Annotated in this window: 48 protein-coding genes and 3 pseudogenes (1 of these 51 running past the window's edge); 29 read left to right on the top strand and 22 right to left on the bottom strand. The window is 41.6% G+C overall.

Annotation, left to right across the window (positions count from 1 at the left end; all coding sequences use genetic code 11):
- Positions 1-20 carry the 5' end (the start) of a hypothetical protein gene (locus V7K21_RS02035; RefSeq protein ID WP_442948841.1) on the bottom strand. Its footprint begins 652 nt before the window's first position, so only the first 20 of its 672 coding nucleotides appear in the window; its start codon is at positions 18-20; the stop codon falls past the left edge of the window.
- A 235-nt stretch (positions 21-255) separates the two neighbouring features.
- Between V7K21_RS02035 and V7K21_RS02030 the strand changes: the two genes are divergently transcribed.
- Positions 256-453, top strand: a complete 198-nt coding sequence (locus V7K21_RS02030; protein WP_335171155.1) for a hypothetical protein — start codon at positions 256-258, stop codon at positions 451-453.
- A gap of 30 nt (positions 454-483) precedes the next feature.
- Complete coding sequence (rpsD, locus tag V7K21_RS02025) at positions 484-1,092, top strand: 30S ribosomal protein S4 (protein WP_012408407.1); 609 nt, start codon at positions 484-486, stop codon at positions 1,090-1,092.
- Between the two features lie 88 nt (positions 1,093-1,180).
- Here rpsD and moaA read toward each other — a convergent pair whose 3' ends face one another.
- On the bottom strand, positions 1,181-2,167 hold the full coding sequence (gene moaA / locus V7K21_RS02020; protein WP_335171154.1) for a GTP 3',8-cyclase MoaA: 987 nt from the start codon (positions 2,165-2,167) through the stop codon (positions 1,181-1,183).
- A gap of 428 nt (positions 2,168-2,595) precedes the next feature.
- Here moaA and V7K21_RS02015 point away from each other — a divergent pair, with 428 nt between their 5' ends.
- Positions 2,596-3,627 (top strand): hypothetical protein, encoded by a 1,032-nt coding sequence (locus V7K21_RS02015; protein WP_335171153.1) that lies wholly within the window; start codon positions 2,596-2,598, stop codon positions 3,625-3,627.
- 118 nt (positions 3,628-3,745) lie between these two features.
- Here V7K21_RS02015 and V7K21_RS02010 read toward each other — a convergent pair whose 3' ends face one another.
- The gene (locus tag V7K21_RS02010) at positions 3,746-3,880 is read right to left on the bottom strand and encodes a hypothetical protein (RefSeq protein WP_335171152.1); all 135 of its coding nucleotides are present in this window, start codon (positions 3,878-3,880) and stop codon (positions 3,746-3,748) included.
- 133 nt (positions 3,881-4,013) lie between these two features.
- On the opposite strand from V7K21_RS02010, the gene V7K21_RS02005 reads away from it, so the two are divergent.
- Positions 4,014-4,247: an EF-hand domain-containing protein gene (locus V7K21_RS02005; RefSeq protein WP_273765141.1), complete on the top strand. Its 234-nt coding sequence runs from the start codon at positions 4,014-4,016 to the stop codon at positions 4,245-4,247.
- 599 nt (positions 4,248-4,846) lie between these two features.
- Here the strand turns inward: V7K21_RS02005 and V7K21_RS02000 are convergent.
- The 5 genes from V7K21_RS02000 to V7K21_RS01980 all read right to left on the bottom strand — a co-directional run bounded on the left by V7K21_RS02000 (position 4,847) and on the right by V7K21_RS01980 (position 12,869).
- Entirely contained in the window at positions 4,847-7,273 is a 2,427-nt protein-coding gene (locus tag V7K21_RS02000) for a filamentous hemagglutinin N-terminal domain-containing protein (RefSeq protein WP_335171151.1), read from the bottom strand.
- Between the two features lie 575 nt (positions 7,274-7,848).
- Positions 7,849-8,154, bottom strand: a complete 306-nt coding sequence (locus V7K21_RS01995; RefSeq protein WP_335171150.1) for a hypothetical protein — start codon at positions 8,152-8,154, stop codon at positions 7,849-7,851.
- 632 nt (positions 8,155-8,786) lie between these two features.
- A complete protein-coding gene (locus V7K21_RS01990) occupies positions 8,787-11,240 on the bottom strand; it encodes a two-partner secretion domain-containing protein (RefSeq protein ID WP_335171149.1) in 2,454 nt (817 codons plus the stop codon).
- A 298-nt stretch (positions 11,241-11,538) separates the two neighbouring features.
- Entirely contained in the window at positions 11,539-11,799 is a 261-nt protein-coding gene (locus V7K21_RS01985) for a hypothetical protein (RefSeq protein ID WP_335171148.1), read from the bottom strand.
- A 242-nt stretch (positions 11,800-12,041) separates the two neighbouring features.
- Complete coding sequence (locus V7K21_RS01980) at positions 12,042-12,869, bottom strand: carbohydrate ABC transporter permease (protein WP_335171147.1); 828 nt, start codon at positions 12,867-12,869, stop codon at positions 12,042-12,044.
- Positions 12,870-13,048: 179 nt separating this feature from the next.
- On the opposite strand from V7K21_RS01980, the gene V7K21_RS01975 reads away from it, so the two are divergent.
- The 5 genes from V7K21_RS01975 to folE all read left to right on the top strand — a co-directional run bounded on the left by V7K21_RS01975 (position 13,049) and on the right by folE (position 17,929).
- Positions 13,049-13,747 (top strand): aldehyde oxygenase (deformylating), encoded by a 699-nt coding sequence (locus V7K21_RS01975; protein ID WP_335171146.1) that lies wholly within the window; start codon positions 13,049-13,051, stop codon positions 13,745-13,747.
- A 139-nt stretch (positions 13,748-13,886) separates the two neighbouring features.
- A complete protein-coding gene (locus V7K21_RS01970; protein ID WP_335171145.1) occupies positions 13,887-14,906 on the top strand; it encodes a long-chain acyl-[acyl-carrier-protein] reductase in 1,020 nt (339 codons plus the stop codon).
- Positions 14,907-15,073: 167 nt separating this feature from the next.
- Positions 15,074-16,054 (top strand): acetyl-CoA carboxylase carboxyltransferase subunit alpha, encoded by a 981-nt coding sequence (locus tag V7K21_RS01965; protein WP_335171144.1) that lies wholly within the window; start codon positions 15,074-15,076, stop codon positions 16,052-16,054.
- A 355-nt stretch (positions 16,055-16,409) separates the two neighbouring features.
- Complete coding sequence (locus V7K21_RS01960; RefSeq protein WP_335171143.1) at positions 16,410-17,135, top strand: SDR family oxidoreductase; 726 nt, start codon at positions 16,410-16,412, stop codon at positions 17,133-17,135.
- An 86-nt stretch (positions 17,136-17,221) separates the two neighbouring features.
- Positions 17,222-17,929, top strand: coding sequence for a GTP cyclohydrolase I FolE (gene folE / locus V7K21_RS01955; protein ID WP_335171142.1), 708 nt, complete (start codon positions 17,222-17,224; stop codon positions 17,927-17,929).
- Positions 17,930-18,019: 90 nt separating this feature from the next.
- Here the strand turns inward: folE and V7K21_RS01950 are convergent, their stop codons facing one another.
- Positions 18,020-18,652 (bottom strand): phosphoribosylanthranilate isomerase, encoded by a 633-nt coding sequence (locus V7K21_RS01950; protein ID WP_335171141.1) that lies wholly within the window; start codon positions 18,650-18,652, stop codon positions 18,020-18,022.
- Positions 18,653-18,774: 122 nt separating this feature from the next.
- On the opposite strand from V7K21_RS01950, the gene psaK reads away from it, so the two are divergent.
- Together psaK and V7K21_RS01940 are read left to right on the top strand one after the other, a co-directional pair.
- Positions 18,775-19,029 (top strand): photosystem I reaction center subunit PsaK, encoded by a 255-nt coding sequence (gene psaK / locus V7K21_RS01945; protein ID WP_273765115.1) that lies wholly within the window; start codon positions 18,775-18,777, stop codon positions 19,027-19,029.
- Positions 19,030-19,305: 276 nt separating this feature from the next.
- Positions 19,306-20,502, top strand: coding sequence for a site-2 protease family protein (locus tag V7K21_RS01940; RefSeq protein WP_335171140.1), 1,197 nt, complete (start codon positions 19,306-19,308; stop codon positions 20,500-20,502).
- Positions 20,503-20,982: 480 nt separating this feature from the next.
- Here V7K21_RS01940 and V7K21_RS01935 read toward each other — a convergent pair.
- Together V7K21_RS01935 and V7K21_RS01930 are read right to left on the bottom strand one after the other, a co-directional pair.
- Positions 20,983-21,075: pseudogene (locus tag V7K21_RS01935) on the bottom strand (hypothetical protein); the annotation flags it as partial.
- A 15-nt stretch (positions 21,076-21,090) separates the two neighbouring features.
- Positions 21,091-21,708, bottom strand: a complete 618-nt coding sequence (locus V7K21_RS01930) for a 2OG-Fe(II) oxygenase (RefSeq protein ID WP_335171139.1) — start codon at positions 21,706-21,708, stop codon at positions 21,091-21,093.
- A gap of 120 nt (positions 21,709-21,828) precedes the next feature.
- Between V7K21_RS01930 and V7K21_RS01925 the strand changes: the two genes are divergently transcribed.
- On the top strand, positions 21,829-22,239 hold the full coding sequence (locus V7K21_RS01925; protein WP_335171138.1) for a hypothetical protein: 411 nt from the start codon (positions 21,829-21,831) through the stop codon (positions 22,237-22,239).
- On the opposite strand, the pseudogene cas5d reads toward V7K21_RS01925, so the two are convergent.
- Positions 22,240-22,377 (bottom strand): annotated as a pseudogene (cas5d, locus tag V7K21_RS01920) (type I-D CRISPR-associated protein Cas5/Csc1); the annotation flags it as partial.
- 18 nt (positions 22,378-22,395) lie between these two features.
- Between cas5d and V7K21_RS30555 the strand changes: the two are divergent.
- From V7K21_RS30555 to V7K21_RS01905, 4 genes and pseudogenes are all read left to right on the top strand, one after another.
- Positions 22,396-22,503: pseudogene (locus tag V7K21_RS30555) on the top strand (WYL domain-containing protein); the annotation flags it as partial.
- Positions 22,504-23,216: 713 nt separating this feature from the next.
- Positions 23,217-24,458, top strand: a complete 1,242-nt coding sequence (locus V7K21_RS01915) for a phosphotransferase family protein (protein ID WP_335171137.1) — start codon at positions 23,217-23,219, stop codon at positions 24,456-24,458.
- 157 nt (positions 24,459-24,615) lie between these two features.
- Positions 24,616-25,704, top strand: a complete 1,089-nt coding sequence (locus V7K21_RS01910; protein WP_335171136.1) for a T3SS effector HopA1 family protein — start codon at positions 24,616-24,618, stop codon at positions 25,702-25,704.
- A 94-nt stretch (positions 25,705-25,798) separates the two neighbouring features.
- On the top strand, positions 25,799-26,023 hold the full coding sequence (locus tag V7K21_RS01905) for a hypothetical protein (RefSeq protein WP_335171135.1): 225 nt from the start codon (positions 25,799-25,801) through the stop codon (positions 26,021-26,023).
- Here the strand turns inward: V7K21_RS01905 and xth are convergent.
- The gene (gene xth / locus V7K21_RS01900; protein WP_335171134.1) at positions 25,984-26,766 is read right to left on the bottom strand and encodes an exodeoxyribonuclease III; all 783 of its coding nucleotides are present in this window, start codon (positions 26,764-26,766) and stop codon (positions 25,984-25,986) included. The genes V7K21_RS01905 and xth overlap by 40 nt on opposite strands.
- Before the next feature lie 458 nt (positions 26,767-27,224).
- On the opposite strand from xth, the gene V7K21_RS01895 reads away from it, so the two are divergent.
- The 5 genes from V7K21_RS01895 (at position 27,225) to V7K21_RS01875 (ending at position 30,273) form a co-directional block, all read left to right on the top strand.
- Positions 27,225-28,295 carry a glycosyltransferase family 4 protein gene (locus tag V7K21_RS01895; RefSeq protein WP_335171133.1) on the top strand — a complete coding sequence of 357 codons (1,071 nt, stop codon included), beginning with the start codon at positions 27,225-27,227 and terminating at the stop codon, positions 28,293-28,295.
- Positions 28,296-28,350: 55 nt separating this feature from the next.
- Positions 28,351-28,536, top strand: a complete 186-nt coding sequence (locus V7K21_RS01890; RefSeq protein WP_273765094.1) for a hypothetical protein — start codon at positions 28,351-28,353, stop codon at positions 28,534-28,536.
- A 116-nt stretch (positions 28,537-28,652) separates the two neighbouring features.
- Positions 28,653-29,675, top strand: a complete 1,023-nt coding sequence (locus tag V7K21_RS01885) for a zinc-dependent alcohol dehydrogenase (protein ID WP_335171160.1) — start codon at positions 28,653-28,655, stop codon at positions 29,673-29,675.
- A 7-nt stretch (positions 29,676-29,682) separates the two neighbouring features.
- Entirely contained in the window at positions 29,683-29,874 is a 192-nt protein-coding gene (locus V7K21_RS01880; protein ID WP_335171132.1) for a GNAT family N-acetyltransferase, read from the top strand.
- A gap of 12 nt (positions 29,875-29,886) precedes the next feature.
- Positions 29,887-30,273, top strand: a complete 387-nt coding sequence (locus V7K21_RS01875; RefSeq protein WP_335171131.1) for a hypothetical protein — start codon at positions 29,887-29,889, stop codon at positions 30,271-30,273.
- Between the two features lie 227 nt (positions 30,274-30,500).
- Here the strand turns inward: V7K21_RS01875 and V7K21_RS01870 are convergent, their stop codons facing one another.
- Entirely contained in the window at positions 30,501-32,120 is a 1,620-nt protein-coding gene (locus V7K21_RS01870; RefSeq protein WP_335171130.1) for an ArnT family glycosyltransferase, read from the bottom strand.
- A 771-nt stretch (positions 32,121-32,891) separates the two neighbouring features.
- Here V7K21_RS01870 and V7K21_RS01865 point away from each other — a divergent pair.
- Positions 32,892-33,980, top strand: coding sequence for a hypothetical protein (locus V7K21_RS01865; protein ID WP_335171129.1), 1,089 nt, complete (start codon positions 32,892-32,894; stop codon positions 33,978-33,980).
- Between the two features lie 141 nt (positions 33,981-34,121).
- On the opposite strand, the gene V7K21_RS01860 is transcribed toward V7K21_RS01865, so the two are convergent.
- Positions 34,122-35,438, bottom strand: a complete 1,317-nt coding sequence (locus tag V7K21_RS01860; protein ID WP_335171128.1) for a recombinase family protein — start codon at positions 35,436-35,438, stop codon at positions 34,122-34,124.
- A 44-nt stretch (positions 35,439-35,482) separates the two neighbouring features.
- Positions 35,483-35,842 (bottom strand): VOC family protein, encoded by a 360-nt coding sequence (locus V7K21_RS01855; RefSeq protein ID WP_335171127.1) that lies wholly within the window; start codon positions 35,840-35,842, stop codon positions 35,483-35,485.
- Between the two features lie 127 nt (positions 35,843-35,969).
- Between V7K21_RS01855 and V7K21_RS01850 the strand changes: the two genes are divergently transcribed.
- Entirely contained in the window at positions 35,970-36,425 is a 456-nt protein-coding gene (locus tag V7K21_RS01850; protein ID WP_335171158.1) for a hypothetical protein, read from the top strand.
- Between the two features lie 173 nt (positions 36,426-36,598).
- On the opposite strand, the gene V7K21_RS01845 is transcribed toward V7K21_RS01850, so the two are convergent.
- From V7K21_RS01845 to V7K21_RS01835, 3 genes are all read right to left on the bottom strand, one after another.
- Positions 36,599-37,003: a GFA family protein gene (locus tag V7K21_RS01845; protein ID WP_335171126.1), complete on the bottom strand. Its 405-nt coding sequence runs from the start codon at positions 37,001-37,003 to the stop codon at positions 36,599-36,601.
- A gap of 173 nt (positions 37,004-37,176) precedes the next feature.
- Entirely contained in the window at positions 37,177-37,425 is a 249-nt protein-coding gene (locus V7K21_RS01840; protein ID WP_335171125.1) for a hypothetical protein, read from the bottom strand.
- A gap of 75 nt (positions 37,426-37,500) precedes the next feature.
- Positions 37,501-37,740, bottom strand: coding sequence for a tetratricopeptide repeat protein (locus V7K21_RS01835; protein ID WP_335171124.1), 240 nt, complete (start codon positions 37,738-37,740; stop codon positions 37,501-37,503).
- A 642-nt stretch (positions 37,741-38,382) separates the two neighbouring features.
- Between V7K21_RS01835 and V7K21_RS01830 the strand changes: the two genes are divergently transcribed.
- Positions 38,383-40,284 (top strand): adenylate/guanylate cyclase domain-containing protein, encoded by a 1,902-nt coding sequence (locus V7K21_RS01830; RefSeq protein ID WP_335171123.1) that lies wholly within the window; start codon positions 38,383-38,385, stop codon positions 40,282-40,284.
- Between the two features lie 83 nt (positions 40,285-40,367).
- On the opposite strand, the gene V7K21_RS01825 is transcribed toward V7K21_RS01830, so the two are convergent.
- Positions 40,368-41,543: a homospermidine biosynthesis protein gene (locus tag V7K21_RS01825; protein ID WP_335171122.1), complete on the bottom strand. Its 1,176-nt coding sequence runs from the start codon at positions 41,541-41,543 to the stop codon at positions 40,368-40,370.
- Positions 41,544-41,802: 259 nt separating this feature from the next.
- Here V7K21_RS01825 and V7K21_RS01820 point away from each other — a divergent pair, with 259 nt between their 5' ends.
- Both V7K21_RS01820 and V7K21_RS01815 read left to right on the top strand, forming a co-directional pair.
- Positions 41,803-42,687, top strand: a complete 885-nt coding sequence (locus V7K21_RS01820) for a ParA family protein (protein WP_335171121.1) — start codon at positions 41,803-41,805, stop codon at positions 42,685-42,687.
- A gap of 310 nt (positions 42,688-42,997) precedes the next feature.
- Positions 42,998-46,378 carry an EAL domain-containing protein gene (locus V7K21_RS01815; RefSeq protein WP_335171120.1) on the top strand — a complete coding sequence of 1,127 codons (3,381 nt, stop codon included), beginning with the start codon at positions 42,998-43,000 and terminating at the stop codon, positions 46,376-46,378.
- A 284-nt stretch (positions 46,379-46,662) separates the two neighbouring features.
- On the opposite strand, the gene V7K21_RS01810 is transcribed toward V7K21_RS01815, so the two are convergent.
- Positions 46,663-47,814, bottom strand: coding sequence for a histidine decarboxylase (locus tag V7K21_RS01810; RefSeq protein ID WP_335171119.1), 1,152 nt, complete (start codon positions 47,812-47,814; stop codon positions 46,663-46,665).
- A gap of 787 nt (positions 47,815-48,601) precedes the next feature.
- On the bottom strand, positions 48,602-51,508 hold the full coding sequence (gene ileS, locus V7K21_RS01805; protein WP_335171157.1) for an isoleucine--tRNA ligase: 2,907 nt from the start codon (positions 51,506-51,508) through the stop codon (positions 48,602-48,604).
- Between the two features lie 618 nt (positions 51,509-52,126).
- On the opposite strand from ileS, the gene V7K21_RS01800 reads away from it, so the two are divergent.
- The 3 genes from V7K21_RS01800 to V7K21_RS01790 all read left to right on the top strand — a co-directional run bounded on the left by V7K21_RS01800 (position 52,127) and on the right by V7K21_RS01790 (position 57,112).
- Entirely contained in the window at positions 52,127-53,821 is a 1,695-nt protein-coding gene (locus V7K21_RS01800; RefSeq protein ID WP_335171118.1) for a multicopper oxidase family protein, read from the top strand.
- A 149-nt stretch (positions 53,822-53,970) separates the two neighbouring features.
- Positions 53,971-54,336 (top strand): Lin0512 family protein, encoded by a 366-nt coding sequence (locus tag V7K21_RS01795; RefSeq protein WP_335171117.1) that lies wholly within the window; start codon positions 53,971-53,973, stop codon positions 54,334-54,336.
- An 844-nt stretch (positions 54,337-55,180) separates the two neighbouring features.
- Positions 55,181-57,112, top strand: coding sequence for a S9 family peptidase (locus V7K21_RS01790; protein WP_335171116.1), 1,932 nt, complete (start codon positions 55,181-55,183; stop codon positions 57,110-57,112).
- The last annotated feature ends 559 nt before the right edge of the window (positions 57,113-57,671 follow it).

Genomic DNA, 57,671 nt, shown 5'->3' with positions numbered 1-57,671 from the left:
ACTTTTTTGCTCTGTGACATTGCCATTCTCCAAACACCCAAGGTTATGCTAACTCAAATATTTTAAAAATCCTCTGCAATTAAAGAATTTCAGCGGCAGCAAGGTATAGACATAATTAATTATGCCTAAAATTGTGTTAATATAACTGTTTGAAAGATAAGTAAGCAACGTAAAAAGTATTTCAGAGTAAGAATACTGCGTAAACCAATCTGATGATTGAGTAGCCTACGAAACTAAATAAAAACAAAAAACTTATTGGCAGGAGTCCGGCGGGGCACGTCGGAATTCAGCCTTGGAAGCCAGTATGTCGGCTCTACCGACTTAAAGCAACTGGCGTATAAAGTTGATGCCTCTACTTTGGTAAGATACGTCTTGCCTTGGCAAGCAATTTCAAAAAACCAAGAATCCCTTGATGATAAATCAGGGGAATGTCAGAATGGAACGTCTGGGTAAAGTTTAAACAGGATTAGATTAAGGAAACTCATGTCCCGATATAGAGGGCCACGCCTCAGAATTGTACGCCGCTTGGGCGATTTACCAGGATTGACTCGTAAAAGCGCCAGACGCGCTTACCCACCAGGTCAGCATGGTCAGAACCGCAAGAAGCGCTCTGAGTACGCTATCCGTCTAGAGGAAAAGCAAAAGCTCCGCTTCAACTACGGTTTGACTGAAAAGCAATTGCTGCGCTATGTGCGGAAAGCCAGACGTGTTACTGGTTCTACTGGACAAGTGCTGCTGCAATTGCTAGAAATGCGCTTGGATAATACCGTTTTCCGCTTGGGTATAGCCCCGACTATCCCCGCAGCTCGTCAACTGGTGAATCACGGTCACGTAACTGTTAACGGTCGTGTGGTTAATATTGCCAGCTACCAATGCCGTCCTGGCGAAGTAATTGCAGTCAGGGATCGGGCACAATCACGCAAGTTGGTGGAAGCTAACTTGCAATATCCCGGTTTGGCCAACCTCCCCAGTCATTTGGAGTTTGACAAAAATAAGTTGGTTGGTAAAGTCAACAGTGTTATTGAAAGGGAATGGGTGGCATTACAAGTTAATGAACTACTTGTGGTGGAATACTACTCACGACAAGCGTAAGCAGTTAGGAGAGACGCGATTAATCGCGTTTGTACAGGAGTTATGAGTTATGAGTTGAAAGACGATAATTCCTAACTCCTCACTATTTTTATCCGCCAATTTGCGACATAGTTCGGGTATATGTACCTACAATGCCAGAATCGCGCTTTTTAAAATTAATTTCTGGCTTGATTTCGAGTAAATGCCTCACTTGCTCTTGTAATTGAGCGGTGCTGATACCAGAACGCAGAGCGGTTTTTAAATCTATTTGACCAGTTTCATTCAATAAACAGGGACGCAGCCAGCCATCGGCACTCAGGCGCATCCGGTTGCAACGATCGCAAAAACATTCTGACATTTGACTAATAAATCCCAGTGTCCCCTTCGCACCGGGAATTTTAAAGATATCAGCAGGTCCAGCACCACGAACTTCAGATTCTGTCAAGCCCCAATGGGCGCAGATTTGTTGTCGTAAATCGGCTGAAGATATCCAACCGCGATCGCCAAACAAATGCACATTACCAATGGGCATAAATTCAATAAATCGAACGTGCCACTGTTTGTCAATTGTCAAGGCGGCTAAATCTAAAACCTCGTGATCGTTGACGTCAGGAATTACCACTACATTCAACTTCAATGGGTCGAATCCGACGTTATGGGTAGCTTGAATCCCCTGCCAAACTTGTTGCCAACGAGAACGACCCTGATTACCGATAATTTGGTCAAAAATGTCGGGATCAAGAGAGTCAAGACTAATATTAATTCGTCGCAGACCTGCATTGTAAAGGTTTTGTGCCATCGGAGCCAGCAAAAACCCGTTGGTGGTCATTGAGAGGTCTTGAGTCTGGGGAAGAGTTGCGATCGCACTGACCAAATCCACCACACCGGGACGCAATAAGGGTTCACCCCCAGTCAAACGAAACTGATTAAAACCGACTGGAATAAATACCTCTTGAATTAAGGTGAGCAACTCCTCATCAGTCAACAGCTGTTGCTTGAGAATATAGTCCAGTTCTACTCCCTCTGGCATACAGTATTGACAACGAAAATTGCATCGATCGATTAAGCTAATGCGGAGGTAGTCTACCTGGTTCATCGTTTTATTTTTATTGTCTCTGATTAATTAAAGACTTCACCGAATTTTAGATTTTAGATTTTAAATTTTAGATAATGGAATTGAATAATTCAAAAGCGTTCGACTAAGCGCTCACGCCGTTCGCGTAGCGTTCCGCAGGAAAATCCAAAATTTAAAAAAGTTTGAAAGCAAGCAAATTTGAACGCGAGAACAAATCTAAAATTCTTGCTCGATAGCCCCTGAATTCATGCGACGTGGCTCAATCCAAAATCCAAGTTGCGCTGTCAGCGCACCAAAGGTGCGACCCTAAATCCAAAATTGAGTTCCACAGGTGGTTGACCTCTTCCTACTATATTTGTTGTAACTTAAAATACCGTACTCCCCCTTAAGTGAGAGTTCACAGATTGTGGCATAATAAGCCGATCGCATCCACTAGTTAGTCATCAATCGTGCAAGATACCGACTCCATCAACGACCTTGCTGCTGCTTTACAGCAGCCAGCAGATATTACCTTTGAACTGCCCGATCCAGAAGATGAACAGATTCTAGAGTCAGATTTTCAAGAGCAGCTAGAAATAGCTTGGCAGGTATGCGATCGCTTTGATTTGCAAACTGAAATCTGGCGGGGGCGAATTTTACGGGCTATCCGCGATAGAGAGAAAGTCGGTGGTGACGGACGCGGTACTGGCTTTCTGCGATGGCTAAAAGAGCGGGAAATCAGCAAAAGTCAAGCTTATGCCTGGATTCAATTGGCGAATAGTGCCGATACTCTGATCGAAGACGGTAAACTTGACCCAGGATCTGTGAACAACTTCAGTAAACGGGCTTTTGTTGAAACCTCCAAAGCATCGCCCCAAGTGCAACAGATGGTAAGTGAAGCTGCACAAAAAGGCGATCGCATCACCAGGCGGGAAGTGCGTCAACTTAACGATGAATGGACAGCCATGTCCTCAGATTTATTACCTGAAGCAGTTAAGGAAAAAGCAGCAGATAACACCCTTCCTCCACGCTACATCGCCCCACTGGTGAAGGAAATGGAAAAACTGCCAGAATCGCACCAAAAATTTATCCAAAAGGAAATTGCTGCTAATCCTGATATGGATACCCTTAAACAGGTAACTACAGAAGCGCGTAACTTGGCCAAATATCTCAAAGGGGCGGCTCAAGTCCAGGCGCTGACGAAGGAAGATGTTGATATTGAAACAGCCTTAGAAGAAGCGCAAAGAGTCGGCTGTTTGAGCATTGCTGCTGATTTGGTCAATCAAGCATCCCAAATTGAACAAACGATCGCTAAACTCTACATGACTTGGAAACGGATCAGTAATTTAGCAGATCGATTATATGTAGATACTGGCGCAAGTACACCCAATTTGCGATCGCTCCTCACTTGCTTGGAACCTCTGGGTGGTGAAATCATGGAATTGCAACTTAGTGGTGCGACTGAACACACTATTCGTTTGCAAATTCAGGAGACGAGTTAGGAGTATGATCTCATTTCCATGCTCCGCATGGAAATGCCCATCTGGAGACTCTTTCTCTAGTTCAATTCGGCAGATATAGCCATTTTCAATCCGGTGAGGTACAGGTATGCAAACAGATCTAACCCCCTTCCCGAAGCGGGAAGGGGGAAAAATTCAAAGCCTCTGACGCCACATCCAACAAGAGTGGCTCGCCGCACGCCAGTCGTGTTTCAAGTTGCTGCTGACTAGCGTAGGCGTAGCCCGCCGTAGGCATCGCTTATTCTTTTCCTACTTCCAACACTACATTTATTGTCTAATTTGTCAATGCGTAAGTTCTGTTAACTTTCCTTGCGTCTTTGTCAAAATTTTGAGATATTATATTGAAAAATTAATTCAGATAGAAACTTATGACAACCGAGCAAGAGCTTCAAACTCTTTTTAATACCTTAGATAGCGATCAAGACGGCAAAATATCCATTAATGATCTTTTTTTAAGTCCTGGTTTAAGTGCAATCATCTCATCAGAAACAAATACCACTAGTCCCCAGGAATTACTAGTAAATTATGATTCAGACAAAGACGGTAGTATTACCTTTGAAGAGTTAAAGGAAGCAGTTGAGCAAGCAAATAGTTTAAACTAGCAGTCAAAAAATAAAAGTATCAATACCCTATTGTCCTCATACCCTGTAAAGTGTGAGGGTAATTCTTATCATTGCCATTGATAATAAATGTCAAAAAGTGGGAAGGTAAGATATTTAATCTTTAAATTGATGATTGGAATCATTACATTTTCTCTTAGCCGTCTGGCTGCCTCCCGTCACTCGCACTCGCTACCACTGGGAAACGATAGAAGGAAACTTATCAGCACTCTTCCATAATTTGCTCACATCGACCTCATTAACAGATTTCTGTGGTTTCTTAGCTAAGTGACGACCGTAGGCATCGCTTATTCTTTTCTGAGTTTATACATTGCATTGATTGTCTCATCTGTCAATGCGTAAGTTATGTATATTTGCGATTTCGGCGATCGCATTTACGATTTTGGCGACTACATTTACGATTTTGGCGATGCCTACAGCTGGCTACGCCTACGCAATTGCTGATTGCATTCTATCCTAAAACAATTTCAGATCAAAGACCTTTAAGAGGTTTTACTATCAAAACCTGTCCCTCTCCAACTCAAAAGAGGAACAGGCTTGAACTTTAGTTTAAGATAGGGAGAGGTTTATCGAACTCATGTCTACTTAGCAGCGCAAGATGCAGTGTTGAGCCAAGAGTTATGAGGCGTCGCCGTGGGTATTTGAGCAACCAGAACCACGTTCCCGTTGGCATCTATAACCCACCCTTGGGCTTCCACAATTTGAGTAGGTTCATTGACAGAATTAACTTTCGGTGATTTTTTTTCTGTGTTTTGCTGTGCCTGAACAACCGCTCTTTTCGGAATACCGCCAGCACGATTCTGACTTTCTGGAGAGAGTGTGATCCAATCTGCCAGCACCGCATCATCAGCTATCAATGGTTGCGTGGGATCGGCTATTAGTCCTCCACGCCCAGTCCTAATAAATGAACTCCTGGCTATTTTTGTACGAGAATTACAATCAGCAACAATTTGCTGCGAAGCATCAACTAGATTTACGGGCAGTTCCACTAATCCCTTACTGGGGTCAGCATCTGGTGAGTTGATTTTGACTGTGCCACTTAATGAAGGGTTTTGCTGAGAAAATGCTGTGATGTCATTTGTTGGCAGCCTATTTGGGTCTAGTGGCTCTTTAGGGTTCAACAAACTCTCTAGGTCTGCACCGGTGCGGGTTACAAAACCATAGATGTTAGCAGTGATAGTGATTTTACCACCTGAGCCGAAGTTGGCGTTGGCAGTGATATCGTTATTATCTAAGGGAGCGGCAAGAAGGAAGCCATTTGGTGCATAGATGGTGATTTTACCGCCATCTCCATTAGCTCCTGCATTAGTGGATATTTGGCTATTGCGGCGCATTCGTAATAAGTCTCGCACCTGTAGCATAATATTCCCGCCCTTACCTGATTCACTATTAGATGTGAGACTTCCTTTATTGTCCAGAAGTATAGAGCTAGCGCTTACAGTTAGATCCCCTGCTGATCCTAGATTTGGTATCCCCCCTTGGTAGCTGAAAAACTGTGGAGGTGGATTAACTATACTGCTCACACTTATTTGAGCCTCATCCTTGACAATTAATTGTCCTGTGGTAATTGTTATTTGTCCGGCATCCCCGGAACCATTAGTAGAAGCAAACAAGCCAGTAGAAGCATCCCTTGCTGAAGTTCCATCTAGCTCTACGGATTCGGAGGCCTTCACACTTAAATTCCCTCCTTTTCCTGTAGCTAATATCACTTTTAAGTTATTTATATCTAATTTTCCAGAAGACTCTGTTGATATCTGTGCCCCATTTTTGATACGCAACTTACCAGTGTTGATCGTTATGTCACCAGCCTTTCCAGCAGCACCAGTTGAAGTAAACAATCCACTATGAGAAGTATTGGTATTGCCATTTTTATCTTGCGTAGTAAAGCTACCGGTCAAATCCACAGACTCAGAGGTATATACGTTCAAATTTCCCGCCGCACCCTTACCCTGAGTAGAAGTTATTACTTGTGCGCCATCACTAACAATTAATTTCCTAGAGGTAATGTTTATGTCACCACCATCTCCCTCACCCTGAGTTTGACTTACCAAGCGAAAACGAATTAGTTCCACGGTCTTTCCCTGTATCTGGATACTACCGCCACGTTGATCACTACCATTATTACCACTCAAATCACCACTAACATCTACTATAGATGGAGGGTCAGAACCAACAGTTCGCGCGATAAGTTCAATGTTCTGGAAATCTTGGACATCTTTATATCTCAAGACCCAACCTTGGTCTGTTGGGTTTAGACTGACCAGACTATTGGCAGCAACACTTCCTAATTCAATTCTTCCCGATGGTGCTGTCAAATTTCCATCCTCTAAAATTATGTTACCACCTACAAGTGCCAAGGTTTTGCCTTGCGACACCTGTAGACCAGGGGGTTTTCCTAAGACATTAGTTGTTTTGCCATCTGGACTGGGTGCTTGGGATTGATTGTGGATGTCAGCAGCAGTTGGCCCGAATTGTAAACCAATGGGAACACTTACTGTCAGCAGGGGTGTAGTTTGGAAATCTGTAACGCTAAATTTAGTCCCATCGGCAAAGCTCAGACTAGCCGCCGTACTCGCTACAAATGAACCCCCGATGTTTAAAGAAGCATTGCGACGGAAAATAATCCCATTGGGATTAATTAGAAACAAGTTGGCTTGGTCATTAGCTTTTATAATGCCATCAATATCAGAAATAGACTTACCTGTTACCCGACTGATAATGTTTTGAATACCTGCCGCATTATTAAAGTGGGCTGTCGTTCCAGGGAGTATAGAAAACTGTTCAAAACTGTGGAACAAGTTAGTACCACGAATTGCTCCACCATCGATCTTGTCAGTAGGCTGTCCATTGATTAGCTCACGTGTAACAACTGAGCTTTCCGATCCTAGAGTGTGATCCTCTATAATTTGGGCAAAGGCACAACTTCTAGAGAAGGCAAGTGTTCCAGCAATTGCTAAAGCACTCACTAGCCCTAAATTCCAGCACCAATCTCTTCGGCTTTGAGACATTACACAATTTGCACTCCAAAAAACAATAGTTTATTAGACTTGTCGCTTTATGAAAAATTTGTGTCTGAAACCCTTTCCCTGTCTGGCTAAAAAAATTAAAAAACCTTATTAGGCGATCAGTCTATTAAAATCAGCCCTTTCAAAGTGCAAGTTTAAAGCTTAAGGTTTCCTTCGTTTTTTTCCGTTTATTTTTAGTATGAAAATTTTTAAGTTATAAACACACGTAGACACGAAGTGACTTGCCGCAGGCTAAAGTGTGAAGGTAAAATACTGAAATTTATGTCCTACTTTCAGTATTTTACCCACTTTGAAAAGGCTAGTTTATTGCGAAATACTGCTCATTACTAATCTCGGATAATGATCCTCTGAGATTACTCTGTAACCTAACTAGTAAAGCACCGCAGAAATATGGATACTATTCAAAACAAAGCAATAGCTATAGAATAAAAATATTCTGAATTATTACTTTTGCTTTATAGTAATAGTAAGTGCAAAAATCAGTATTTTCTCCTCTCATTTGCTGATTTAAAATTAAAAACAAATTTCTTGAAATTATTTACATGAGAATGGACTTTCTATGGATATGTAACACAACCTCCGTTAACCACCCAGCACTGCAATTGCCGTTTATTCTGGCCTAGAGCTTCAGGCAAGAATTCCTGATGTTGCTGGTCTGCAATAACATCATTAGATTGCATTTTAGATAAGTCTATACTGTACTGAATTGTCAAGATTTTATCTTTTAGAATACCATATTTTTCGAGTACATTGCTAAGATTGGAGTTATTCAAAATCTTGCTTATTTCCTGTTGAATCTCGTCTTGTAAATGCTGTAGTTTTTGAGGTTCAATGACTGCTTGCTGTGAAGTTTGAGATTCCATAAATTTTGCTCTCCTTGCAGATTGGTAAATGCGTAAACTTGTCTTGTGATGTACTAAATTAACCTGAGTTTGATTAGTACAGTTTGGCAACAAACGAATCAATGATATACAGTCTAGAGTGGCACGAAAGCATTAGGTTTCTAAAGCTCTTGTGAACTCCGATAATTATGACTTCAGCTTGGCTAGTAATAATTACGTATTGTGTTACAAAACTTCATATATTTCTGTTGGATTTCCTTAAAGCATTTATAAATGTGGCTACTGACTGTTGACCACTTAAGAGGATTGAGTCATTAATACCTCCTCAACTTTCACACTCTGCTTACGATTTGGATAAACCCACAAGCTAAAGCCTTACCATTACTCATTTCATCTTTCTCATCCCGCCAGAAAATTAAATATGTTTTTTGTGTGGGCGTTTAGGATGATGGAATCTGCAATACCTTTCCTGCGGAACGCTACGCAAACCGTGGGTTACGCCAACGCACCCACAGCTTAAATTTATTACAAGGGGCGATCGCTTATACAAAGGTCATTTCAGCGATGTCTACGACGGGCTATGCCAACGCACCCATAGCTGAGTTTAGTAGGAGGTGCGATCGCATTAACAAAAATTACGAGAATCTCAATTTTTAATTAGCAGCGCAAGATGCAGTGTTGAGCCAAGAGTTATGGGGCGTCGCCGTGGGTACTTGAGCAACCAGAACCACGTTCCCATTAGCATCTATAACCCACCCTTGGGCTTCCACAATTTGAATAGGTTCATTGACAGAATTAACTTTCTGTGATTTTACTTCTGTGTTTCGCTGCGCCTGAACAACCGCTCTTTTCGGAATACCGTCGGCACGATTCTGACTTTCTGGAGAGAGTGTGATCCAATCTGCCAGCACCGCATCATCAGCTATCAATGGCTGTGTGGGATCGGCTATTAGTCCTCCACGCCCAGTCCTAATAAATGAACTCCTGGCTATTTTTGCACCAGAATTACAATCAGCAACAATTTGCTGCGAAGCATCAACCAGATTTACGGGTAGTTCCACTAATCCCCTACTAGGGTCAGCATCTGGTGAGTTGATTTTGACTGTGCCATTTAATGAAGGGTTTTGCTGAGAAAACGCCGTAATGTCATTTGTTGGCAGGTTATTCGGGTTTTTTTCGCCTGTTGGATCAAGCTTCTCTACGTCTGCACCTGTGCGTGGCACAAAACCAAATATGTTCTTAGCGGTGATTGTGATTTTACCACCAGAGCCAGAGAAGGCATTGGCAGTGATATCACTATTTCCAAAGGGAGGCGCGACGATGAAGCCATTGGTTGCATTGATGATGATATTACCGCCATCTCCACTAAGCCTTGCTGTACCTGCGTTAGTGGTTATTTTACTTTCGCGGCGCATCAATAATAAGTTCTGCACCTGTAGCGTAATATTCCCGCCTTTACCAGACTCACTATTAGATGTGAGTTTCCCTTTATTGTCCAGAAGTATGGAACGAGCGGTTATATTTAAATCGCCTGCTTTCCCTAAGTTATTTGGATCTCCGATATATATTACATTTTTTCTCGCTTGGCTGCTCACAGTTATTGCAGCCCCATCCTTGATAATCAACTGCCCTGTAGTTAAAGTCAAGTTTCCGCCATCTCCAGGCCCTTCAGTTCCAGAAAATAAGCCACTGAGCTTAGAACCATTTGGTGAGGTTCCAATTAGTTCTACTGATTCAGAGGCGTTTACCGTCAAGTTTCCTGCTTTTCCTGTATTTGCTGGTGTAAGTTCGTTAAGAATATACTCATATACCCCTTCAGAGCTTGTTGATATTCTTGCCCCTCCTTGGATACGCAACTTTCCAGTATTAATTGTGATGCTGCCAGCGTTTTTATCGCCATAAGTTGCACTAAATAATCCACTGGATATTAAATCACTACCATCTCGGAAGAGAGGAATGGAGGTGCCGCCGATTAGTTCTACGGAATCTGAGGCGTTTATGGTCAATTGACCATACAATTGTCCTCCATCTCTAACGACTAACTTTTTAGTAGTGACATTTATGTTTCCAGAGTTTACGGTGGAGAAACTCTGAGTAAGCAGTTGGGCATCTTGCTCAACTACTACAGAGTCTGAGGCGTTCAGTGTCACATTCCCCCCTGACTGATCTTGCGAAGGATAAACTAGAATTACGAAACTGCCAGCTATCCGTACAAGCTTCCCTTGCATCTGGATATTGCCACCACTTTCTCCATGAGTATCGATGGTGGATGAAGTTTGGTTCGATTTGATTAATTCGATGTTCTGGAAATTTGGAACACCTTTATATCCAAATCCCCAACCTTGGTTCGTTGGGCTTAAACTGACCAGACTATTACCAGCGACACTTCCTAACTCAACGCTTCCGTCGTTTGCTGTGATATTTCCTCCATCTAGCGTTATATCACCGCCGATGAGTGCCAAGGTTTTGCCTTGCTGCACCTGTAGACCAACGCCTTGTCTAAAGATATTAACTGCCCCATCTGGTTGTGCTTGGGATTGATTGCGGATGGGAGCCGCAGTTGTTCCGAATTGTAAACCAATGGGAACACTTACTGTCAGCAGGGGTGTAGTTTGAGGAGATATAGCACAAAATTTTGTCCCATCAGCAAAGTTCAAGCTACTCGCCGTACTGACCACAAATGAACCGCCGATATTTAAAGAAGCATTTGACCCAAAAACAATGCCGTTAGGATTAATCAGAAACAGGTTGGCTGTGCCCTTAGCTTTCAGAATGCCATCTATATTGGAAATAGAATTGCCTGTTACCCGACTGATGATGTTTTGAATATCTTTTGCATTGTTAAAGTAGGCTGTCCTTCCCGCAGAGACAGAAAACTGTTCAAAGCTGTGGAATAAGTTTGTACCACGAACTGCCCCACCATCAATCTGGTCTGTAGGCTGACCATCGATTAGTTTTGGTGTAATGATTGAACTTTCAGATCCAAGTGTGCCATCCTTTTGTATTTGGGCTAAGGCAAAACTCTCAAAGAAAGTCAGCACTCCAGCAATTGCTAAAGTACTGACTATCCCTAACTCCCAGCACCAACTGCTTCGGTATCGAAACATCACAAACTTGCACCTAAAAAATAAGAGTATATCTAAATACTGCTCCTTGCTAATTAGGTAGAGTCATACTTGAGATTATCTCTGTAGCCTAATTAGTAAATGCAAAGTTCAGGATTTTTATACTCACTAGAATAAACTCTTTAGAGGTCATTTATAAAGTAAAAATAAAGTTACTCTTGGGGAGCCAGTGCATTGCTGTACTCAAAAGAGTTGTAGCAACTGGTGAACCAGCGCACCCAAGTTGGTTTCCTTAGATTTGCTTTATAAATGGTTTCTTATAGTCCGAAGACTAAATTATTTAGCAGTTACAGCCAAGAGGGCTGCCAGTTGGGCAAGGGACACACCAGGAATTTTGCATTAGTACAATTTCCTGTTCTGTGCCTGCATTACCAGATTTGATTTTATTTGGATCAAGATTGCACTGCCACTGAACTACCAGAGCTCTATCATCTAATACTCCGTACTTCTCAAGCACTGCATATAAGCCAGCGTTATTAACGCTTTCAAGCAGTTTCTGTTGAACTTCGTCTTGTAACTGCTGTAATGTTTCAGGGTTCATGACTATTTCCATTTCCTACAGGATGTGTATAATTGTTGCTTCAGCTTGGCTAATAATAATTACGCCTAGTGTCACAAAACTTAATATTTAACTGCTGGATTTCCTCTAGGCATTGCTGATCTATAAGGGACTTCCAAATAAAAAAATATCTAACTACTTCTTGCGGGGTGAAGAGAAGTCTGAGTGGCGGAAATCTTTGCTCAAACTTTCCGCAAAATCTAAAATTCGGACAGCTTCCCCGACTAATTCTTAATCCCCGTGGTAGCAATACCCTGAATAAACTGACGCTGACCGATGAGAAATAGTACCATCACTGGAACTGTCGCGATTGTCACCGCTGCCATCATCAAGGGCCAATTATTCGTAAATTGCTCTTGAAACTCTGCCAACGCCAGCTGCACCGTCCTTAATTCGGGACGTGTGGTAAACACTAAAGGCTTAAACAAATCATTCCATTCGCCGATGAAGGTGAACAAAAACAGCGTTACCAAAGCCGGACGGGCTAAAGGTAACATCACTCGCCACAAAATTTGCAGTCGGTTCGCCCCATCTATGGCTGCGGCTTCCTCTAACTCCACCGGAATTGTCTGGAAATACTGACGTAACAAGAAAATCCCAAAGCCGTTGACAGCAGTGGGTAAAATCAGCGCCCCATAGGTATTTATCAAGTGTCCCCACTTCAAAACAGAAAAGATCGGAATCACCAATAACTGAAAGGGAATCACCAAAGTTGCTAAAACGACCAATAGCAGTGCTTGGCGTCCCCGAAACTTTAGCCGTGCTAAGGCGTAACCAGCCAAAGCAGAAGTGACAATCTGAAACGCCGTCACAGCGATCGCTACCAAGGTAGAATTAGCAAACGCCAGCAAAAATTTTCCCTGTTGCCATGCAACGCGGTAATTAGCTAAAGACCAGTTATTTTTGGATAAATTTCCCAGACTGGCGGCGGTTGGTGCAAAGGAGGTGAGAAAGACCACAAACAGCGGGAGTAGAACGATAAATGCCCCTAGCAGTAAAACTACTAGGCTCAAAAAATCCCCAGATTTCAGATTCGGGTTTGGTTTGGACATTACTTGAACTGCAAAGCATTTATTTCGCTAGTACTAGAGCATTGCCCCCAGCAACAATTAATCTATAAACATAGTCTACTTGTTAAGTTAAATTTAACCACAGTGATTGTTACCCTCAGTTCATCGGGTAAATTGAATCCTGGTATCAAATAATTCAGATTTACAGGAGTAAACATACCATGCAGCAGCTTACAGACGAATTTAAAGGATTAGATTTCAAGAGCGAAACATACAAAGATGCTTATAGCCGGATTAATGCGATCGTGATTGAAGGGGAACAAGAAGCCCATGAGAATTACATCACACTAGCCCAACTGCTGCCGGAATCTCATGATGAATTGATTCGCCTTTCTAAGATGGAAAGTCGCCACAAGAAAGGATTTGAAGCTTGTGGGCGCAATTTGCAAGTAACCCCAGATTTGCAATTCGCCAAGGAGTTTTTCTCTGGACTACACCAAAATTTCCAAACAGCAGCGGTATCAGGTAATGTCGTTACTTGTCTGTTGATTCAGTCTTTGATTATTGAATGTTTTGCGATCGCAGCATATAACATTTACATCCCTGTTGCTGATGATTTTGCCCGTAAAATAACTGAGGGAGTAGTAAAAGAAGAATACAGCCACCTCAACTTTGGAGAAGTTTGGTTGAAAGAACACTTTGCACAATCCAAAACTGAACTAGAGCAAGCAAATCGTCAGAACCTACCCATCGTCTGGAGAATGCTCAACCAAGTAGAGGGTGATGCCCACACAATGGCAATGGAAAAAGATGCTTTAGTAGAAGATTTTATGATTCAGTATGGTGAAGCATTGAGTAACATCGGTTTCACGACTCGCGATATTATGCGCTTGTCAGCCTACGGACTCATAGCCGCTTAATAAAAAGTTAGAAGCGGAGCCGGTAATGCTCCGCCTTCAGCGAGGAATGATCAGTGAGAAATTATGAATCGTACTCCCTAACTCCTAACTACACAAAATTCACACGCGCTCAAGACAGCATAAGCCTAATAATCACTACATGTTTGGTCTAATTGGACATCTGACTAGTTTAGAACACGCTCAAGCGGTAGCTCAAGAATTGGGATACCCGGAATATGCCGATCAAGGGCTAGACTTTTGGTGCAGCGCCCCGCCGCAAATTGTTGATAGCATTATTGTCACTAGTGTAACTGGACAACAAATTGAAGGACGGTATGTAGAATCTTGCTTTCTGCCGGAGATGCTAGCTAGTCGCCGCATCAAAGCTGCAACACGCAAAATCCTCAACGCCATGGCCCATGCACAGAAGCACGGTATTAACATCACAGCTTTAGGTGGATTTTCCTCGATTATTTTTGAAAATTTTAAGTTAGAGCAGTTTAACCAAGTCCGCAACATCAAACTAGAGTTTGAACGCTTTACCACAGGAAACACGCATACTGCCTACATTATTTGTAAGCAGGTGGAAGAAGCGTCAAAACAACTGGGAATTGATCTATCAAACGCGACTGTTGCTATATGTGGAGCAACTGGTGATATTGGTAGTGCAGTTACACGCTGGCTAGATGCAAGAACAGATGTCAAAGAACTGCTGCTAATAGCCCGTGATCAAGAACGTCTCAAAGAGTTGCAAGGCGAACTGGGACGGGGAAAAATCATGGGTTTGACAGAAGCACTACCCCAAGCTGATGTTGTAGTTTGGGTTGCGAGTATGCCCAAAGGTGTGGAAATTGACCCCACGACTTTGAAACAACCCTGTTTGTTGATTGATGGTGGCTATCCTAAAAACTTAGCGACGAAAATTCAGTATCCTGGTGTACACGTGTTAAATGGTGGAATTGTAGAGCATTCCCTGGATATTGACTGGAAAATTATGAAAATAGTCAATATGGATGTGCCAGCCCGCCAGTTGTTTGCTTGTTTTGCCGAATCAATGCTGTTGGAATTTGAGAAGTTATACACGAACTTTTCGTGGGGGCGAAATCAGATTACCGTAGACAAAATGGAGCAGATTGGTCGGGTATCAGTAAAACATGGATTTAGACCACTGCTGGTTTAACAGTTAAGAGTTAGGAGCAAAGCTAGAGACGCTCCGCCTCCGGTTAGGAGTTAAGAGTTAATAACTTTCATAAGTCTACACCTTCTCAAACCTCACTCCTGGCTCCTTACTTCTCACTGCTCAATCCTGATAGAAAAACTCATAACTCGTAATTCATAACCCCTACGATGGCAACTACCGAGCGTAAACCGCTACTGTTAGATTTTGAAAAACCCCTAGCAGAACTCGCAACCCGAATTGATCAAATTCGGCAACTTGCAGAAGAAAATGGCGTCGATGTTTCTGGTCAAATTCGTCAACTAGAAGCACGCGCCATGCAACTGCGTGAGGAAATTTTCACTAGTCTATCCCCGTCCCAGCGATTGCAAGTCGCTCGTCATCCGCGTCGCCCCAGTACTCTCGATTACATTCAAGCTATTAGTGATGAATGGATGGAATTGCATGGCGATCGCTGTGGTGGTGACGATCCGGCTTTAGTTGGTGGTGTCGGTCGTCTGAGTGGGCAACCTGTGGTGATGTTGGGTCATCAAAAAGGTCGCGATACCAAAGACAATATTGCCCGTAACTTTGGAATGCCTTACCCTGGCGGCTACCGCAAGGCGATGCGGTTGATGGAACATGCCAACAAGTTTAGTATGCCAATACTAACCTTTATTGACACACCAGGAGCTTGGTCTGGGGTAGAAGCAGAACATCAAGGTCAAGGAGAAGCGATCGCCTACAACTTGCGGGAAATGTTCTGCTTAGATGTGCCAATTATCTGCACAGTCATCGGTGAGGGCGGTTCTGGCGGCGCACTCGGTATTGGTGTAGGCGATCGCCTCCTGATGTTTGAACACTCCGTTTATACCGTTGCCACTCCCGAAGCCTGTGCTGCCATTCTGTGGAAAGATGCCGCTAAGGCTCCCCAAGCCGCTGTTGCTCTGAAAATTATTTCCCACGACCTGAAAAAGTTGGGAATTATCGACCAAATATTATCTGAACCCACAGGTGGCGCTCATTCTGACCCTTTAAAAGCCGCTACCACTCTCAAGCAAGTGCTGCTGGAAAATTTGGACGAACTCAATCGTTTAACCGCTCCAGAACGCCGCCAACTGCGGTATGAAAAATTCCGCAAAATTGGTGTTTTTATAGAAGTTGCTCACTAACAGCACTACATAATCATTGATTAACTAAGCAGCAATGTTATAATTGCCTATGTGCTTAAAGATTTTTAACAATCGAGCCATAGGCATTTGCATGTTCGGCAAATATACTCAAGTTGATTGAATAGCTTTTGTATTATTTAAGTAATCTAATTTGAGTGGACGGTGTGATTTTACGGGCGATGATTTGTTGTTTTTACTGGAAAGACCCATAAGATACCGATTATAGCACTGTATTATAGCAGTTGCTGAATGAAAATCATCATATTTTTAGATTCCTTTAATCTATCCAAACCGAGAAGTGTGAATAATGGGGTGGTAATAGGCTTTGGGAACTACCCAAAAATTGGGAGACACCATGAGTGTTGAGCAAAAACGACGCGCCCTGATTACTGGGGCCAGTAGTGGAATTGGGAAAGCAACGGCTTTAGCCTTTGCAAAAGCGGGAATAGATGTGGCTTTAGTCAGCCGTTCTTTGGATAAGTTGGAGGCGGTAAGAGAAGCTGTACAGCACACTGGGGTGGAAGCGAAAGCTTATGCTGTAGATTTAGCGCGGGTCTTTGAAGTAAGAGAAAAGATCCAAGCGATCGCCCTTGACTTTGGTGATATAGACATTCTGGTAAACAGTTCTGGCATAGCATATACCGCTACTTTGAGCCAAACCCCCCTAGAGGACTGGCAGCAGGTAATTGACTTGAATCTTACCAGCGTGTTTCAGTGCATTATGGGGATTTTGCCTTCAATGCGCGATCGGGGTGCAGGCACAATTATCAACATTGCCTCAATTGCCGCCAAGCAACTGTTTCCCGGTTGGGGAGCATACAGCGTCAGCAAGGCTGGTTTGATTGCCCTCTCTCAAACCCTGGCACAAGAAGAACGCACCTACGGCATTCGTGTCACGGTCATTTGTCCTGGGGCAGTCAATACCGAACTTTGGGACACAGAAACAGTCCATGCCAACTTAGACCGTTCCAAGATGTTAACCCCGGAAATTGTGGCTCAGTCAATTCTTTACACAGTTCTTTTGCCACAACAGGTAGTTATTGATGAATTGACCCTAATGCCCAGTGCTGGCGCACTTTAATTGCGAAGTTAGGAGTTAAGAATTAGAATTTTTAACTCATAATTCATAACTCATAACTAAATTCAAACTATAACCAAGACTCAATCATGACTATTGCTAGTTCCAATGGTTCCAATTACTCTCAATCACCTCTAATTCCCGATTTGGCAGAAGCCATAACTCCTAGACCCGATCGCAATACTAATAACGGGCGACAAGCGGATGTATTCCCACCCAAAGAGGAACAGATGGAGGAAATGGAGGATGCCGTGCGGACACTGATATTGGGAGTTGGCGAAGACCCCGAACGCGAAGGACTCCTCAAAACACCCAAGCGAGTGGCCGAGGCAATGCGGTTTCTTACCAGTGGCTACAACCAATCCCTTGAAGAACTCGTTAATGATGCCATCTTTGATGAGGGGCATAACGAGATGGTACTAATTAGAGATATTAATTTCTTTAGTCTGTGCGAACATCATATGCTGCCATTTATGGGTAGAGCACACGTTGCTTATATCCCCAACCAAAAAGTTGTGGGACTGAGTAAACTGGCCCGCATTGTTGAGATGTATTCTCGCCGCTTGCAAGTACAGGAAAGGCTAACCCGCCAAATTGCCGAAGCAATCAAAACCATTTTAGAACCTCAAGGTGTCGCCGTTGTGATGGAAGCTAGCCATATGTGTATGGTGATGCGGGGCGTCCAGAAACCAGGTTCTTGGACTGTCACTAGCGCAATGGTTGGTGTGTTTCAAGAGGAGCAGAAAACCCGCGAAGAATTTTTTAACTTGATTCGCCACCAAGCAGCGTTCTTTTAAGGAATGGGGAGTGGGCATTAGGCACAAGAGGCAGAAGGGCAAAGGGGAAAGACTTACTACAACTTCTCCTCTGCTCAAGAACTGCTCCCCTTACTCCCTACTCCCCAATTTCTCAAACAACTTGGCTACTTTATCTAAATCTTTATTTCCAGGTGAACGTTCCACACCACTAGATAAATCAACGCCGCTAGGATTAACCTGACTCAGGGCTTCCACAATATTATCTGCTGTTAGTCCTCCAGCCAAAAACCAAGGACAACTAGGGCTAAATTGTTCTAGCATCGTCCAATCTAAGGTTTTGCCTGTACCACCCAGTTGTTGCGGATGGTAGGCGTCAAGTAGTAAAGTATCCACGTATTTTGTGTAATCAGCCGCTGGCTCAAGATGCTCAAGACTACCAATTCTGAGCGCTTTAAGAATTTCAATATTGGATAAAGATTGACGTAACTGGTAGCAAAAATCTGGTGATTCATCTCCGTGTAACTGGACACCAGTCAACCCAGAATCAACAACAATCTGACTGATTTCAGGGATACTAGCGTTGGCAAAAACACCAATTGTGTCAATATTTGCCGGTAGTTCTGCCACTGCTGCCCGAATTTGGGATACGGTAACGTAGCGAGGTGAGGTTGGCACACAAATAAATCCTAATGCCGTTGCGCCCAGAGAGGCGATCGCTATAGACTGCTGTGGTTGAGTGATGCCGCAAATTTTAACACGCATGAAAATCTGACAAATTTAAAATAATCATTTGAAAAGTCTAAACTATCTAAAAAACTTTTGGGCCTTGGTAATTTTATAATCTTGTAGGTATAGATAAACTTTTCTATTTAGGAGACAAAAGCTTGATTTCATCTATTTTACTAGCAGCCGCTGCATCTGTTCCCGCAACACCTGCGTGGAATCCTACAGTCGGGATCATCATCAGCATCAGCAGCTTAGTAGTAGTTTTACTAAGTACTAGGATTGAAAAACCCCTAGTTGGCCCCAAGTTCCCTATCCTGCCGATCAGTATTCCAACATTCGTTGCAGCGATGGCTTTTGGTCATGTTATCGGTATTGGTATCGTTTTAGGACTGACTAACATCGGTCGTCTATAGTTTTGCGATGACAGCAGCGTTACAAGTAACGCCACGATCAATACAAAACTCCTAAAAACGATTTTGGGCAGGGGGAGTAGGGAAGAAATAACTTATGCCCCATGCCCAATGCCCCACTCCAGAGTTTTGCTCACAGGCATTAATTGTCTATTCTAGAAATAAGAGCATTTCGTCACTCGGCACTACCGAATTGATGCTCAATATAAATGTGTATACAACTATGTGTAGTATCTCGGTATAAAAACTACTGACGATATCTAGTTTTAGGACAATGTAATGCAAACAAATTGGAAAATTGGGTCTTTATTTGGAATTCCCCTGTTTTTAGACCCGTTATGGTTTGTGATTTTAGGGTTGGCAACTCTCAATTTTGGGGTAGCTTATCAGGAATGGGGGAATGTCATAGCTTGGAGTGCTGGAATAGTTATGGCACTGTTGCTATTTGGTTCGGTGTTGCTACATGAGTTGGGTCACAGCTTGGTAGCCCAATCGCAAGGCATTAAAGTTAATTCAATTACCCTATTTTTGTTTGGCGGGATTGCTGCTATTGAAGAAGAATCTAAAACTCCTTTCAAAGCCTTTCAAGTAGCGATCGCTGGCCCTTTGGTGAGTATCATACTATTTTTCCTGCTCCGGCTGGTAGTTACTGTAATACCTGAGACTAGTCCACTCAGTGTTATGGTTGGAGATTTGGCGAGAATTAACTTGGTGGTGGCTCTATTTAACCTGATTCCAGGCTTACCTCTAGATGGAGGGCAAGTGTTAAAAGCAACACTATGGCAAATAACAGGTAATCGTTTTCAAGCCGTACACTGGGCCGCAAAGGCTGGGCAAATATTGGGTTATGGTGCGATCGCTCTAGGATTTGTTGTAGATTTTTTGACCAGAGAGTTAGTAGTTGGTTTATGGATTGCGCTGTTAGGTTGGTTTGCTGTCCGCAACGCTAACAGCTATGACAATGTGACTACATTGCAAGAAAGCTTGCTCAAGGTGGTGGCGGCTGATGCGATGACCCGTGACTTTCGCGTCGTTGATGCTGACCAGACATTGCGTTCCTTTGCCGATTTATACCTTTTGGAAACCGCTCCCTCACAAGTTTATTTTGCTGCTTCTGATGGACGTTACCGGGGTCTAATTTTCATTGACGATTTACGTTTGACCCAAAGGAGCGAATGGGAAACCCAAACCTTACACAGCATTGCGCGTCCCCTGACAGAAATACCCACTGTTGCTGAAGCAACAACGATAGCTGAGGTAATTAACAAGCTAGAAAATGAGCAGTTACCTCGAATTACCGTGCTTTCTCCCGCTGGTGCCGTAGCTGGTGTAATTGACCGGGGAGATATTGTGCGATCGTTGGCACAGAAATTAAATTTGCGAATAACGGATGCTGAAATTAAGCGGGTCAAAGAGGAAGGTAACTATCCAACTGGGTTGCAACTGGGAGGAATAGCGAAGTCCATTACAAATTAAGTGTCATACGCTCGTCATAGTTTTGCAATAGACACGTCAAAAGCGTGTGTGATATTTAATTTGGTATTTGGTTACAAAATGCTTTTTTTGGGTAAAAGGTAGGACTTCCTACCTTTTTTATTTTTTAACCTAAGTTCGCCGTCAGAAAATGTCCCAAAACATTAGACATAAAGCTTTCGGGTGAAAAACGCACTCGTGTGTTATCAACAAGGCTCTCATAGCCAATTAGTATCTGCTTTCAAGATGCTCCACATTATCAAAGACTTTCAGCTTTATCTCGTCAATGTTTAGAGCGGCGTAATTAAGTACAAGAAAGAAAAACGAACCGCAAAGGACGCATAGACACAAAGTGGCTGACTGCAGGGTAGGACACAAAGAAAGAAAGAAGTTAAAAGGGTTTGGCGCAGCTTCACAAAGAAATGGTATTACATGGTTGAGTTGATCAGCCCTCGGAGAGAGTTAGACCAGAAAGCACGGAGTTCACAGTGACATCAGTGCCCACCATCCCTTTAGTCCTCGAATGCTGGTAATATACAAGTCAGCGGGACCAAGATGCCAAGGGCGATTGGAATTAAGATTTAGTCAGAGTTAGGCATACTTTCTCTTTTTGGTTGTAGACTGAGTGCTTCTTGACTCTACAGTGAACTCTGGAATTTCCTGGAGTTCAGCTTCACTCAAACTATACTGTTCACAAACTAAACTTAAACGATTTCCTGGGGTTTTCACAGCATTAACAGAATGGGTGAAATCACCTTGAAAGTAAATTAAAGTATTGATTTGTGGCTTAATTTGCCCAAGTTGGCGTTTGTGCGATCGCAATACCAGTTCTCCCCCTTCCATATCGGGAGGTACTCGCACATAGAGGACACTGACAACCGCAGGGGGTTCAATGGTTTTGGAGTAAGAACGCAAGGAGCGATCAATATGCGGATCGACACGGGAGCCTTCTTTGAGCTGTAAAGGATTAAGGTAAAAAGCATTACAATTCGGCTGGAGAGCCAAATCTAGGTAAGGCTTGAAGTAGGGAAACTGCTGTTCTACTTTTGCTAATCCAGAACGCTGAAATACTACAGAAAATCCTTTGGTGGCAACAAAATCACGGTTGAGGTTGTTGATAGCAAAGTAAGAACAAGCTTGAATTTCTCCCCACAAGTTATTTAGGTAATTGCTGGGGAAGGCGTTGGTTTGTTGTTGATAGTGTTTCACGATGAATATGGGGAGCGTAGAAAACTAGCAGGGGTCAAAGATTGTAGCGTAATTTGTGACTAGGGAAAAGGTTAAAGACTATAGTAAAATCTTTTTAAACTGAAATAAAGAGCTAGATCGATGAGAATTGATGATTACAATGCAGCAAATGCACTTACTGAAAAATTAAAAGAGAGCTTACCAATTAAAGCACGGGCTGGAAAGGAGTTTTTGAAGACATTAAAGCAAAAAGGAGAAGATGCTGATCCAGACAGAGAATTTGAAATTGATTTCGTTGGCTATTCAGGAGATGAAGGTGGGATTATGTGCGGACTAAAAGAGCCAAATAATCCCGAAAGTAAAGAAAAATATGTTTCTTCTATTACTCACCTAAAAATTGACCATAATCATCCCCTAGCTGCTGAGGTGCAGGCTTACCAACGCCAGCGAATTCGGAAGTTAATGTTGCAAGATTCCGGAGGTTTTACAGCAGAGTTAATGACGATAGAGCCTCGAAAAAGTAAAAAGTGTAGCAAAGGTTTTGGGAATTAGTTAACTCCGAAAACGATATTCCATCCTATGTGGAATTTTTAAGTTTTGAATGTCATCAAATTGATAATATTGACCTTGCATTTGGATATTCTGAATTAGGCTAACTGGAGGCATATTCACAACATCATAGCTAATCACTTAATTAAAGTTATTTAGCAGTATGCGCCAGATTGTGTAGTGATATTTCCAGAGAATGTACGCGATCGCCTTAAGCAAAAACTCCTCACCTTATGCCAGTTGTACAATATCGAAACTAGGAGTTAACTCTTGTGGGGTAGGCTTCCAATAGGGTTGAGATAAGCTCTTGAGGCTTTTGAGGAAGGTTTTTTATTTGCAAGTCCCTTAACATACTTGACAGAAGTACAGTTACATAAGATGCACTCATGTAGCCGTTATCTGCGATCGCCTATAGTCATCTACAATTTTTCGGTGGCACAAATGACGTAATCACAAGGTTTTCAGACATAAATTCTGACAATTAAAGAAAAAAATAATTACTAATTGCCTAAAAAGTCCGGTTTTTTTGGCTTTGTGATGATAAATAAAAATAATAGCCTTGAATGTCATGCTTCCTTCTGCAAAGGATTACTGAAATTCTTTGCTGCTTTCAGGATGACTACTAAACATCGAACAACATCTGCCGCCAATCAGTTTTTTGCTGGGGATGCTACTGCGCCACAAAGGGTGGAAATGCAGCTACATCAAAAAGCTCTACCATAAAACTTGCTCTAGATGTATCTAAGTAACTATGCTGATAAAGTGTAAAGATGTCACGCTATCTGGGAGCAAATTTTAAAGCAATTATAAAGGATTTGGTGCCATTTTGGCAGGTTTTTATCCTAAAGATGGGATATTAGTAGATTGTACAAATCTTTATTGTTATTCACACACTAGTTACTATCTACCGATAACTGCTAAGTACGAGCAAATACCAACACAGATAATTTTAAGTAATTTAACGAAGTAGGAAATAATACATGGTATTATCACTGTCTTCTCATAACGTTATCCAGTATCTGCAAGATGCGGGGCTGTGTAGCTCAGAAGATGACGCATCAGACAAATCTGAGTTGCCAGGAAGTAGTAAGAACAATTTCAATTTACTAGTGACTCTAACAGATAATCGCAAACTGCTCATTAAACAAGAACGTAACGTTAATAACAAAGACGCCGCGCCCCATGATTTGTTTCAGGAGTGGCTGTTTCACCAGTTGCTCCAGCAGTTTCCAGTTCTTGGCAATATTTCTGCGATTGCACCATTGGTAGTGCATTTTGACGAAGAAAATTCTATCCTCGTCCGCAATTACCTGAGTGAATATTTGGAGCTTGCGATATTCTACCACAACAATGATATTTTTCCACAACAAATTGCTTCTGCGATCGGCACTACTTTGGCAGGACTCCATCGGGCAACCTATAACCGCCGAGAATATAGGGATTTTATGGCAACTGCTCCCGAAGGAGAGTTTCGCTATGGCTTTTACAATCCGGCGCAAGGGGTAGAGTCAATTGGGCCGGAGATTTTTGGAACGGTTCCCATGGATGCGCTGAAATTCTATCTACTCTACCAGCAGTCGGAAAGTTTGGAATCTGCGATCGCAGATTTGGCATATGACTGGAATCCTTGCTGCTTGACTCACAACGACCTGAAATTGAGTAACATTTTGGTTCATTCCAGGTGGGAGAAACTAGACAATTGCCTTGTACGACTAATTGATTGGGAAGCTTGTTCTTGGGGAGATCCAGCCTTTGATTTAGGAACTTTACTAGCAAGCTATTTAGGAATTTGGCTCAAGAGCCTCGTAGTAGACCCCACCATTGAGTTAGAAGAATCTCTACATCTGGCGTTGACGCCTTTAGAGATTTTACAACCTTCAATTGTTGCCCTAATTAGAGCTTATATAAATGCTTTTCCGATGATTTTGGAATACCGCAGTGACTTTATTTTGCGCGTTATCCAGTTTGCGGGGCTAGCACTAATTCATCAAATTCAGGATATGATTACCTGCCGCAAATCCTTTAATAATGCTGATACCTGTATGCTGCAAGTGGCTAAAAGTTTACTCATTATGCCGCAGCAAGCTATACTGACTATTTTCGGGATATCAGAGTCAGAAATCCTGAATCCTGTAGCAAAAATCCATAAACTTCCTCAGCCTGTAAAGGAGCCACAGCTACTTCGGATTTATTACGAAAAGACTCGGCTTCGCGGTTGTTAATGGCAGGGAGCAGAACAATTTAAAAGCTGGATTTCAAGTAGAATTAGACATTTTGAATGGTTCTGCGTGTTATTTATTCTATCATAAATCTCAGAAGATTTTGCCCCATAGTGGTTTCATAATTTTGGATTTTGAAGTTTGAGTTCTGAATGGATTAATGCTAAATTACTCTATCAATCAACCACTAAATTCTCTATTTGATATTGCTAACAATATCCATATTGAGTCAAATTTTTGTATTTACCATCCCAATTATCAACCCTTTGCTCTGCCAACTAAAATAGCTGACAGATTTCAGCACAATTCTGTAGATTTACAACAGAAATATCTCACTCTCCTGCTGCGAAACTTTCTTTATGGAATTTATTACAATGGCTCCCTGCAAAGTACTTTGGCAATCAATACTAATAGTAATAATCGCCCGCCAAAGCATAATTTAGCAGATAATTCCATTTTGGAAATTGATTGGGACTTTTACGAACATCTGCACGCCAGTAATCACGGCATCGGTTACTTTGACCCTCTATGGCAGGTATTGCGGAAAGAACCTGATGGTACTATGGCTGTGACTAAAGGCGGTTTAACACTTTATGTTGAGCCAGACTGCCATCTAGAATCCAGTAAAAAATCTACCAAAGTGGGTGACATGGTAGCAATCTGGATGCCCAAAAATCGACTACAAAATGGCTCTTACTTGGCAGTTAGTAATGTCGGACAGGAACGCCAGAGCAACCCCGATGCTGATTTGGGAGCAGGGCGAATTTACTTTAACTTTACGCCATCTGGTGCGATCGCTCTCATGGAAAGCCTGACACTGCAATTTAATGCAGCCTCGATTCCTTTTAACTTTCAGGTTCTCCATAATCCCTGTGCATACGGACGCTATGATTCGGGGCTACTCTACTTTGAACTCCCCGACTATCCAGCAATTCGCACAATCCTTCAGGCTATTTATCCAGAAAATCAATCTCATTTCCAGCCCGAAATTCCCTTGTTTACCAAATTTTTAGCACCAGGGTTAGGTTTAGCCGAGGAACCAACCCAAAAATTTGCAGCACAAGAAAGTTTTGGGATGAACCGTTGCCAAATTGTCGCTAATGCTTTACTGGAAGCTTGGCAAAAAGGTAAGAATGCAATGGAGGAACGGATGAGGATGATTGACCAACACTTTACGCAACACCTAATAGATTTACAGCGTCCTTATCTTAATCCAAGTTCTAAGGATATATATTACCCCCTAAATTGATTGACCGGGAATGAGGAGGCAGAGGGGCACAGGAGAATGATTTATAACTATAAATTGGTATAAATTAAGATTCATGAATTAGTCTTTGATACTCGTGAATGAGTGTTTGAACTCCATTAATGAGTCTTTGATACTTGTGGACGAGTCTTTGAATTTCATTAATGAGTCTTTGATACTTGTGGACGAGTCTTTGAACTCCATTAATGAGTCTTTGATACTCGTGAACAAGTATAAAACTCTAATTTTTTTTGTGCCTCTACCCAATGCCCAATGCCCCATTCAAAATTCTACAATTACCGGCGTATGGTCGCTGGGTTGAGTTAATTTTCTGGGTGCAACATCAATAATGCAACTTTTAGCACGCTCATACAGCATGGGTGTGAGATAGTGATGGTCAATCCGCCAACCTAAGTTGCGACGGAAGGCGGCGGTGCGATAATCCCACCAGCTATAATTTCCACCTTCTGTGGTGAATTTGCGAAAAGCATCGGCAAATCCTAGTTCCAGAATATCCCGTAAGGCTTGCCGCTCTGTTTCTGTTGCCATAATGTGATTTTCTGTACTCACTTGCTCGTGAATATCCTTATCTTCCAGTGCAATGTTGAAGTCACCGCACACACAAATCGCAGGTTGTGACAGCACCAACAATCGCAAATACTCGCGTAGCGCTATCAACCAGCGCAGTTTGTATTCATATTTTTCAGTTCCGACTGCTGCGCCATTGGGAACATATAAGTTAACAATCCGAACACCATCAATAACACCTGTAATTACCCGCTTTTGCTCATCCCATTCCGGGTGTAAATCAGTCAAAATCGCCCTAAACCCGCTACTTACGTCTATAAGTGGCTGGTGGCTAATCAGGGCTACGCCGTTATAGGATTTTTGTCCTGATATATAAAGGTTATAGCCCAACTGCTCAAAAGGCGATCGCGGAAACTCGGCTTCTATAACTTTGGTTTCTTGCAAGCAGAGAACATCAACCGGATTGTTAGTTAACCAATCGGTAACCTGTTCGAGGCGAGTGCGAATTGAGTTGACGTTCCAAGTAGCAATTTTCATTAGTTAGTTATCATTTCTACAAATTACTAATTACAAATTATGTAATTTTTGTACAATTACTTAATATTTATAATTTCTGTTCCATTTCCCAATTTCGTTTAAACGCAGCTTTAATTACTTGATCCCATTGAATATTTTAGTATTGTCAGCTACAAAATATTCAAGTTTGTAAGTTCTGCTACAAAATATTCTACCTTATTATGATCCCCAAGACAGATGCAACAATTAATTGATTTGCGATAAATTAGAAGTCTAGCTCAGAGTTGACTTTCGCCGATAGTCCGTTAGATTTGTCGGGAGAAAATTTGCGGTACAGTTAACCGTTATTGCGCTTTTGGTAGCCTGTTAGGTTAATTTAAATGTCAAAAGAGTAAGTATATTTGCTCTTTCCTTATAAAATAATGATGTAACTCATTATTTTATTGAGGAACATTTCACAGACTGAACCAAAAAAACTTATGAAAATCGCTCAAGTTGCCCCCTTATGGGAAAGGGTTCCGCCTCCAAGTTATGGAGGAATAGAACTGGTAGTGAGTCGCTTGACTGATGAACTTGTTCGTCGCGGTCATGAGGTAACTTTATTTGCCTCCGGCGATTCTCAAACTTTGGCTCATTTACAAGCAGTTTATCCGCAGGCATTACGCTTAGACCCAAGTGTCAAAGAGTATGCAGTGTACGAAATGTTAGAACTGAGCCAAGTTTACCAAAGTGCTGCCCAATTCGATATTATCCATTCTCATGTAGGGATTTCGGCACTACCTTTAGCGAGTTTGATAACAGCAACTTCTACAGTGCACACCCTGCACGGTAATTTTACAAACGACAACCGTCAGGCATTTAGCTACCACCAAAAGCAACCATACGTCAGCATTAGTAACTCGCAGCGTCAAATCGATCTCAATTATATTGGTACGGTTTATAACGGAATTGAGCTAGCAGATTACCCATTCGTAGCCCAACCGTCAGAACCTCCATATTTAGCATTTTTAGGTCGTTTTTCGCCAGAGAAAGGGCCACAATATGCGATCGCTATTGCTAAACAGAGTGGTTGGCGCTTGAAGATGGCAGGAAAGGTTGATCTAGTAGACTCTAAGTTTTTTGAACAAGAGATTGTCCCCCATATAGATGGTCAGCAAATTGAATATCTAGGCGAAATTAACCATGCCGAAAAGGCTGAACTTCTGGGCAATGCAGCCATAACTCTTTTCCCGATTAACTGGCAAGAACCTTTTGGGTTAGTAATGATTGAATCAATGGCAGCTGGTACACCAGTGATTGCCATGAATTTCGGCTCCGTACCTGAGGTGATTGCTCACGATAAAACAGGTTTTGTCTGCAAAAGTTATGCAGAAATGGCAGCGATGATTCCATTAGCTTTGGAACTCAATCGTCAAACCTGTCGAGAATATGTAGAAAACAACTTTACTGTTAACCAAATGGTTAACGGATATGAAGCTGTTTACAGACAAATTATTAAAGACCGCATAGAATCGAATGGCCGCATTCATGCAGCTAACATCGAGTTTTAATCAACTGCTTTTTTATCCAGTTTAAACAATAACTTTTTTTAAGGAGAACATTAGTATGAGTACGAGAGCCAACACCTGCCCATGCTGCGGTGGTTCCCTGCTACGTCATGCCCGTCATGGTGAACTATATTGGTTTTGTCTGTCGTGCCGACAAGAAGTACCGCTATTAACTGTTACTCGCTTGCCGAATGTAGAAACCCGGAACACTGGAGTGGTTCCTCAGCCAGTGGTGAATTCTTAGTTTTACGGCATTTTAAATTAATAAAAGCCTACTATAAATTAAGACTGATTTGTTTAAACCTATCAACTAGCTTCAACTGGTAAAATCAGGTGGATCTAGTTGATAGGTTTAAAGCTTTGTTAGCAGCATTACTTTATGGTCAAGAAGATTTCCGCTTAGAGGAAGTTCCTGACCCCACTCCGGCGACTGGTGAAGTTGTGATTCAAGTGGGGGCGGCAACAACTTGTGGTACAGATTTGAAAGTCTGGCGGCGTGGTGGTCATGCCAAAATGCTGAAAACGCCGACGCTGTTTGGTCACGAAGCTGCTGGGCGAATTGTTGCCTTGGGTGCAGGTGTCAGTGGTTGGCAAGTAAGCGATCGCATCGTCGCTAATAATTCTGCCCCATGCTATCGGTGCTTTTTTTGTCAACGTCAAGAGTATTCATTATGTCCGAATCTGACCTGGAATAACGGGACTTTTGCGGAATACATGAAAATTCCCGCTGCTATAGTACAGCATAATTTGTTACAGATTCCTGATGAGTTGCCGTGGGAATTGGCAGCGATGACGGAACCTCTAGCTTGTGTGTTGCATGGTGTAGCCCGTTCTAACGTCAAAGCCAAAGATCAAGTAGTCGTTTTAGGAGATGGGGCGATCGGGCTGATGTTTGTGGCGGCGTTGAGTAGTCAAGCTGAGGTGTTGCTGTGGGGAGGTAATAACCACAGGCTAGAAATTGGTCATAAATTGGGTGCAACCCAGACCTTTAATTATCGTCAAATCCCGGATATACCCAGTGTCGTGAAAGAACTCACCCAAGGATGGGGCGCAGATGTGGTGATTGAAGCAACTGGTGTACCAAGTGTTTGGGAAACTGCGATCGCCTGCGCCCGTCCTGGTGCAACAGTCAACTTATTCGGTGGATGTCCACGGGATACCAGCATTACTGTCAATACAGAACAGCTACACTATAGTGAACTGACCATCAAAGGCGTGTTTCATAATACACCAAAGTATGTGCGAGAGGCGCTTGCACTGATCGCTAGTCGCAAAATTCCCTTTGAGTTACTTATTAGTGAACAGCGGCCATTAAAAGATTTAGAACAGGTGTTTTGTGAGATGAAGGCGCGTCAGGTTATTAAGGTAGCGATGATTCCTTGATAGCCCGATGACACAAGGACGTTCAATCGGGAAACATCTCATGCAATACGTTTTAGATTACGCACGGCAGCAGAAGTTTGCAGGTGTCAGGTTAGTGCAAGCTGCCTATAATAGTAGTTCATTCTCCTTATATACCAAGCTCGGATTTCATGTGCGAGAATCGGTTGCAGTCCTAAAAGGTACGACGCTTCAACTTTAAGTTTTAGGGTATGTGGTTCGTACAGCAACCTTAGCAGATATTGATATCTGCAACAAACTCTGTTTTCAAGTTCATGGTCATGTTCGTCACCTCGAATTACTTGATGCGATTGAGCAACAAACGCTTACAGTAGTTGAACATAACGGTAACATTACAGGATACACAACTGTACTTGGCTTTGATGGACACGCAGTTGCACACAGTAATCAAGACCTCAAGGCCCTCCTCGGTGCCGTAACAGCAATTTCCGAATCAGAATTTCTGTTGCCAACCCGCAATACTGAGTTATTGCGCTGGTGCTTAGAGAAAGGATTGCACGTAGTTCGACCAATGACATTGATGAGTATGGGACTGTACAACGAGCCAGCAGGCGCATTTCTGCCTTCAATAATCTATTAAATTGCCTATTAGGGGATTTTTGGAGTATCTCACGCCGGAAATCAATCAGCAACAGAATGCACCTAGCTATTATGGCGAAATTGTACTGATATCCCCATACATGCTTGGGTAGGTAATCGTAAACGCAGGGGAGGCAGGGGGAGATAAGAAAGATGAGGAAAATGAGGAGCAAAGGAGAAATTGTAGTAAGTCTTTCTCCTCTGCCTCTTCTGCCCCATACCCGACATTTACAATCGATTTGTATCTTTTGTAACTAACTTCCAGCCTTCAGCTTGATCAATTAGCTTCATCGACTCTAATTCGAGATTGTTGAAAGCAGATGCATGAAGCAGGAAATAGGGTTTGCCGTTGTAGTGCCAATAATATTCCAGTTCGCCAACAGAAGCGGGAATGATGGTGCGATCGCTATAATAATCCAACGAGGGACGATGGTAGGGAAAAGATGTGTAAATCTTCCTCGTAGTTGGATTTGCCCGCACGATCATGGCGGCGACTGGTTTAACTGGATAGGCTTCAGATAATTCCCAAACCCAGTAGTTGGATTTCATTAACAGCAGCAGCGAAATATAACTTCCCCAAAACAAAATCTTCAGAAATTGCCCGTCGCCTCGCTCTGCCAAAATAGCTGCTAAAGTCATAGTTAAAGCTACTGCGGCAAAAATCAGTTGTAAGTCTATTTTTGGGGTTGTACCCCAACTGAAATAAATGCTACCAGCAGAAGCGACTACAGCAAGGATCGCCAAACCAGCAACCCAAGCACGGGGATAGGATGAGAATAAAGGCGAACTTTCTGTCTCTGATAACTGGATACCAAAAGCTAAGGCTAAACTAGGGTAAATCGGGAATAGATACCAGGGAACTTTGGTAATCATGAAAGAAATTACCAGCAGATAAACACCACTCCACGCCATCACTAGTTTTGCCCAGCTAAGGTTACGATTTTCCCAGGTTAAGCGGACAGTTTGCGGTAAGAATAATAACCACGGCCATGTGTAGTTGAGAAGTTCAATAACATAGTACCAAGGTGGTTCAGAATCCCCCTCTACAACAGAGCTAATTCGATCTAGTGATGGGTTTGCAAGGCCAATTTGAGCAAAAGTATAACCATAGTGAATTAGTTGGGCACTGTACCAACCAGCTACAGGCAGAATACCAATTAAGATTGCTATCCATAGATAGTAACAGGTGAGCAGTCGTGGCGTATCCCAAAACAGAAATACGATCGCGATCGCACCTAGCAATATGCCTAGCAGTCCTTGAGTCAGGCAAATCAATCCAAAACTAATGCCAACACCAAGGCAATAACGTAAATCCCGGCGCGATCGCAACACGCACAACATCATCACCATCAAAAAACTTACCATCGCCCCATCCAACATTGCCAGCCGCCCATGACGCACCACAGGTAACATTGTTAGATAAATCAAGGCGCTATAAATTGCTGCCCAACGTTGGCGAAATATCTCTTGAGCAATACAATACAGTAAAGGTACAGATGTCGCTGTTAAAATTGCTCCAGGTAGGCGCGTTGTCAACTCATTTTCGCCTCCTAGAGAATAAGCCCAAGCTATTAGCAAATGCATCAAAGGCGGCTTGTTATAGTATGGTTCGCCTCCTAACGTTGGGTAAAGCCAACGCATTGAACCTGCTGGAGCGTGCCAAATTTCACGAGCAACCTGTGCCACAGTGCCTTCATCCCAGTCTCGCAGCGGCAATCCTCCCAGATTGATGCTAAACAGTAACACTGCTGCCAACAGCAATACTATTAGCCATACCCAATCAATCCATTTGCCAACCGGGCGATGCTGTTTTTCTAGATGACTCCAAATAAAGCTTCCTTCTTGCATATTCTATGTTAATCATTTTACTTGCTGGTTTGATTACATAGAGATCAGAGCGAATCTCCAATGTTGCCACCCAGTAGCAACGTATATTCTTAACAATTGCTAGTTTCCAAGATTAACTCAGTTTTCTCTAATTAGCGCTATTTTTTTTAAATTTATCTTAGTTATTTAAAGAACATTGAAGCTAATAAATGATAAAAATAATACAAACCACAAATTATTTATTACCTGTTATTTAGTCCGTAAATTAACTTGTATTTTCTTTTTAATGTGACACTTAGTTTAATTTTGTTTACTTAGTTTTTTGAATTTGTTCAGATAAATATGAAACAATTGCTACAATGTTTCAATGGCGTGCTGAACAATTAAAGGAATTAGTTGTAATCTTTGTAGATAGTAATTACTAACATATTTAAATATTCCACTTCCTTACTATCCCGCCTGTGAATAAATTCTGAGGCTAATAACTTGCATTCCTCTAAAAAAGACTAAATACAAGATTTTCAGCTTTCAAAAAAAATTTATGATTCTTATAGAGATGATTATTGATTAAAATTATTCCAAATTAGCAAGTTTTAGTATTTTAAATTTCATTAAGCGATTATTTCGTTGAAATATGTGTGTTCTACAATTTGCTTATAGCATTTTTTACAAAAAAAGCTACTAAAAAATTATTGGAGCCTATCAATGAATTTACCTGTTGTTGTGGATATTACTCTTGGCTTAGTTTTTATTTACTTGATTTTGAGCTTGCTAGCTTCTGAAATTCAGGAGTTGATTGCCACATTATTACAATGGAGAGCTAAACATTTAAAAAATTCAATTGAATTACTTTTAGCAGGTGGTGGCGAAAGTGAAGATTCAGATATTATCAAAGCAAAAAACTTGGTACAGAAACTTTATAGCGATCCTTTGATTAATACATTAAATCAAGAAGCCAAGAATAAAGTAGAAAAGCAGTTACGAGAAGGTAGGAAAAATATTGGCAAAAACAAAGCGCTAGGAGAAAAACAAAGTGGCCCTTCGTATCTTCCTTCGGAAACATTTGCAATTAGCTTATTAGATGCTTTAAAAATTCCCCAGTTAATTAATTATGTGAAACATCCTAGTGACGAATCTCAAACTAACTTGCACATGATCCTAGCATCTTACAAAGAACTTAAAACAGGAATTAATGATCCCAATAGTGAAAGTTACAAAAAAATTAAACAAGTTTATGGAGATTTCGACCAAACTTTTATAGATTTTGTTAATAATGATTTACCTGATTACGTACCTAATAATTTAATGACGAGTCTTGGTGTGATTGCTAAACGTAGCAGGATAAAGATTAACGACCTCACAGAAGAAGCGAATCAGTTTAAAGATGAAATTGAAACATGGTTTGATCGCTCTATGGATCGAGCCAGTGGTGTTTATAAACGCAATGCCAAAGGAACTGCAATTTTAATTGGAATATCAGTTGCTATACTAACCAACACTGATACATTTCACCTGGTCAAAAGACTGTCGCGGGATTCAGTTATCCGCTCTACCATTACTCAAAGTGCAAGTGAAAAAACCAATTATATTACAGACTCAGAAGCTAGAAAGGAAATCGAGAGACTATTAGGAAATGCTTCTGTACCCATTGGATGGCAAAATATCAATCAACAGTTTGAGCCATTAGATAGTAGAGAATCGAATAGTGTTTACATCAGAATTTGGCAGGTTTTTAAATTAATTTGTGGTTGGATACTGAGTGGTTTAGCTATTGCTATGGGTGCGCCTTTTTGGTTTGATATCCTCAATAAAATTATCAATGTGCGAAATGCAGGGCCAAAACCTACTGCATATACTAAGGATCAACCGTCTCAGAAATAGTCAACTTAAGCCTGGGTAAATGGAATTCGCGGCTACACAAACTCTCGTCCGCCTCCGCCAACTAAAACAAAATCAAGGTTTTGAAACCAACGGAGGTGGGTAAAGCTTCGTGTAGACGCGGTTTCTAACCGCCCCTTTAACTTAAAAAATAAAAATAACTTGGAGTTTTAATTCTTTATTTTGAAGAGTAATCTCAATTTGCTTGATGAATTCTCGAAAGTAAAATCGTCGCTCTGTTTCCGACAAATCTAACCAAAATTGTGGTATTGAAACAGCTTGAGCAACAGAACGCAAGTTAACTGGAGGAAAAGTCGCCAACTTTGCTTCGAGTGCAGAAATTTCTGTACGGAGTTTGTAAGCCCTTAACTTTGCTGTTTCAACATCTAAAATTCCAGTTTCAATTAAAGTAGGCAATTGAGCAAGTATTTCTTGCTGACGAGCGATCGCTTGTCCTAAACTATTTTTCACTACATCCAATTGGGGAAAATTCATCCCCGCTACAGCTAAGGGTAAATCACGGCAAACCGTTTCAATTGTATGTTCTAAAACCTCTTGGTAGGGAATAGCCTTACACTTGGGACGTTGAGGACAGCTAGTAGAACGTAAATAAAGATACTCCTTATCTTGATTGCGTTGGGTAACACGGGTAACTGTCATGTGTGACTGACACTCAGCACAGACAACCAACCCAGCTAAAGAACGCGGCGCACTAGCAGTTCGGGATGGTAAACGGCTGTTACGGCGTAAAAGTCGGTCAACTTGGGCTGCTTCTTCTTTAGAAATTATCGGAATATGGGTATTGGAGATAATTTCACCATTTTGGTAAGCTGTATTGCCGCGATAAACTGGATTAGTCAGCCAGCGTCTTCCTGTGGTGACAGAGATTTTTTTGCCGTATTTTTTCGCCAAGTAACGAACTGAACCCCGCAGAGAACCATAGAGTAAAAAGTGTTCAAAAAAATCTTTTACTACTGGTGAAGTACTGCGATCAACAGTATATTTTCCCTTACCTCTGCGATAGCCGTAGGGAACTTTGCCGGGTGGCGGTGCAACATCGAGACGATTACGGGCGTGTCCTTCACGGATGCGACGACTACGTTTTTGACGTTGGATTGCGTGTAGCAAATTCAGTAAGTTAGCGCCCAGAGGGTAATTTTCGGAAGTGTAAGGCTGTTCTGTGGCAATGATCGCTACTCCCATTGCTTCGAGTTCATTCAAGCGATCGCTAATTTCCTCTACAGTATCCCCTAATTCTTCCAGCCGACGAATCAGGAGATAATCTGCCCTTTCAGTTTGGCAATCGGTAAATAATTGTTGTAATTGCGTTCGCGTAGCGTGTCCAAAGGACTCTAGCTTACCCAAATCTTCATAAACCCGATCCACCTCCCATCCCCAATCAGCTTGATCGGGAACAGATTCTAATAGCGGATTAGTATAAGAGTAGGCAATGATTTTCATTTGTCATTGGGCATTATTATTCTTCTCCTGTTCCCCTGCTTTTCTCACTGCTGACTCAACTCAATAATATTTCCATCAGGGTCTTGAGTGAACAAAGCAGCGCGACCGGAAGCGCTGGCTTGAATGGGATAATTATGATTGAGGAATTGCTGTTTGGCAGCGTTTAAGTCAGTTACTGAGAAGGCGACGTAGGGATTACGTCCCCATTTTTCGTTTGGGTTTTCCGTGGGGACAGTGGTTGCGACTATCAGGTGAATTTGATAGTTGCCGACTTGATACCATGCACCAGCGTATTTCAGGGAACGATCTATTTTAGATAATCCCAATACTTTGCCATAAAAGTGTTCAGAGCGTTCTAAGTCAGTGACAAGAATCGCTGTATGGAGACTTTGGGTAATTTGCATTGTCGGTAAGATGCGATCGCGTTTATCTAAATTTTGACGTAGTTTGAACCCTTGCGGGAAGCAGCGAAACAGAGAAGCAGGGGAAAATAATAATAACCAATAACAAACTAAAAAATGAGGATAAATGATGGATGCTCAATTAAGTCATACGGAAATGAATGCTGCACGGGAGATTTTACAAGATTACGATCCTGCACAACATGCATTAAATCACTTGGAAAAACACAATGGCAAAGTTGAAACCGCTTTTGAGGATTTGTGGAATGAGAAAAATGGGCAACCGTTCATGCAGCAAAATAAATCACTTTGGCAAGTAACACTAAAGGTATTGCGTGAGGAACTCTGTGGCGATGAAGGTTTTCGCGGTCAACTTAAAGATTACACGAAGAATCCAGGGAGTTCGCCCTTGCTGACAGGGTTGATTATCTCACTGGTTGGTGTAGCGACGGCACACGGTTTGCCAATTGATCCAGCGATCGCAACTGTTATTGTTTTATATATCCTCAAAATCGGTTTGAATATTTTTTGCGAATACACCGAACCATCTGTTGGCAATTCTGCAACTCTAGCGCCAGGAAACTGATGCGATACCTTGCAAATCATTGCCCTAGATGCTTTGCGTATAGCATATCTGACCTCTCTCCAAACCTCTCTCCTAAAAGGAGAGAGGCTTTGAATCTTACTCCCCTTCCCTACAAGGGAAGGGATTGGGGGTTAGGTCTGTATTGGACTACCGTGAAAGCGGCGTCTACGCTTCTATAGGTGCCTTGTCTCGGCTGGAGGCGCATCCCAGTTGTTGTTACGGCCATCAGCAAATCGAATGGGCGCTTCAATAAGTTCCATTGGTTCAACGTTGTCGAGGGCAGCCAATTGGACTGAAACGTAGTCACCGCCAATCTCTTCAACGTGCCCACGAGCAAACGATCGCACGCCGCAGTGCCTGCAAAAGAGATGATGTCCCATCTTTAGATTGAACTGGTAGTCGCTCAAATCGCCCTCGCCGGATAGCAATCGGAATGCGTTGGGCTTGATGATTGCGTTCCAATTCCGCGTTTTCGTGCAGATCGAGCAGTTACATTTGTTTGTACCCAAGCTCAGGTCGATGTCGGCTTCAAATCGAACTGCGCCACAATGGCAGCTTCCAATAAAGGTTTTGAGCATCACAATTTCCCAATAGATTGTCGTCCGAAAAACGTACAGGCTTTTGTATAGTGACAAATTAAATGGCGTCGAAACAAATTCGTGTCATCAAGCTGGGCTTTACCCCCTTTAGACTTGCAACAATTTGTGTTGATACAGCCTGTAAGTTTTCTGTGCTGATTCTAGTCTGAACGCTAGAAATTCCAGCCTTCACACTTTAGATGACACAAAGTAAGGCACAGCGATAAATAAAGAGTCACTGTACAAGTGCGTAAGTCCTGGTAATCATCTTGCAATTTGATTGTATCGACTGACAATGCGATTGTATCGGCTGACAATGCGATTGTATTGACTAACAATGCGATTGTATTGACTGACAATGCGATTGTATCGACTAACAATGCGATTGTATTGACTGACAATGCGATTGTATCGATTAACAATGCGATTGTATCAACTTGCTACGCCTGCCTAATGAGTATGATCTGGTCGCGCCCCTGTTAAATGCCATCACTCAATCACTCTGGTAATCTCTCTAACACCTTCCGTGCGATCGCCCCCCAATATTCATCCTTATACTCAACATATATCTCCAACGCTGTCTGCAAATGAACCCTCGCCTCTGGGTAGTTTTCCTCTGCTTCTGCAAGCGCTCCTAAACAGTGGTAGGTGTCAGCTTGGGAATAGCGATCGCCAAATTCGATATAGATAGCCAAAGCTTGTTGGTAATTACGCCGCGCCTCCTCAAATTCACGCAAATATTAGGCAACCATTCCCAACTGGTAGTAGGTGCTAGCGGAAAAATAGCGATCGCCAAATTCGATTTTGATAGCCATTTCATCTCTGAGAAATTACCAATTATTATCAGAAAAAATCAGAATCGTATTCAATTGTCAATCCTCCAGAAGAGAGAATACATATTATTTATGCTTACTTAATTCTGCTCAACCGAATCAAAAGGTTGCTCATGGTCGTTTTCGCTCAATTACACTGATTTATTTTAAACAAACCTTCTTCTCTACATAAATTTTAACACTTAAAACTGGATGATAATTTCTGCATCATAGATACATCTGAGCAAGTACAACGGTTTGCAGAACGTCCTGAGGAGGTGATACGCAAAAAAGATGTCAGGCTAAGTTTTATTGAGTTTATCCGGCTTGAAAATCTCTTAAAAGCTATCCTGGAAGGTGAGTAGTAACTATTTTAATTACAAGTAATTGGATAATATTTAGAGCAAAAATTATATTTATATATATCTAACTATCTAGATCATCAATAAACAATATAATAAACTAATTATTGTAATTGAGAATGTGCTAGTTTTAAAATAAAACTTAGCACAGCAAGCCAATTAAAAAAATCTGCTATCAAGTGCTTTCATATCATACAAAAATTACATGGATCAAGTAATTACTGCAATTACAGATGCTTTATTTATAACCAGTAATTTAGGAGAAATAAAAAAAGTAAATCGTGCTGCTCAAAAATTATTTGGTTTTAGTGAAGAAGAATTAATTAATCAACCGATATCACTGATAATTGATGATAATCAAGTATTAACACAAGCCATTTATCGACATTCTTCTTTTAAGCAAAATTACCAAAATTTCGAGGTAGTTTGTCGAACTAAAACTAGAGAGAAACGGTTGATTGCTTTTTCTTGTTCAGTAATTCCGAAAAAAATAAAAGGATTAGAAGATATTGTTTACATTGGTCGGGATGTTACCGCTCGGCAGCACTGGGAACAGCGTAGAAGTGCCCAGTATGCTATCACTCGGATATTATCAGAATCCCAAAGTGTAAAGCAGGGAATTCCGCAAATTTTGCAGTCGATCTGTCAAAATTTGGGATGGGATTTAGGCGAACTTTGGACAGCAAGTCAATATATTGGCACATCGGTACAGGGAGACAATATCAATGCAGTATTAAGGTGTGTGGAAATTTGGTCAAGTCGAGTAGTTTCTGTGCGAGAGTTTAAAGCAATCACCTGGCAAACTACCTATACACCCGGTGTTGGCTTACCTGGTCGAATTTGGATCAGACGTTTGCCCTTGTGGATTCAAGATACCACAGAAGATGGAGACACTCGGCGATCGCAACCTGCTGCTGAGGCTGGATTACACGCAGCTTTTGGCTTCCCCATCTTAGATGATAGTGAAATCTTAGGAGTGATGGTTTTCTTTAGCCGAGATGTACAACCAAAAGATAAAGACCTATTGCAATTGGTGGGTTCGATTGGTAGTCAAATCGCCCAGTTTATCAAACGCAAACAAGCAGAAGATGCACTTGTAGAAAGTGAAGAACGATATCGAGATTTATTTGAAAATGCTAATGACCTGATTCAATCGGTCAATGCCTATGGTCGTTTTTTGTATGTGAATCGTGCATGGCGAGAAACTTTGGGATATAGCGAAGCTGAAATTGCGAATATGACTGTTTTCGATATTATACATTCAGAGTGTAAACAAGACTGTTTGCAAAGGTTTTATCGCTTGCTGTCAGGAGAAAAGTTCGCTCAAATAAAATCCGCATTCGTTACTAAAGACGGTCAAACAATCTTTCTAGAAGGTAATATTAACTGTAAATTTGTCGAAGGTCATCCAGTTGCGGTTCGCGGCATTTTTCGCAATGTCACCCAGCGACTAGCAGCAGAAGAAGCGCTGCGCCATCAGCAGAAAGAAACCGAACGTTTATTGCTGAATATTTTGCCAGCCGCAATCTCCAAACCCTTGAAACAAGAATCAGCTAACATTGCCGAAGACTTTGCTGATGTCACAGTTTTATTTGCAGATATTGTCGGTTTTACCGAAATTACTGCTTCTTTGAGTGCAATTCAAGTGGTAAACTTACTCAACCAAATTTTATCAGCTTTTGATCGCCTCACCGAACAAGATGGTTTAGAGAGAATCAAAACCATTAACGATGCTTATATGGTAGTTGGTGGCTTACCCACACGCCGCCCGGATCATGCTCAAGCGATCGCCCAAATGGCATTACACATGCAAACTGCGATCGCTCTATTTAATACTGAGAATAACCAAAACTTCAGTATCCGTATCGGCATCCATAGCGGTTCGGTAATGGCGGGAGTAATTGACCTCAACAACTTTACTTATGATCTCTGGGGAGACACGATAAATATCGCTAGCTGCATGGAGTCCCAAGGTCTTGTAGATAAAATCCAGGTTACAGAAAATACTTATAAGTGTTTATGTGATGAATTTATATTTGAAAAGCGGGGTGAAATCGAAGTTAAAGGCAAAGGGGAAATGACAACTTATTTGTTGATTGGAAAGTAGAGATGAGGGGCATTAGTCATTAGTCATTGGTTATTAATTCTTCTCCCTTACTCCCTCATCTCCCCCTCCCTACTCCCTACTCCCTAATGAGTATTTGGAATCAGCCGACCACAGGGATAAGTCGCTGTTTGCTGTGAAGCATTTTCAGCCACTGCTGCTGGAACCTGATCTGATGGTCGGGTTTTGGCTGCTAAATAGTCTTTTTGCAGTTTATCTAAAATGGCTTCTCGCCTGTCGTACAGACGCTTCAGGGGACGAGGCTGGCACTTGTTAAGAACATACGCTGTTACCAGTGGTAGAGCGATCGTGCTATCTGTATAACAAACAATTGTGTTAGGTAACTCTTCCGGGTCAATCTTACCCCAGCTGACGGCTTCCGATGGGGTTGCTCCAGACAAACCGCCTGTATCTGGACGCGCATCGGTAAACTGCACAAAGTAATCGTGTCCTCGTTCTTCTAGTCCTAATACTTCGTGAAGTTGCGGTTGAGTTTGTAACAAAAAGTTTTTCGGACTACCGCCACCGAGAATTACAGCCGCACTTTTACCTCCTGATTCACGGGCATTATATGCGATCGCAGCCGTCTCATTTACGTCAATTGATGGATCTAAAACCAACTGCGAACCTTCCAAAGCTAAAGCCGCCACGTTCATCCCAATTGAGCTATCTCCTGGAGAAGACGTATATATAGGCACGCCATACTCATAAGCTGTAGCAAGCAAGCAGGAATGCTGCATACCTAGTTGCTTTTCTACTTCCCGAACATACTTACCCAGTAAATAGTGAAACTCAGCAGTTCCCATCCGCTTCTGAAACGCTTCTCCTTGCAGAATCTTGCGGATGAACGCATCAGTTTCCAGCAGCACATCGTAACCAAAGATTATGTCATAAATGCGAATAGTGCCTTCCTGGCGCAGTTTCACATCATCCAAAAACGGATTACCAGCAAAGAGATCAAAACCCAAACCGTAGTGCATATCGTGGTAAAGATTTGCACCAGTGCTAATCATCCAGTCAATAAAGCCATTGCGAATTAAGGGTGCAAGCGCTGAAACCCCGAATCCGGCTGGTGTCATCGCACCAGAAAGGCTAACTCCCACTGTGACACCTTCCGTTAGCACATCACGACTCAGTAGTTGGCAGATTTCCCGCAACCGCGCTGAGTTATAAGCGGTGAAGTATTGATCAATCAAATCCACCACATTGATATCATTTGATATAGGTGTCGGTGCAATTTTTTGACCCAGCTGTTTAGACATTTTGGCACTCCCGAACAGTAAACACGCCGAATCTAATGTTATCTAGGTTTCAAGCAAAGTAACAGCAATTTAACTAGCCCATATTATCAAAAAACACTACGACGGCTGAGATTAAATCGTGTCACAGACCTCAACGCCTACAATTGAAGCAATTTCAATGAAAAGAGTTTCCGAAAATATTAAATTTAATGGAAGATTTAATAGATCGAGAGAGGTGTACGCTAGCTAGATGAAAATGTGTTAACAGAGGACTCAACTAATGGGATATGTAATTGCTACTGCAAATATGAAAGGTGGCGTTGGTAAAACCACCCTCACCGTCAACTTAGCTACCTGTTTAGTTAAAAATCATGGCAAGCGGGTGCTTGTCCTTGATTTAGACAGCCAAATTAGTGCCACACTCAGTTTGATGTCGCCTTTAGATTTTGCCAAGCGTCGTAAACAAAGTAAGACATTTAGGTATCTGATAGACGAAATTATCAATCCAGACCCACAAGCCAAACTGACAATTCAGGATATCATTCAGTCCCAGGTTTGTAATCTTCCTGGACTGGATTTATTACCAGGAGATATCGATTTGTATGATGAATTTGTTGTATCAGAAATGCTGCATCAACAAGCAACTACTTTGGGTGAACAGGATTTTGAAATGATTTGGAATCGCTTTGAAAGAGTCTTGATTAATAACATCTTAAAATCAGTCCGTAAAGAATATGATTTTATCCTTCTCGATTGTGCACCAGGCTATAATCTATTGACTCGTAGCGCTCTAGCCGCCAGCGATTTCTACATACTTCCTGCTAAACCAGAACCTTTATCTATAGTAGGTATTCAACTGCTGGAAAGACGCATTGCCCAATTAAAAGACAGTCACGGGCATGAAACCAAGATAGATATAAAAATGCTGGGAATTGTATTTAGCATGTCCAGTGCTAACCTTCTCACTGGCAGATACTATAAACAAGTGATGCACCGCGTTGTTGAAGATTTCGGTGTAGAAAAAATTTGTAAGATACAAATACCAGTTGATGTCAATGTTGCTAAGGCTGTTGATAGTTTTATGCCAGCTGTTTTAATTGCTCCTCAATCAGCTGGTTCAAAAGCGTTCTTTCAGTTAACTCAGGAGTTGTTGCAAAAGCTATAGCAATTCTAAATCATTTGTAAAAAACAAGATTCGCCAGTTTTATAAAAAGTTGGAAATCTGAACCTGGCGATTTTTACAAATCAAATAGGATTGCTTTAACACGATTTTCGACTTATTTAACAAGTCGAAAATCTGAACCCTTCGATTTTCCCAAATCAATTAGAGTTGCTATTTATTATCTGCCTAAATAAAAGGTGCTAAGTGGTAATAAGTAAGTTATCCTTTTCATAAGTTCAGCAGTTCTACTGAAGCTATATGCAGGGAGATTCAGCTATTGAGTGAAAAGGCCAGTAAATTTCACTAAGAAACAATGGTTACTAACAATTCTGTACACGAAGAGATAAATCAGCACTTGGTAATACGCCTACCACGGACTCTGAGTTATCTCGAAACCTGGGGCTTTGGCTTAACAGGTCATGTGGGATGGATTGGTACTGCCCCCATCATTCATGCAGCGTTAGGGCCTAAAGCAATCTTAGTTTGGTTTTTTGGCACGATTATTTCCTTTTTACTTAACTTGCAGGTACAAAGTTTAGGTAGACATTGGTCAGATGTGGCTGGAGGAACACCAAACTATACCACAAGGTTATTAAAGAACTTTCCTGGCTTAGGTCGTTACGTAGCCTTAGGATACTTTTTTAGCTGGGCAGCAGCACCGGCACTGTATGCGATTATTCTCACAGACCTAATTAAAGTCAGTTTTCAACCATTAGGTATTTCTTGCCCAGAAACTTTATTAAAAGTTGCATTTACAGCGATTCCTTTTATTGTGGCATTCAGTGGCAGTCGTGCTCTAGCGCTCCTGCATTTATTTTTTGTATTACCAGCGATTTTATTACTGCTTTTGTTTTGTACTCAAGGCGTAGTATGGTTAGCCTCCTCACCTGATAATTTTAAATTTATCCCAACTAGCACGCATAGCCTGAGTTTTGAAGAATGGGCAAAGTGGTTTTTCCTGGCTAGCTATTCAATTTATGCTTGTGAAACCACTTCTTCTTTTGTTGCTGATAGCCGCCACCCATATAAAACTTTAAAGTTCTTAAGCGTAGCTGCTTGGCTAATTCCTCCAGTGTTTTTAGGTGGTTCTTGGGTATTAATGCATTCGCCTCAAAATCCAAAAATAGACGATGCATTCTTAAATCTGGTAGCGGCTTCTGAGCCTTTTTGGGGTGAACATGCCCCCTTTCTAGTAACACTTCTGATTAGCATATCCTGCCTTCTAAGTTCTGCTACGGCAGTTTCCAACTCTCCTCGGATCTTATACCAACTTGCCTTAGACAAACAGCTTTCTCCCATATTTGCATTAGTTTCCCCTCAAGGTGTCCTTGGGCCTGCTATCTTAGTTACCTTTCTAATCAGTTTGCTTTGCCTAAATTTGGGAAATGTACTTCAACTTGTCACAGTAGCAGGCACCTGTTATCTCATGTCTATTATGGGATTACATCTGGGATTATGGCTGTGTCGAGACAAACCGCAGGTGTTATGGCCTTGGTGGTCACTTGGTTTTTTCTTTGTAGAAGCGGTAGTTCTAATAGTGGGAGGTTTAGCTTGGGGTCGGAGAGATTTCTTAGTGGGATTATTATTACCCATTGTTCTGATCATCGGAGATGTAGCGCTACATCGCTTAAGATTTGCGCCATTACAGCCAAAATGGTGGACACAGCGTTACGACACTAGGTCTAGTAGAAACAACTCAGACTTTGTGGTACTACAGGTGATTGTCTTAGTATCATTAATTTGTATTACTGCCACAAGCAGTTGGGTTATCCGCGATTTATTAGATAAACTTTCTAATAATCCTCAAAACTCTTTATTAGCTATTCTACTAGTGACGCTTTCTTTTATAGGGGTAGCGATCGCTTGCTGGACAACTCTACCACAAATCGTTGCTATTGATGAGGCACGCAAACAAGCAAGAAACCTATTTATCACTACTCTTGATACCGTTCCAGATACTGTTTTAGTTTTAGATGAAAACGGTACAATTTGTCAGACAAATACCGCGGCTGAAAAATTATTTCAAACAAATGTTCAGCAGTTGCTAGGGAAAAACTTGAATCAACTTTTGATATCCTATCGTGGTAAACCGGAGCAATGGTCTATTATAAGTGAGCAAATCTTAAAAACAAATGAAGGTTTTCGAATTCTTGAATCGACTATTTCAAAGCCATTTAATTCCCCGTTACGAGAGTATATTGTTATTGTCCGTGACATTACTAAGCGGAAGTTAATAGAGGAAGAATTAGTCCAGTCTCGTTATCATCTTGAACAGATGGTTATCGAACGTACCATTGAACTTATTAAAGTGAATAAACAGCTTGAAAAAGACATTATCAAGCGTCAGCAAATACAAGAGCAATTACAGCACAATAGTCTTCATGACGGGCTAACCGGATTACCTAATCAACGATTATTTATAGAGCGAGTGCAGCAGGCAATAGAACGTACTAAACAGCAAAAAAACTATTTCTTTGCCGTACTCTTCTTAGATATAGACCGCTTTAAAGTTGTTAATGACAGCCTTGGACATCTACAGGGAAATCAACTTTTAATTGCAATTTCTCATCGGCTAAAGTCAGTTCTGCGAGTTGGAGACATAATTGCCCGTTTTGGCGGAGATGAGTTCACAATCTTAATTGAGGAAATTGAAGATATCAGCATCGCCGTACAGGTAGCCGAGCGAATTAAAAAGGTGCTAGCTTTGCCATTTAAATTAAATGAGCATAGGGTGTTTACTAATGCTAGTATTGGCATTGCTTTAAGTAAAGCAGATTATGAGCAAGCAGCGCAGATTCTACGCGATGCAGATGTGGCAATGTACTGTGCCAAATCACTTGGTAAGGCACGCTACGAAGTGTTTGACCCGAAGATGCACGAGAGTGCATCTTTGCTCTTGGAGTTAGAAACTGCTCTGCGAAGTGCGCTGCTCAAGCAAAAAGAATTTAGCCTTAGTTACCAGCCAATTATTTCACTGACAACTGGCAAAATTATTGGATTTGAAGCACTGATACGTTGGCATCATCCAGAACGAGGACTTATTTCCCCTGAAGATTTTATTCCTCTGGCCGAAGAAACTGGAATGATTGTTAGTATTGGGCAATGGGTGCTTTATGAAGCGTGCCACCAAATGCACATATGGCATAAACAATTTCCTACCTCACTACCCCTGACAATTAATGTAAATTTTTCTGCTAAACAAATCACGCAACCCGATGTGTTTAAAGAAGTTAAACAGATTTTGCAGGAAACTGGACTAAAGGCATCCAGTTTGAAATTGGAGATTACTGAAACCTTGTTGATGGATAATTTTGAATTAGCTACCACTGTGTTTTCCCAGTTAACAGCGCTTAATATCGAGTTACACATGGATGATTTTGGTACTGGCTTTTCATCCTTGAGTTATCTGCACCGCCTACCAATCAAAACCCTTAAAATTGACCGTTCTTTCATCACTAATATAGGTAGTCAAGGAGAAAATTTAGAAATTGTTCGAGCTATTGTGACATTAGCTCATAATTTAAATATGTCTGTAACAGCAGAAGGGATAGAAACTGTAGAGCAATTAGTACAGTTAAAGGCTTTACAATGTGATTATGGGCAAGGATATTTTTTCTTACCACCTATGGAACGTGCAGAAATAGAAATACTGCTTGCTGCCAACTTGTGCTACAAAAACTTTTTAAAGACCTAAAAACTTGGGATCAAATTCTGTTTAAAGGATGTTTGAAAAGTATTGTTGGTAATCACCTCCCAAACCTAACCCCCTAGTAAGCTTTCCCTATGTTAGCATTGGCGAACGCAAGAGCCTCTCTAGGAGTTGCGGCACGAAGTGCGGGAATAGAGGTTTCAAAGCCTCTTAGGAGTGGGGGAGAGGAATAGAAACGGGGTTTCTAGTATACTTTGCCACTTTTCAAACATCCTCTTAGAAAAATACCTCGTAAAATTGGGCGATTAATTTCACCTGATAATCTATGATTAGTGTAGTACTGGCTGTAGCTGGAAATGTTCTGCATTATTAAGTAACCCTTCTTCTAATAAAAGTTCATTAATAAAAATATCGATTTTATCCCGATCAATATTCTGCATGACTATCATGTGTGCCCAATTTTCAAAAACCGCTAGCTGCCACTTTTTAATTAACCTTTGAGAAGGTTTTTGAAACACTACAGTATTGGAAAAATTATTTAACATGCATGGATATTCTCTGATTTGAAGTTGTTGGAAAAGATATTGGGCATTATTAATACAGGTCTTTGCTTCTCTAGCTAATCCACCATCACCTCTTGTTTGTACTGCATACCAGAGAATCAGGGGAGTATGGCCGTTTCTAGAACCCAGAATTGTTGTATCTTTTGAACCAATATATTCAATCATTGTTTCAACTTTTTCTACCCATTTCTTCTTAGTTAAGACTACACCACAAGGTAATGGAGAACCAATGAATTTAGCAGAAATAGCGATACTATCTATGGGTTTTTGAAAGTTAACTTGCGGAGCGTCATCTAAAAACGGTAATATTAATCCTGAAAGTGCAGCATCACAATGAATGTAATAATCTTTAATCTGATTGCGCTCTAAAATTTCTAGAACTTTGTCTAAGTTATCAATCGCACCCTTGACAGTAGTCCCAATATTTAAATTTATGATCGCCGGATAACTGCGATTCTCGCTAATTAGTTGCTCAAAATGTTTATAATTCATCTCTCCATTAATTTGTGAATTGACAATATTATGTTGGATGCGGAATAATTTGGCTGCTTTAGGTATGGAGTAATGAGAGTCTTGTGATGAGTAAACAATCCCATTAGGGTAAATTTCTCTTGCTAAAAACATTCCATATAAATTACCTTCAGTTCCGCCAGCAGTAACATAACCCCAAAACTGACTTTCTGGAATTTTATAGAGTTCAGCAAAAAAAGATAATACTTCTTGTTCAAACTTACGAGAATGGAGACCAAAATCTGGTTCTACATATGGATCTCCAGCATTATTTAACAGGAAATTGAAAAATTTTGCGATCGCACTGTAATCACAACTTAAATTATATGGGTAGCCTGCATGAAACTGCGATCGCTGTTCTATTTGCAACAAAAAATCTGCCAACTCTTTAGCGATTCTATCTGACATATCTCTGTATCTCCTAAACTTTGAGTTAATTCATGCTTGAGTCGAAGTTATAGCCGTTAATATAATGTCTTTATAATTTCTCAACATCAGTATTAATTAAGTTTTTTTCAAAAAACTAATTAAGTGGTAGTACGGATATAAAATTCAGTGTAAATACTCATACAGTTTGTCTATTTGTGTTCTATCATTCAAAAGCACGATTACCAAGCTAAATCTCAGATTTAGCCATAATATCAATCTCAATCAAACTCTTAAAGGGTTAGTTTGACATTTAAATATGGACAAAATATTGCAACAAAATTACTTTTTGAGATTGCAAATTAGCGAATCTTCTGCTGAAAAGCAAACCACATCTAGTTTGCATATTTAACTAAAATGTCAAGAACTAGCGTTCGACTGACTTGTACTGAGCGTTGCGTTGCACTGAGCGGCTGGTGAGCGCAGTCGAACCATGTCGAAGTAGCGCTCACGCCAAAGTCTTGACTACCCTAATTATGCAAGTTAAATGTATAACAGCTAACTCACAAAATTTATGATGTTTAAATTTTGGATAATGGAATTGTTGGCGGAGCCTTTCGTAGAGAAGATTCTTGCGTTTCATTATTTAATGCACGTTTTCAGCCCTCGAATTTAAACACGAGAATAAATCTAAAATCATCTGAGATGGTAGTGGATTTACGCGCCCGCTTTCCTAGAAATCGTGGCTATACACACGAAGTCCGCATATCGCGCTTGTTAGCGCACCACGCGGACTTCATCAGCTAAAAGTGCATTTAGATTTTTGCTTTTAGAACTCTCCGGCTAAAGCTGCAACACACCGTTCACAAATTAGGGGATGTTCTGCTGATTCTCCCACATGAATAGAGTAGTTCCAGCAGCGATCGCATTTTTGCCCTTCTGCTTTTACAACATCAATAGTTGTTATTTTCTCAACACCTAACAATTTACCTACTTTTATCCCATATTCTGCCTCTTTAAGAGGGGAATCTACTAGTTCAACTTGAGATACTAAAAACAGATAACGCAACTCATCTACCCCATTACTTTGGTCAATAGAATCGGGGTTAAGTGATTGTAACTGTTTACGCTGTTCCAAATCTGAGACATATAACAAAACCTTAGCTTCTAAAGAAGACCCGATTTCTTTCGCTACTCGAAGATTCTCTAAACTTCCATTGACATCAGTACGAATTTTTCGTAGCACTTCCCAAAATTCTGCTAATTCAGGATTACGCCATGTTTCCTCTACCTGTACCCAACCGGCTTCAAACACCGATTTATAAGGTGTTTTGTAGGGGAGATATTGCCAGATATCTTCGGCGGTGTGGCATAATACTGGAGCGATCGCTCGTGCTAAATTATCTATTGCTATCTTCAGCACCGTTTGACAACTGCGACGGCGGAAAGCATCGGTTGCACTGATGTACAACCTATCTTTGGCAATATCTAAATAAAAGTTGGATAAATCCACCACGCAGAAATTCTGCACTGTTTGGAAAAAGCGGAAGAATTGGAAACTCTCAAAAGCTTCCGTGACTTCCTCAAATACCTCGGTGATGCGGTGCAGCATATAACGGTCAAGTTCTGGCAATTCCTCGAAAGGGACTGCATCTTTTTCCGGGTCAAAATCGTGCAAGCTACCCAACAAAAACCGCGCCGTATTGCGAATTTTGCCTCTGACATCGTTCAGTTGCTTGATGATGTTTTTACCAATGCGGACATCGCCGGAGTAGTCTACTGATGATACCCACAGCCTTAATACATCTACACCGTAAGCCGGTTCTACTTTTTGATTTTTCCCGCCTTCAATGATTGTATTTGGGTCAACCACATTTCCTTCTGACTTACTCATCTTCCGCCCTTGCTCGTCCAAAGCAAAGCCATGAGTTAGCACAGTTTTGTAAGGCGCAATCTCATTCACTGCTACACTGGTGAGCAAGCTTGACTGGAACCAACCGCGATGTTGGTCGGAACCTTCCAAATACATATCAGCGGGGTAGCGTAAATCTGGACGCTGGTTAACGACAGCTGCCCAAGATGAGCCAGAATCAAACCATACATCCATTGTGTCTGTACCTTTGCGGTAAGACTTGCCATTTTGGCGATAGGATTGGGGTAATAACTCCTCAACCGATAATTCCCACCAAGCATCGGAACCAATTTCAGCGATGATTCCTTGGACGTGGTTGATAATTTCTTCATTCAGCAGTACTTCCCCAGTTTCTTCCTCGTAGAAAACGGGAATTGGTACACCCCAACTTCGCTGACGAGAGATACACCAATCGGGACGTTCCGCCACCATTGGCGTGATGCGATTTTCACCTTGGGCTGGAATCCATTTTACTGTTGCGATCGCATGAAGCGCTTCTTCTCTAAATCCTTCCACGGAAGCAAACCATTGTTCAGTTGCGCGGAAAATCGTCGGTTTCTTCGTCCGCCAATCATAGGGATACTTGTGGAGGTATGGTTCTTCCTTCAACAAGGAACCAGCCACTGTTAAGGCATCAATCACCGCCTGATTACCATCACCCAGCACATTCAACCCCGCAAATTGTCCCGCTTCTTCGGTAAAATTGCCGTTATCATCCACTGGTGCAAGGATGGGTAAACCGTAACGCTGACCAACAATGTAGTCTTCTTGACCATGACCGGGGGCTGTGTGTACCAACCCAGTACCCGATTCAGTAGTAATGTAATCACCGCCGACAACAATTGGACTTTCACGGTCAAATAGGGGATGACGGTAAGTAGTATGTTCTAAGTCATTCCCCTTAAAGGTGGCTTTTACAGTTAACTCAACTCCCAATGTCGAAGATAAACGTTCAACTAAATCAGCAGCAACAATGAGGTATTTGAAATTACTCTGTGCCTTTGCGTCTGGATGGGAAACTTCCACCACCGCATAATTCAAATCTGCATTCACCGCCACAGCCAAATTCCCCGGAATTGTCCAAGGTGTAGTCGTCCAGATAGCCACACCCAAATCTGACAGATATTCTGCCAATAGTGGTTTTACTGCTTCCGCCAAACTTGTAACTGGAAAAGCTGCATAGATACTGCGGGAAATGTGACCTTCTGGATATTCCAACTCAGCTTCAGCCAAAGCGGTTTGAGAACTCGGACTCCAGTGAACAGGCTTCAAACCACGATAGATGTAACCTTTTAAGAACATCTGACCAAACACACCAATTTGAGCCGCTTCATATTCCGGCTTCAGAGTTAGATAAGGGTTATTCCAATCACCCCAAATACCGTAGCGTTTAAAATTTTGACACTGGTTATCTATCGTAGTTAGGGCAAATTCTTTCGCTTTTAAGCGCAGTTGTAAAGGCGTTAAATTTTGCCGTTCTGCTGACTTCATGTTCTGCAAAACTTTCAACTCAATTGGCAAGCCGTGACAATCCCAACCAGGGACGTAGCGAACTTTACGCCCTTTTAGCAGTTGGTAGCGATTAATAATATCTTTGAGAATTTTATTTAAAGCATGACCAATATGGAGTAAGCCATTAGCGTAGGGAGGCCCATCGTGCAGTATAAATAATTCGCCGGGGTTATTTTTGGAGAGGCGATCGTAAATTTTATTTTCTTCCCAAAATTTTTGGATTTCAGGTTCACGCTTGATGGCGTTTGCCCGCATCTCAAAGTTAGTCTTGGGTAGGTTTACAGTATCTTTGTAACTTCCTGATTCGGTCACAGTCTCATGCCTAGAATTAGGTGTGCAGGTTTTATCAATTATAGAAGATGGCATGAAAACCAAAATATGCTATTTTATCTTTTTCCGAGAGAAGGCTCCTGCCATAATCTATTGATTTAGCGGTGATAGGGCAGTCGCTTCAAATCGGCATACCTTGCATTTAGCTGCAACGCTTTTAGGCGATTAGGGGACTAAACAGCAATTTTGCGGAGGTTGAGAGTTAATCAACACAAAGTAGTATACTTTTCTGGATTCGCTTATTACCTATCCAAAGGTTTCGTTTGATTAGAAGAACATTCCCTAAGAAAAAGTCAACTATTACAAAAAATAAATCATTTTTTTTTAATTTTAAATAAGTTACGTATGTTTTAGGTGTAATTCACTGAATTTCATTGAATTACCCTGAAAATTATTCCTAGTAAAAAACTAGACATAAGTAGCATTTTTTAATTGGATCTCCACCAGCTTACTATCAATAAGAATTTTTGAAGGAGTAGATTAATTATGATTAGCAAGTTGTTCCTAAGTAAGTGGAGGCAAAACTTCAAACTGTATCTCCCCTTTGTCTTTATTGTAACACTACTGGCTGGAATCATCTTTTCCAAATTGAGTTTAACTATGGCTGCTGATTCGCGGCTAGATCCAAGAACTCAACCGAAGTTTATCAATTCGCTGCCATCTCTAGGGAGAGTAGATGCTACAAAGGGTGGTCGCTTCGATGTAGAGATGGGAGAAACTAAGCAATGGCTTGGACTATACAGCAGTCCTGGTGCAGATGGTATATATGGTACAAAGGATGATGCACGCTTGAATACAAAAGTTTGGGGGTATGGCTTAAGAGGGCAAAAGGCTGTTACTTACCCAGGTTCCACATTCGTGACACGAAAAGACGTACCGATTGAAGTGCTGTGGGACAACAAACTACCAAAAACCGGACATATTTTTCCCGTAGACAAGAGCATCGTGACAAAATCGGTTGCAAACGCTCTTTCCAAAGGGCTTGTACCTACAGTGACACATGTGCATGGCGGTCATACTGAGTGGACTAGCGACGGATATTCCGAAGCTTGGTTTACCCAAAATTTCTCACAAACCGGACCCAGTTGGGTTAAAAAGAACTATAGTTATGCAAATGACAATGAGCGGGCAGCGACACTTTTATATCACGACCACATTCTCGGTAACAGTCGTTTAAGTCTATATGCTGGTCTTGCAGGCTTCTACCTGCTAAGGGATAACAACGAAATTAATCTGATCAATCGCAACATTTTGCCCAGTGGTAACCACGAGAAAGAACTCATCATCCAGGATCGAGATTTCACAGCCAAGGGTCAACTTTATTACCCACCTGGTTCAAATTATCCAGATACTTCATATCCAAGTGTAGTGCCCAATTTCTATGGTGATTTTATCCTAGTAAATGGTATGGCATGGCCAAAGCTGGCGGTCGAACCGAGAAAGTACCGTTTACGCTTGGCAAACGGTTCAAATTCGCGCTTCTACAACCTGAATTTCAACGACTCAAAGGAAAAGTTTTACGAAATCGGCACTGAGCAAGGCTTATTAGAAAAACCAGTCGCGCTGGAAAATTTAGTTCTTGCTCCAGGTGAACGCGCTGATGTGATTGTTGACTTCACTGGCGATTCGGGAAAAGAGTTCATCATCAGGAACTTTGATGATAAAGCCGATTCCGAGCTTACAGGTCAGATAATGAAGATTGCGGTCGAGCAACCCCTTTCAAATGTTCCAAATGCTACAGTCGATACCAATGAAAGTGATGGACTGACAACACGATTGCTACCTGACAAGATTATACCTCCTGCTCAAACCGGACTGACTCGGCAACTGGTTCTTTTTGAAAATAGGGATGAATATGGTCGCAAGCTCTTAGAGCAAGGTACATTGGCAGATGGCTCATTGCGCTATGACGAGCCAACTACTGAGAAACCAAAACTCGGCACAACTGAAGTTTGGGAATTATACAACACGACACAAGAGCCACACCCAATTCACTTGCACTTGGTTTCCTTCCTGATTCTAAATCGACAGAATTTTGCTGGCAGTGCAGTCCCAATTATCACAGACCCTCGTAAGACTAAGCTATTTCTACAAAATGCTGGCTTAATCGGTAATCCTGAGCCTCCACCACTTTCTGAGAAAGGTTGGAAAGACACCGTAGTTGTTAACCCAGGTGAAGTTGTTCGCATTATTGCCACCTTCGACAAACCGGGGTATTATCTCTGGCACTGTCACATTCTAGAACACGAAGACTTCGATATGATGCGACGCTTTCAAGTTGTTGCAACTCCCTAGAATACTAATTCAGTAATCGGAATCATGAGGAAAAAACGAGGTTTTGTTGGGTTGCAACAAGGAATGTTTGGTTGTAAAAGACGCTAAAACAGGGTTTATCAGTCTTGTGTTTTATTAATGAAAAGGTGCAGGATTTCTTGGAGGTAATAATGGCGCGTAAACGGTTGATTATTGAGATGGGGATGGGAATAGATCAGCATGGACAAGAACCGACAGTAGCAGCATCTAGGGCAGTAAGGAATGCGATCGCTCACAATGCTTTACCTGGTGTTTGGGAAATTGCTGGTTTAAGTCACCCAAATGAAATGATTATAGAAGTTCAGGTAGCAGTACCATATCCAGAACAAGTTAGAGAAGAAGAGGTATTAGCTGTCCTACCATTTGGTCAAAAAAGTCTCACAGTAGAATCTGGGGGAATGATAGTTCAAGGGCGGGCGATTCCCGAACTCAACGATAAAAATGACGAAATGTTGATTGCGATCGCTGCTGTTACAGTTCTGGTTGAAAATGAGTAACTGAGGTCAGCCCCTTTGGGGAAGTCAAAAGTCAAAAGTCAAAAGTCAAAATTAATAATCCCCATAAATAAATTTAGGGGCTTGTATCATGAGTCTTTTTCGGTCAATACCTTACGCGATGTGCAACTTATTCTTGGAACTTTGCTTTTATTCCTCTCCCTCACTCCTGAAAGGCTTTGGTTTTTGCTCCCCAACCCTACAAGGGTTGGGGGTTAGGTTTGAGAGCAAGTCGTATATGGCATAATATTCTTTATCTTCCAAGTCTTGCAAAAAATCGTGATTTTAAGAAAAAAATCGTGATTTTAAGAAAAAACTCACGACTTTAAGAAAAAATCGTGATTTTAAGGAAAAACTCACGACTCTAAGAAAAAAATCGTGATTTTAAGGAAAAAATAGTAATTTTAAAAGAAAAATCGTCATTTTAAGCAAAAAATCGTCACTTTAAGAAAAAAATCGTGATTTTAGTAACGACAGCTTCTAAATTCAGGGTGATAGCTCCTGAAGTAGTGACAACTTGCTTAACAGCCAAGCATACGCTTGTCTTGAGCTGTTTCGGCAAAAAGTTAGACACACCTTTGTTTATTACCAGCTTTTACATTTTTCTGACATATTTGGCGCTCCCAACTACGGAACTTCTATTTCACCAAGCAAGGAGCGATCGCCTACGGTAGAGGTAGCCGATCGCAGGCGTTATGCTCACAAGTGCCCTCAAGCCTGCCAATTGCTTGTAGTAAAGATTTGGGGCAGCTGCAATCTAGTATTATAAATTAGTACAAGTGGGTGTGCCTGAGTTTTGCCTCTACACACAATGCATAATTCTTGGAAACAGGGAGCAGAATAGAGCGTGATTAAACCAGAGGTAGTATCTTACGGATCTTGGCGATCGCCCATCACAACAGACTTAATTACCGCACGGACAATTGGGTTGGGACAAATTGCTCTCGATGGCGAAGATATTTACTGGAGCGAATTGCGACCGTCAGAGCAAGGTAGAAATGTCGTAGTCCGCCGGGGTGCAAATGGTGAAATTTCTGATATCACACCTACTCCTTTCAACGTGCGTACCCGTGTGCATGAATATGGTGGCAGTTCTTTTCTCGTGGTAGATGGCACTGTTTACTTTTCTAACTTTATCGACCAACGCCTATATCGTCAGGATACTGATACACAGCCGCAAGCCATCACCCCGTCAGCAGCCACACGCTATGCAGATGGTATTTTTGACCGCCAACACAACCGAATTATTTGCGTGTACGAAGATCACACTGATGCTGCAAATGAGGCGATCAATACTCTAGTCGGCGTGGAACTAGACGGAGATCACAAAATCCAAGTATTAGTATCTGGAAATGACTTTTATGCTTCGCCTCGCCTTAGTCCCGATGGTTTACGATTAGCTTGGCTGACTTGGAACCATCCTAATATGCCTTGGGATAGTACTGAACTATGGGTTGGGGAATTAAAAGCAGATGGTAGTTTAGGAAATACTCAAAAAATTGCTGGCGATTTAGATGAATCTATCTTTCAGCCAGAATGGTCCCCGGATGGCAAATTATACTTTGTTTCTGACCGTACAGGTTGGTGGAATATATATCGTTGGCAAGATGAAAATGTAGAAGCGTTAACTCAAATCAAAGCGGAGTTCGGTCAGCCGCAATGGAATTTTGGGATGTCTACTTACGCTTTTGAGTCTGCTAACCGGATTATTTGTACTTATACCCAGCAAGGTATTTGGTATTTAGCTAGCCTTGACACAGTAACCGCTCAACTAGAACTAATAAATACGCCCTACACAGCTATTAGTTCTCTGCACGCCACCTCTAACAAGGTGGTTTTTCGCGGAAGTTCTCCAACTGAGTTGGCAGCTATTATCCGTCTGGATTTGACAACCAAAAAGCTAGAAGTACTACGGCGTTCCAGCGATGTAACTATTGATGCTGGTTATCTTTCTCTCCCAGAAGCCATTGAATACGAAACAGCTGATGGCAAAACAGCACACGCCCTTTTCTACTCACCTCAAAACCTAGATTATACTGCTCCTGCGGGCGAAAAACCGCCTTTGATTGTCAACAGCCACGGTGGTCCCACCGCAGCAACTTCTAGCAGCCTCAGTTTTGGCGTTCAGTATTGGACTAGCCGAGGTATAGCGGTTCTGGATGTAAATTATGGTGGTAGTACAGGTTACGGGCGGGAGTATCGGCAACGACTTGATGGACAGTGGGGAATTGTAGATGTAGATGATTGTGTTTTTGGTGCGCGTTACTTGGTGGAACGGGGAGATGTAGACGGCGATCGCCTGGCAATTTCTGGTGGTAGTGCAGGTGGTTACACAACGCTTTGTGCCTTGACTTTCCGAGATACTTTTAAAGCAGGAGCCAGCTATTATGGTGTCAGCGACTTGGAAGCTTTAGTTCGGGATACACATAAATTTGAATCGCGGTACTTGGATCGCCTGGTTGGCGCTTACCCACAACAGCGTCAGATTTATCAACAGCGATCGCCAATTAACTTTAGCGATCGTCTAGCCTGTCCAGTGATTTTTTTCCAAGGATTAGAAGATCGAGTAGTTCCGCCCAACCAAACTGAAGCAATGGTTACAGCACTGCGAACTAAAGGTGTACCTGTGGCTTATCTTCCTTTTGAGGCTGAAGAACATGGCTTCCGCAAAGCCCCAAATATCAAACGTTCTTTGTCAGCAGAACTCTACTTTTACTCACGAATTTTCGACTTTGAAATTGCTGAATCAATCGAACCTGTAGTCATTGAAAACTTTTAGCTCCCTAGCCGTGATCATCAGCGAAAGTGACATTTTTACCGCGCAATAAAGGTGCGAAGTAATGGCTCTCGAAAGTATTTATCGTTTGATTGTGGCTACCAAAGTAAGAAAGTCCAGCAAGAAATTTCTTACTTTAGGCGTTCTCCAAGGATTTTTACCATCTGCTGTATGCAGGCGATGTCACTCGACTTGCTGCACCCCTAACTGTGACAAAGAGAAATTACGGAGAGAAAAAAGTCAAGTCAGAATCAAAACAGACATCATTAGTCAAAAAAGATTTGAGCAAGTATGAATCAGAAAAAATGACATCAAAATCTATTGTCAATAAGGAGCAATAAGAACTGACGTCAGAGAGATAAGTCTGAGATAAATAAATGAAGATGTTAAAGGTTTCAATCATAAATTAGAGTAATCAATGAAAGTAACAAACTAAAATTATTGACATAGTAAATTAGAGCCATGAATTACAGCAATTTTCATGTAATTGAACCACAAAGGACGGTAACATAGACATGAAGTAATTGTTTTATTCGATGCCAGTATCTTACTCGGAGGATTT

The sequence above is a fragment of the Nostoc sp. genome, from assembly GCF_036919595.1.
Classification (GTDB): domain Bacteria; phylum Cyanobacteriota; class Cyanobacteriia; order Cyanobacteriales; family Nostocaceae; genus Nostoc.
The sequence above is the reverse complement of the archived record's forward strand: the minus strand, read 5'-3'. Positions and strand labels throughout refer to the sequence as shown.

Coding starts and splice junctions, on each gene's coding strand:
- V7K21_RS01880 (WP_335171132.1), top strand. CDS start 29,683: ATGACACAAGGACGTTCAATCGGGAAACATCTCATGCAATACGTTTTA.
- V7K21_RS01960 (WP_335171143.1), top strand. CDS start 16,410: ATGAGTGTTGAGCAAAAACGACGCGCCCTGATTACTGGGGCCAGTAGT.
- V7K21_RS01820 (WP_335171121.1), top strand. CDS start 41,803: ATGGGATATGTAATTGCTACTGCAAATATGAAAGGTGGCGTTGGTAAA.
- V7K21_RS01800 (WP_335171118.1), top strand. CDS start 52,127: ATGGCTGCTGATTCGCGGCTAGATCCAAGAACTCAACCGAAGTTTATC.
- V7K21_RS01890 (WP_273765094.1), top strand. CDS start 28,351: ATGAGTACGAGAGCCAACACCTGCCCATGCTGCGGTGGTTCCCTGCTA.
- V7K21_RS01910 (WP_335171136.1), top strand. CDS start 24,616: ATGCTAAATTACTCTATCAATCAACCACTAAATTCTCTATTTGATATT.
- V7K21_RS02005 (WP_273765141.1), top strand. CDS start 4,014: ATGACAACCGAGCAAGAGCTTCAAACTCTTTTTAATACCTTAGATAGC.
- moaA (WP_335171154.1), bottom strand. CDS start 2,167: ATGAACCAGGTAGACTACCTCCGCATTAGCTTAATCGATCGATGCAAT.
- V7K21_RS01950 (WP_335171141.1), bottom strand. CDS start 18,652: ATGCGTGTTAAAATTTGCGGCATCACTCAACCACAGCAGTCTATAGCG.
- V7K21_RS01895 (WP_335171133.1), top strand. CDS start 27,225: ATGAAAATCGCTCAAGTTGCCCCCTTATGGGAAAGGGTTCCGCCTCCA.
- V7K21_RS01940 (WP_335171140.1), top strand. CDS start 19,306: ATGCAAACAAATTGGAAAATTGGGTCTTTATTTGGAATTCCCCTGTTT.
- xth (WP_335171134.1), bottom strand. CDS start 26,766: ATGAAAATTGCTACTTGGAACGTCAACTCAATTCGCACTCGCCTCGAA.
- V7K21_RS01995 (WP_335171150.1), bottom strand. CDS start 8,154: ATGGAATCTCAAACTTCACAGCAAGCAGTCATTGAACCTCAAAAACTA.
- V7K21_RS01815 (WP_335171120.1), top strand. CDS start 42,998: ATGGTTACTAACAATTCTGTACACGAAGAGATAAATCAGCACTTGGTA.
- V7K21_RS01845 (WP_335171126.1), bottom strand. CDS start 37,003: ATGCTCAAAACCTTTATTGGAAGCTGCCATTGTGGCGCAGTTCGATTT.
- V7K21_RS01970 (WP_335171145.1), top strand. CDS start 13,887: ATGTTTGGTCTAATTGGACATCTGACTAGTTTAGAACACGCTCAAGCG.
- V7K21_RS01860 (WP_335171128.1), bottom strand. CDS start 35,438: ATGAAAATCATTGCCTACTCTTATACTAATCCGCTATTAGAATCTGTT.
- V7K21_RS01855 (WP_335171127.1), bottom strand. CDS start 35,842: ATGCAAATTACCCAAAGTCTCCATACAGCGATTCTTGTCACTGACTTA.
- folE (WP_335171142.1), top strand. CDS start 17,222: ATGACTATTGCTAGTTCCAATGGTTCCAATTACTCTCAATCACCTCTA.
- V7K21_RS01915 (WP_335171137.1), top strand. CDS start 23,217: ATGGTATTATCACTGTCTTCTCATAACGTTATCCAGTATCTGCAAGAT.
- V7K21_RS01925 (WP_335171138.1), top strand. CDS start 21,829: ATGAGAATTGATGATTACAATGCAGCAAATGCACTTACTGAAAAATTA.
- V7K21_RS01965 (WP_335171144.1), top strand. CDS start 15,074: ATGGCAACTACCGAGCGTAAACCGCTACTGTTAGATTTTGAAAAACCC.
- rpsD (WP_012408407.1), top strand. CDS start 484: ATGTCCCGATATAGAGGGCCACGCCTCAGAATTGTACGCCGCTTGGGC.
- V7K21_RS02000 (WP_335171151.1), bottom strand. CDS start 7,273: ATGTCTCAAAGCCGAAGAGATTGGTGCTGGAATTTAGGGCTAGTGAGT.
- V7K21_RS01850 (WP_335171158.1), top strand. CDS start 35,970: ATGGATGCTCAATTAAGTCATACGGAAATGAATGCTGCACGGGAGATT.
- V7K21_RS01830 (WP_335171123.1), top strand. CDS start 38,383: ATGGATCAAGTAATTACTGCAATTACAGATGCTTTATTTATAACCAGT.
- V7K21_RS01870 (WP_335171130.1), bottom strand. CDS start 32,120: ATGCAAGAAGGAAGCTTTATTTGGAGTCATCTAGAAAAACAGCATCGC.
- V7K21_RS01985 (WP_335171148.1), bottom strand. CDS start 11,799: ATGAACCCTGAAACATTACAGCAGTTACAAGACGAAGTTCAACAGAAA.
- V7K21_RS01980 (WP_335171147.1), bottom strand. CDS start 12,869: ATGTCCAAACCAAACCCGAATCTGAAATCTGGGGATTTTTTGAGCCTA.
- V7K21_RS01975 (WP_335171146.1), top strand. CDS start 13,049: ATGCAGCAGCTTACAGACGAATTTAAAGGATTAGATTTCAAGAGCGAA.
- V7K21_RS02010 (WP_335171152.1), bottom strand. CDS start 3,880: ATGCCTACGGCGGGCTACGCCTACGCTAGTCAGCAGCAACTTGAAACA.
- V7K21_RS01810 (WP_335171119.1), bottom strand. CDS start 47,814: ATGTCAGATAGAATCGCTAAAGAGTTGGCAGATTTTTTGTTGCAAATA.
- V7K21_RS01990 (WP_335171149.1), bottom strand. CDS start 11,240: ATGTTTCGATACCGAAGCAGTTGGTGCTGGGAGTTAGGGATAGTCAGT.
- V7K21_RS01825 (WP_335171122.1), bottom strand. CDS start 41,543: ATGTCTAAACAGCTGGGTCAAAAAATTGCACCGACACCTATATCAAAT.
- V7K21_RS01795 (WP_335171117.1), top strand. CDS start 53,971: ATGGCGCGTAAACGGTTGATTATTGAGATGGGGATGGGAATAGATCAG.